Here is a 57,671-nt window from a genome sequence, read left to right as displayed (position 1 = left end):
ACTACCACTAACGCATGAGCAGCAAACCAATAAAATAGTTTATCTTTAATTTTAAAACACAACGATGATTCCGGAATTATTAAACAATCAAAAGACGTATTTTAAAACAGGTAAAACATTAAGTGTTTCTTATAGAAAAACACTTTTAAAATCACTATTAAATCAATTAGAATCTAGAGAGCAAGATATTATAGATGCCTTATATAACGATTTTAAAAAACCAGAATTTGAAAGTGTTTTAACTGAAACCGCTATTGTTATTCAGGATTTAAAACTTACTATAAAAAAATTAAATAAATGGGCAAAACCAAAGCGCGTATTTCCTGTATTATTAAACTTTCCGTCTTCTGATTATTTGTATGCAGAACCTTATGGAAGTGTTTTGATAATCGCACCTTGGAATTATCCCTACCAATTAGCTTTAGCACCTCTTGTTGGTGCAATTGCAGCAGGAAATACAGCCATTTTAAAACCTAGTGAGTTAACACCACACACCTCTGCATTAATTAGCGATATTATTAAAACTGTTTTTAAACCAGAGCATGTTACGGTCGTACAAGGTGGTGTAGAAACCTCAACTAAATTACTGGAACAACATTGGGATTATATTTTCTTTACAGGTAGTGTTGCAGTTGGTAAAATAGTTGCTAAAGCTGCTGCTCCAAACTTAACTCCTGTAACCTTGGAGTTAGGAGGGAAAAATCCGTGTATTATAGATGATACAGCAAATATAAAATTAGCTGCAAAACGCATAGTTTGGGGTAAATTTGTAAACGCAGGCCAAACGTGTATAGCACCAGATTATGTTTTAATACATGATAGTAACAAAGCAGCTTTTTATAAAGCTATGCAGCATGAAATACAATCAGCATACTCCACTACTCCAAAACAATCTAAAGATTATGCTCGTATTATAAACCTTAAAAACTTTGAGCGTTTATCAAAAATGTTAGTTAATCAAAACTGCATTATTGGTGGACAGACTGATGCTTCTAATTTGTACATTGCTCCTACTGTTATTGATGAGCCTCTACTTGACAGCGAAGTCATGAAAAATGAAATTTTTGGACCTATACTTCCTGTGATTTCGTACAAAAAAGATTCGGAATTAGAGACTATTATTTTATCGTATAATAAACCTTTAAGCTTATATGTATTTAGCACAAATTCCGCGAAAGCGAAACAATTAATACAAAAATTCTCGTTTGGTGGTGGTTGTATAAATGATACCATTGTACACTTTGCAAACCATAGATTACCTTTTGGAGGTATTGGTAATAGTGGACTTGGTGCTTATCATGGACAGTATACTTTTGACACCTTTAGCCATAAAAAAGGGGTTGTAAAAAAAGCAAATTGGTTGGACATACCTGTACGCTATGCACCTTATAATGGAAAATTAAACTTTGTTAAAAAGGCTCTTAAATGGCTATAATAATAGCTTTTTAAGATTGTTTTATAAAAGGGTATTCTAATTGTAACTTAACACCTTCTCCTGGTTTTGAAGTCAAATTATAGGTTGTATTAATAAGTTCGGCACGACTTTTCATGTTTAATAAACCAGAACCTTTTTCAACTGTATCTGTATCAAAACCTTTACCATCGTCTGTTGCGACTAAAAGTAGTTTATCTTCTAAATAATTTAATGTTACAGTAAGGTTTTTTGCGTTGGAATATTTAACTGTATTGGAAAAAAACTCTTGTAGAATCCTAAATATAATAATCTCGTGTTTTTTATCATTAAATGGAACAACATCACCTTTAACTTGTAATTCTGCCGAGGCAAACTTCATTTTTTTAAGTCGGTTTAACTCGTTGGTAATTGACTGTTCAAAACCAATATTTAGTATCACTTCATTATTTAATGATCGCGATAACATCCTAACTTCCTTTAAACTTTGTTTTACAAAATCTGAGGCTTCAGTAAAGTTTTCGTTTCCGTCAACATTTAATTTAGTTTTAAGAATATTAAGTTGCATGCTTGCAGCTGCTAATAATTGCCCAACATTATCATGAAGCTCCCAACCAATATTTTTTAGTGTTTGTTCTTGTATTTCGGTTTGGGCATTTGATAGCTCTAAATCAAATGCGCGTTGTTGTAAAATTTTATCTAATAGTAGTGAGTTTTTTCTTTTTTGAAATACAATAAAAAATAATACAACCAAAGTAGTGACTACAATTAGTACTCCAATCATGTATATAAGTAAATAGCGTTCAGACTCTGAAGAGGTTGGTTGTGTTTGTATAAGATTTAAAATATTAATCATTTATTTTTTTGTGGTTTAGAAGCTATTAATCCCAATACAAAACAAGTATACATAAATATATTAGCAAATAGAAATACGCGACGTTTTAAATTTGCAAAATCCCAGTCTGCAGTAGTATTGTAAGTTTCGTAAAAAATAATTGGAGTTGTTATTAGCCACCATAAAAATAACCCAAAAGTAGCATAAACAGCAAATGATTTTGATAGATTTAAAAGGTCGTCACTTTTAAGCAACTCTAAACAAAATAGCGTTACACATAAAAATATTATTAAAGCGTCTAAAATAAAATAAAACGTGTGATGAGAATTAAAAAAGGCGTTGTAATTAAATACTACGTGTACAATAAAAATTAAAACATATAACAAGCCTAGGTATTTAATCACAGTCTTAAATTGTTTAATTTTAAACAAATTGTAATAGTAATATAAGATAAATACTATACTTCCAAATAACCAAAAAACATTATACCACAGTCTTGTCGTTACCCCTAACTGTCTTACAAAGTGCACTAGTGTATTGGATTTAAGGTAAGTTAAAACAAAACCTACAAACTCTACAAACACTATGTAAGCTAAAAAAAATATAAAAATTTTTGTAGCTGTACTTTTGTGTTTTTTAAATAAAACAACTCCTGTTACAAGAGCAAAAAATTCAAAAAAGTAATTAATAAAATTGAAGTTCTTGGTTAGAAAATCTATCATATATTATTTTTCATGAGGCTTTGATATTAATAATCCAAATGCATAAGTCAAATACATTAATATATTTGAAAACAAAAATATTTGCCATTTTAAGATTACAAAGTTCCAATCTTCTTCAGAATTATACACGCCATAAAAGAGCACTGGAGTGGTTATTAACCACCAAAAAAACAAAGCTATGCTTATGTAAAAGTTTAATAATTTATAAAAATTTAGCAACTTATCACTTTGTAATAATTCGATAAAATAACAGGTTGTATAAGTAATAATAGATAAAGCTGCTAAGACACTTATTAAAGGTAAAAAACCTTTAAAAAACTGGTCTATATGACATACAATATAGATTATAGAAATTAGTAAACTTAATACGCCAACGACTAACACTATTTTTTTATGTATTTTATTTTTTAAAATTTTATGATAATAAAACATAAAAAATAAAATGCTTGCAAGAATATAAAAAATAGTAAACAGCCAATAATTATATCTAAAAACGGACTGCTCTACAATTTTTAACCATTCAAAGGTATTATAAAACGAAGGATACTCGCCTACCAAATCAATAATAAATACATAAACTAAAAAGTAAATAAAGTATTTTCCAGAAGTAAACTTGTATTTTTTGTAACAAAATACTGCAACAAGCACAGCCAACAACTCAATACTATGAGTTATTACACTATAATTTTGTCTTAAAAATGTTTCCACTATTACGGATTAATGAGGATAATTAGAGTTTGGAGGATTACCAGCTGTTCCCATATTTAAAGGATTAGCTCCTTCAATATCATTATTAGCAGAAGCTGTAAACCCTTTACTGCCTTCAACCATTTGCAGCTCTCCAGTTGGCACCATAAACATTGTAGTATATCCTACTTGGTTTTTAACCGTTGGATAAGCTCCTAAATAAATTCTTAATCCGCTCATGTTATATCCTAAACTATCAGATTGATTTTTAGCATAATCTATATAATTAGTAACATCATCTAAAGACCACCAACTAGAGCGATTATCTGGACGTTTTACAATACTATCGCTAATTAAAGTATGCCTAGAATTGTAGGTAGAATCTAACACAATTGCTTGAGTTGGTGTAATTACACCTCTTGGCTTAATAACTGGGTTACTAATGTGAGAACCATCTAAATTATTCATGTAAAAGTACATTAATAATGCACCAATAATTAATCCTAAGATTAAGCTTCCTAAGTTTTTCATATGTTTTTAAGTTGATTAATAGCGTTTTAAAAGTACTAAAAAAAAATTAGTTAACTATCTTTTAATAAAGAAACTATCTTGACTGAAATATTATTAATTATATTAAAAATAAAGCGTCTTTTAATCCAACTTAATTAAACTTTCTGGTTCAGAAACTATAAAACCAATAGCAAATGAGATATACATTATAAAGTTTAGAGATAAGTAAATTTGCCACTTTAATAAAATATAATTCCAATCACTATTTACCATGTAAACATCATAAAAGGTTAAAGGTGTCACAACAATCCACCAAATAAAAATAGCTATTGCAACATAAAAATATAGGAACTTATAAAACTTTATAATTTTATCATTAAGTAGTAATTCGATAAAATAAAACACACTACAACTTAATATTATTAAGGCTCCTAATATTTGAACTACTGGGAAAAATTGAGAGAAAAACAAATCACGATTAAATACTATATAAAGTATAGAAAAAATTGCAAATCCATACGTACTATACTTTAATATACTACTAAACAATCTGTTATGAATTATTTTTTGAAACAATAGCGAAAACAATACTATACCAATAATATCAAAGGTAATCGTATACCACCAATAATTTTGTCTAAATAATGAATTATAGATTGGCTCTAAAAAACTAAATTTGTGATAAACTGAAGAATAAGTACCAATTATCTCAATAATCAAAAAGTAAATTAATACTTTGACAAAAAAAGTAGCAGGTGTTCCTTTATGTTTCTTGTAAGTTACAAGACCAGAAACAACTGCTACTAAAATGAAGAATTTAGTTAAAATACTGTAATTGTCCTTTAAAAATTCTTCCATAATAATTAATTTGGATAGCCAGCTCCTGGAGGCATTCCTCCTTGTCCTCTATCTATTCCATCTGCACCTTTAATATCTATGTTTTTACCATTAACATCTTCTGTTGGCACCATAAATATTGTAGTTAAGCCTTTAGGATTAGCTTTATCGGTTTGTACACCTAAATAGCATCTAACACCATTTACATTAGTGTTTTTGTCTTTTATCATTTTAATAAAAGCTTCCATATCTTCAAGAGAATACCACGAAGACCTGTTATCTTCTTGTTCTGCAGCATTGTTATTAGCTTCTTGACGCAGTTTAGTCCATGCGTCACTTAATATTTCAGCTTCGCTAGCCGAAATTTTTCCAGTTGGTTCTGACATTTTAAAATTTGGTTTATAGTTATTAATAGCTTGACCACGAAAGTACAGAAAATCTATTAAACTTTAAACAATTATCCTAGCCAACCATCTCTATCTAAACTTCTGTATTGGATGGCCTCACTTATATGATTTCCTTTAACGTCCACACTACCTTCTAAATCCGCTATTGTTCTAGAAACTTTTAATATTCTGTCGTACGCTCTAGCGGAAAGATTTAAGCGTTCCATTGCTGTTTTAAGTAATTGTTTTGAAGCGTCTTCAAGCTTACAATACACCCTAATTTGTTTAGTAGACATTTGAGCATTATAATGGACATTTTCTAATTCAGCAAAACGTTTTGTCTGTATTTGTCTTGCAGTAGTAACACGTTTCCTAATATCAACCGAAGATTCACCTTTACGTTCTTCAGATAATTTTTCAAAAGGTACAGGTGTAACTTCTATATGTATGTCTATTCTGTCTAGTAATGGTCCAGAAATCTTACTTAAATAGCGTTGCATTTCGGCTGGACTACTTGTAACAGGAGCATCAGGATCGTTAAAATAACCACTTGGACTTGGATTCATACTAGCTACCAACATAAAAGAGGATGGATATGTAACAGTAAATCTAGCTCTAGAAATGGTTACTTCTCTGTCTTCCAAAGGTTGTCGCATCACCTCTAAAACGCCTCGTTTAAATTCTGGTAATTCGTCTAAAAATAAAACACCATTGTGTGATAAAGATATTTCACCTGGTTGTGGATACGCTCCTCCGCCAACTAAAGCAACATCACTGATAGTATGATGTGGACTTCTAAAGGGTCTTTGAGCCATTAACCCTGAATCTTTAACACGTCCAACAACACTGTGTATTTTAGTGGTTTCTAACGCTTCATGCAAAGTCATTGGTGGCAAAATACTTGGCAGACGCTTAGCTAACATAGTTTTTCCTGCTCCTGGAGGACCAATTAAAATAATATTATGCCCACCTGCTGCAGCAATTTCCATGCAACGTTTTATAGATTCTTGACCTTTTACATCACTAAAATCAAATTCTGGAAAGTCTAAGTTTTTTTCAAACTCTTTTCTTGTATCAATTATAGTTTGCTCTAAAGCTTCGCCTTTATCAAAATAATTAATGACTTGTTTGATATTTTCTACTCCATAGACTTCCAATCCATCAACAATAGCAGCTTCTTTTACATTTTGAATGGGTAATATAAAACCTTTATAGCCTTCTTCTCTAGCCTTTATAGCTATTGGTAAAGCACCTTTTATTGGCTGTAAGCTTCCATCTAAGGATAACTCACCCATGATTAGAAAGTCTTCTAAATTATCTGCTGCTATCTGTTTAGATGCAGCTAAAATACCCATTGCCAAAGTCAAGTCATAAGCAGAACCTTCTTTACGAAGGTCTGCTGGTGACATATTAATAATTATTTTTTTTCCAGGAATTTTATAACCATTATTTTGTAGTGCTGCTGCAATCCTAAAATTACTTTCTTTAATCGCGTTGTCCGGAAGACCTACAAGATGGTAGCCAATACCACTATCTATATTTACTTCAACGGTTATTGTTGTGGCTTCGACACCAAACACAGCGCTTCCAAAAACTTTTCTTAGCATAAAATGGTTAGTTTAGTTACTAAATGTAGGAAAAAGTTTCAATATTTTACTTTAAAACTGAAAACTCTATTGCAGAATCATTATAAACCTTATGTGTTTGTGCTTTAAAATCCGACGCTTTTGCTTCAAAAATATTATCTACATAGGTTTGTGGATTAATATCTATATAAGGAAAAAATGTACTTTGTACTTGTACTTGTATTTTATGGCCTTTTTTAAATGTGTGTAACACATCTTGCAGCTTAATGTTAACCGCTGTTTTTTGGTTTGGTTCAAAAGGTTCTGGATTAGTCATACTGTTTCTAAAACGTCCACGCATGGTTTCGCTTCTAACCATCATGTGATAATTACTTAGTTTTAAATGGTCTTGTACATCGTCAGTGTTTTCTGTGTCTGCAGGAAAAACATCTATAACTTTTACAATCCAGTCTGCAGATGTACCTGTTGTTGACACTTGTAATTTGGCTAAAATATCTCCAGCTAAAGTAATGTCATTTTCTAAAACTTCAGTTTCAAAAGTTAAAACATCGGGACGTCTTGATGCAAAACGCTGATCGTCGGTCATAAATTTACGTGGCGTAAATACCACTTTTATATCTTCCGTGTATGGTATAGGCTTTTTAGGATCACTAATAAAATCGCTAGTCGCTATCATACGATTTGCTTTTTGCGTTAAACGCTGATTTGGTTGCATAAAATAGCTTTCTTTAACGCTGTTTTCTGGAGGCCAAGCCGTAAAATCTGACCATTGTTTGGTTCCTGTATTAAAAAAGTGAGCTTCTGGTAAATCCACTGTACCATCTGCTTTTTCTTTTAGGAAATGGTTAAAGAATTTAGTTTCGATATTCTTCTGAAAGTAATCAGAGATACTATCTCCAAAATGAATGTTACCCACTACTTGACGGTCATTACTTCTTGCCCAATCCCCATGACTCCATGGTCCAAAAACAACACCATTATAGTTGTTGCTATTTTTTTCGATAGACTTATAAGTATTAAAAGGACCATATAAATCCTCTGCATCAAATAAACCTCCTACGACTAGCGTCGCTGGTTTAATATCTTTTAAATGCTGAATAATGCCTCTACTCTGCCAAAATTCATCATAATTAGGATGGCTCTTTATTTGATTCCAAAATACATTCTCTTCTCCAAAATATTTATTTAAATTACTAAGCGGTCCAGCATCTAAAAAAAATTGGTATTGATCTTCTGTTCCAATTTCCGGAAACTTATACCAAGCCTCAGTAGTAGGTTTATCCTTCATGTACCCAAATAAACTAGTCGCTCTCCAATAACTTAACAAAAAAGCTCCATTATGGAAAAAATCATCAAAAAAGAAATCACTAATACAAGCCTGAGGCGATGCTGCTTTTAAAGCAGGATGCCCTGACAATGTTGAATAAGTTGTGTAAAAACCAGGATAAGAAATTCCCCAAGTACCAACGTTTCCGTTATTGTTGTCAACGTTATTAACTAACCAATCTATAGTGTCATACGTGTCACTAGCTTCGTCAAATTGTTTGTCCGTTTTATTTGGGATAAACGCACGCATATTATCGTAAACTCCTTCGCTATTCCAACGTCCTCTAACATCTTGATAGACTATAATATTCCCTTCTTTCATTAAATATTGATTAGGTCCAATTGAGGTTTTAAACTCATTTTCGCCATAAGGTCTGCAACTATAAGGTGTACGTTGCATTAAAATTGGATACTGTTTAGAAGTATCTTTAGGTGAATAAATAGTGGTATGTAATTTTACACCATCACGCATAGCAATAGAGACTTCTTTTTTATTGTAATGTTCTGCAACAATAAAAGTGTCTTTTGCTTTTTTTGTGGTAGTGGTGTCTAATTTTAATTGGTCTTTACAAGACGAAAATACTAGCGTTATGGCTAATAAAAGAAGGATACGTTTCATTAATTTTTTGATTTAAAAAAACTAAAGATAGGTATTTTATTACTAAACTGAAACTAGAGTTGTAGGCTATAAATTAGTTATAAACTGAAGCATTCGTTTTTCCGAATAATAGGTGTTTTGTTCATCATAAAAACCAACATGTCCACCATATTTAGGCATTTCTAAATAAAAATTAGCATTTTGTTCTGCTATAAGCAACAAGAATCATGAAAAATTTAAAAATCATAAGAAATAATGTTTTTTTACAAGCTGATAAATTCTTTTCATCAGTAAATACTATTTGTTATATATTTATAAACTATTTAAAAAAGCTACTAAAATGAAATCAAAAAATCAAACTAAATATGATGAATGGAAGGAGTATCTAAATAGCACAAAAGAAAAATCAGATTACTCTTTAAAAAGAATGGATTTACTAGTGATTTCTATTAGTAGTGGTGGACTATATGTGATTTTTGGAACCATTAAAGAATTTAAAACAGGTAAAATACTAGTTGAAAACTCATACTTACTGAGTATTGCAGGGATATTATTACTAAGTTCAATAATTGTAAATTTCTTTTCTCAATTAAGTGGTTATTATGCAAATCATTACGAAGAAATATATATTTTCAATGAATTAGAAATACTGTCTAATGAATCTTTGAAAGAGATTGATAAAGAAAAAATTAATACAAGACAAAAAACTAATGATTCATTTGTAAAAACATGTAATCAATTCACTGATATTTTTAATTTTATTTCAATTATAACTATGATAATAGGAATATCATTTTTAACTGGGTTTTTACTATCTATTTTTTAGGCCTATTTCCTGTTTTTAAACCTTTAGTATTGCCCGCACCTTCTCTAGTCGTTTTACCAAGATTAACCTTGTTGCCTTGGTTTTTAGAATTCTTGTTTGACTGATTGGATTTATTACTTCCTGTTTTCTCTTTATTGTTATTTTGTTTTCCCATCGTTATAAAAATATAAAATACTCTTTAATTTAACATTTTTTTGTCTTGTAAATTTATAAGTTTTAATTAATACTTACCTAATTAAAAAACAAATAGTTACCAACTATAAATTATTTATAAACTGAAGCATTCGTTTTTCCGAATAATAAGTGTTTTGTTCATCATAAAAACCAACATGTCCACCGTATTTAGGCATTTCTAAATAAAAATTAGCATTTTGTTCTGCTTCCTGAATCGGGTAACATTCTTTTGATAAAAAAGAATCGTTTTGTGCATTTATCAGTAAAGTAGGAATTGAAATGTGTTTTAAATACTGCAGACTACTAGATTGCTCATAATAATCATAAGCATCTTTAAAACCATGCGCTTTAGAGGTATACACATCATCAAAATCTTTTAGAGTTTTGACAGCACTCAAATCTTGATTGTTTATTTTTTGAGGAAACAACTGTTGTTTCCCTACTAGTTTACTTCTCAAATTTCGTAGAAACTTCTTGGAGTACACATAGTTTTTAGACGACATTAGTTGCTCTAAAGACCCTTTTAAATACACAGGAACAGATACAGTTACTGCTGCTTTAATTTGTTTTGGCAAATCTGATGTTTCACCTAAATACTTTAAAATAACATTACCACCCAAGCTAAATCCATTTAGGTAGATGGTGTCATAATCAAACTGAGTCGTAATGTGTTTTATAACTGAAGCTAAGTCGTCCGTCTTTCCTGAATGGTAAGATTGAAACGTTTTGTTTACCTCTCCACTACACCCTCTAAAATTAACACAAACCGCATCCATATTATTTTGGTTAGCTATTTTAGCAGATCCTAACATATAATGGCGTTGTGCATTTCCTTCTAAACCGTGTAAAACCACTAATAGTTGTTTAGTATTATTACCAGCATAACTCCAATCTAAATCTATAAAATCAGTATCTGGTAAAGTAATACGTTCTCGGCTCTGAGTCACACCTTCTACTTTACGTAATACACCTGAATAGATCGTTGAAATATGCCCATTTCTGAACATGAATTTGGGTTTGTATGTGGATTTTAGGATTGGCATATTTTAAACTTCTAAACTTCTAAACTAGTAAACTCAAATTTTCCGCCATCAAACAAGCCTTTATCACTTAATTTTAGTGAAGGAATTACTAATAATGCCATAAACGACAAGGTCATGTAAGGTGCATTTAATGTTGTACCCAATTGTTTTGCAAACGCGTCTAATTCCGCGTAAGCGTGACCAATAGTTTCGGCATTTTTATCACTCATAATTCCGGCAACAGGAAGCGATACTATTTTTTGATCTGTATTTGAAACTGCACAAATACCACCTTTGTTTTCAATTATTAAATTTACTGCTTTACAAATAGCTTCATCACTTACACCAACTGCAATAATATTATGAGAATCATGTCCAACAGAACTTGCAATTGCACCTTCTTTTAAACCAAATTTTTTAATAAATGCTAACGCTGGCTCATCATTTTTATAACGGTTAACTACTGTCATTTTTAAAACATCCGTTTCTGTATTAGATACCAAGTTTCCGTTTAGGATGGTTGCCTCTTCAGTTAACTGGTTAGTAACCAATTGACCTTCTAAAGCTTCAATAACACGTATTTGTTTGGCTGTACTTTCGACTTTAAAATCTTCAATCGTTTTAATTTCAGTATCAAAATTATTAAGATTTTCAAAATCTACGTGTTTTACTAAAGACGTTCCGTTATCAAACACTAACTCACCATTTATATACGTTTGTAATGTTTTAAAATCTTTTAAATCTTCAACAATAATAAAATCTGCGACATCATCTTTTTGTAATAATCCAACATCTAAATTGTAATGTTTTACAGGATTGACACAAGCTGCTTGCAACACTTTAAACACATCAATATCTTTTGCTACTGCTCTAGCGCAAAGGGCGTTTATATGATTTAATAATAAATCATCTGGATGCTTGTCATCACTACAAAACATCATGTTTTGATAATGCTCAGGTAATAAATCTATTAAAGCTTCAAAGTTTTTGGCAGCACTACCTTCTCTAATCAAGATTTTCATTCCCTTTTGAAGCTTTTCTAATGCTTCATCATAAGTAAAACATTCGTGATCTGTACTAATTCCTGCTTTAATATATTTAGTAACATCATCACCTCTTAAACCAGGTGCGTGACCATCTACGGGTTTGTTATAGTGTTTTGCCCACGCTATTTTTTTAAGTACTTCTTCATCATCAAACAACACACCAGGATAATTCATCATTTCGGCTAGATACTTAATATCTGGGTTAGCCATAAGCGTTTTAATGTCATCAGAATCTATAACTGCTCCAGCCGATTCAAAAGTAGTTGCTGGCACACAACTTGGTGCTCCAAAATTGAATTTAAACGGTGTTTTCTTACCGTTTTCAATCATAAACTCCACTCCTTTTACGCCTAAAACATTTGCTATTTCATGCGGATCACTAACCGTAGCAATAGTCCCATGTTTAACTGCTATTTTAGCAAACTCTGATGGGACTAACATCGAGCTTTCAATATGGATGTGTGCGTCTACAAAACCTGGTAATATGTAATGTTTTACATCGTGTTCTTTTTCAGTAATAGATTGTATTTTACCTGAGTTAATAGTGATTTCGCCACTAAAAATGCGTTGGTTTTGTATGTCTACTATTTGTCCTTGGATTGTTTTCATGTTGTACTATATAACAGTAAAAAAAATCCTGCGATTGCAGGATATTTTTATTCAATTAAAAATTATTAATTCCTTCTTTTAACCAATTATAATAGGTATCGGAATCTGGTGTGTAAGCTACAGGAGTATTTAAATTCTGCTCGTTGTGATCCATCAATACATAATAGGGTTGTGTATTAGATTTGTATTTAATGGTTTGAAATTCGCTCCACTTTTGACCAATATATTTAAGTTTTTTACCTGGTCTTAATTTAGAATCTACAATTTCGTCTGCTTCTAATTCTCTTTTATCATCTACATATAACGAGATTAAAACCACATCATTTTTTAAAACATTTAAAATGTTACCTTTTGGCCAAACGTTTTGTTCCATTTTTCGACAATTAACACAAGCCCAACCTGTAAAATCTAACATCACTGGTTTATTCACTTTTTTAGCATAAGCTAAACCTAAATCATAATCGTTAAAGGCTAATATATCATGTGGTGCTAATAAATGTGCTCCTTCTGGTAAATCCTCATGAGAAGTACTTGCACTTCCTCCTTTTGAGTTACCTACTCCGTAAGGCGACTCGCTATAATCTAATGGTGGAGGAAAAGCACTAATTAGATTTAGAGGTGCTCCCCAAAGTCCAGGAATCATATAAATAGTAAACGATAATACAATCAATCCAAGACTTAATCTACCTACTGAAATGTGTGGTAAAGGCGAATCATGTGGTAATTGTATTTTACCGAAAAGATATAATGCCAACGTCCCAAAAATAGCTATCCAAATAGCTATAAAAACTTCACGTTCTAATAAATGCAATTGTAATACTAAGTCTGCTTGAGATAAAAATTTAAACGCTAAAGCTAACTCTAAAAACCCTAAAACAACTTTGACTGTATTTAACCAACCTCCTGATTTTGGTAACGAGTTTAACCATCCTGGAAACGCTGCAAATAATGCAAATGGTAACGCTATTGCGGAAGAAAAGCCAAGCATACCTATGATTGGTGCAATACCTCCTTTAGAAGCAGCTTCTACCAATAATGTACCTACAATTGGTCCTGTACATGAAAATGAAACGATTGCTAAAGCTAATGCCATAAAAAAGATACCAATAAAACCACCTCTATTAGCTTGCGAGTCAACTTTATTTGCCCAAGAATTTGGTAGCATAATCTCAAATGCACCTAAAAACGAAAAAGCAAATACAACTAACAATCCAAAAAAGATAAGATTAAACCAAACATTAGTCGCTAATGCATTTAATGCATCTGCACCAAAAATAGCTGTAACTGCTGTACCTAAAAGTAAATAGATAGCTATTATACATAATCCATAGATTATTGCATTTTTAATACCTGAAGCTTTACTTTTACTTTGCTTTGTAAAAAAACTAACTGTCATAGGTATCATAGGAAACACGCAAGGTGTTAACAACGCTGCAAATCCTGATAAGAATGCTATAAAAAAGATACTCCATAGTCCTTTAGAACCATTATCTACATTTGTAGTATCCAAAGTTGTATTTGTATCTTGTAATGCTGTACCGTCTAAACTAATATCTAAATCAACAAAAGCAGGAGCTAAACATTTTTCGTCATCACAAGCTTGATAATACGCTTCGGCTTGAATAGTGTTTAACTTAGGATTTAAGACTTCAATTATTTGAGTAAAAACTGCTTGTTTTTCAAAATATTTTACATTCATTTGAAAAGCATTTTCAAACTTTTCAACTGTTTCAGATTCTTTTAAATCACCTATTAATTTAAAATCTTTAGTTTCATTTTTAAACGTAATCTCAGTAGGTATTGGTCCCATTGGATCTTTGTTATCCTGAGAATAAATATGCCATTTTGGATCTAAAACAGCAGTGTATGTTAATTGATATTGTGTATCACTTAATTTTTTAAATCCAGTTTTCCAACTTACTGGATCTAATATTTTAGATGTTGGATTAAATATATTTTCAGTAGATATTAAAGCGTTAACTGTTTCTGTTAAAGGTTTTGCTTGGTTTAGATTAAAAACAATTTCTTCAAACTCATAAATGCATTTAGAGTCATCACAAGCTTGGTAAGCAACTTCACTTTTAATAGTTTTTTGCTCTGGATTTAATAATTTGATTTTTTGAGCAAAAGTTGCTTCGCCATCAAAAAAGGTTAAATCCATTTGGAACACCTTATCAAATTGCGTTATAGATTCGCTTTCAAACGCTTTTCCAATAAGCTCAAAGTTGTTAGTTTTATTTACTGAATCGTAAACAAACTCCGTTGGCAACGCTCCTCCTTCATCCAAATGTTGAGAATATAAATGCCAATGCTCTTTAATGTTTGCCTTATATACTAAAACATAGTCTTGATCGGATATTTTCTGAATCTCGTTACTCCATTTTACTGGTTTTAACACTTGTGCATTTACATTAAATACAGTGATAAAAAACAGTATAAAAGCGGTTATATGCTTCATTATGATAATTTAATTTTTAGTATTGATTTGGTTTGATTGGTTACTTTAAATCTATCATCTGCACGATGATTAATAACCCAAACAATTTTATCTTGACTACACAATAATAACACCTTTTTCTTGTCTAACAAAGACAACTTTTGATCTTTAAAATATTTGCTAAGTTTCTTTTTACCTTGCATGCCTAGAGGGTAAAAATAGTCTCCTTCTTTCCAATGTCTAACAGTTAATGGTAATTTTAACTTTTCTTTATCAATAAATACTGTTGTGCTGTCAGATTTTTCAAGAATTTCTACCGTTTTAAATGATAAAATCCCTAATGACACAGCTACCTCGTCTTCAAAATTATTGATTATAACTGAGGTTTCATTATCATACTGACTATCCTCCGTTTTTAATTCACTTAAAATTAAAGTATCTCTATTTTTAAGTAGTTGATGTGTTGCAGAAAATACTTGTTTTCCACTTTGTGCAGTCAACAAATTAACAATATCTGTCCATTGTGTAAATCCGTAGTCTTTAAAAATTTCATATAAATATGCTTTAGGATTATTAACTTTAATAAACTCTGATATTTTATAACTTATTTGAGTATTATCAATATCAATTATTGCGCGTTTTAAAACCGCTTGCACACTTTCTTCAACGATATCTGCTGTATCATTTAGATTATTTAAGGTGTTTTTAAAATTGGTTAAAACATTGCGATTTAAAGATTTTAAAACCGGAATAACATCATGTCTTAACTTATTACGCAAGTATTTTGTAGACGCATTACTACTATCTTCTCTCCAAAGTATTTGATTGGACACCGCAAATTCTTCAATTATTTCTCTAGAGAATGGCAACAATGGTCTTACAATATTATCATTTACTTCCGGAATCCCTTTTAAACCCTCTAAACCTGTTCCTCGAGTCAGGTTAATCAAAAAAGTTTCTAAATTATCATCTGCATGATGTGCAGTTAAAATATAGTCAAAACCCAACTGTGTTGCTAATTCCTGAAACCAATCATAACGCAACGTTCTTGCAGCCATTTGGATGGATTCTTTATTACTTTCGGCGTAAGCCATAGTATTAAAACTTTCGGTAAAAATCTCTAAATCTAAACTGTCTGCTAAATCTAGAACAAATTTTTGGTCTCCATCGCTTTCTATTCCTCTTAAATTAAAATTACAATGTGCCAAAGTAATATTTAAACTTGATTGTTTACATAAATACGTTAAAATAACACTGTCCAAACCTCCTGAAATAGCAAGCAATAGTTTACTGTTTTTAAGAAAAGGAAGTGTATTGTTTATGTGATTTTGGAAGTGTTCTATTAAGTTATAAGGCATAAGTAAAAAGGCATAAATTATACTGCCAACTTTTTGATTAAGGCGTTAAGCATTTTTTCTATTTGTAAAGACAGGTCATTAACATCATTTAAATCGTTGCTTTTTAAAAAATTTAGATTAATTGCAATTTACAACTGTGTCTGCATTTCGTATAATGATCCTCTAGAAATATTTAAAAACCGAACATATTCCTTAGTATAATTACGACCATAACCTTCTGCTATATTAGATGAAACAGAAACAGCGCTTCTTTTTATTTGCGAAGTCAAGCCATATTTTTCATCTTCAGGAAATAGCTTTAATAAACGATAAACATGAGTTACCATGTCTACTGATTTTTGCCAAACTATCAAATCTCTGTAATTCTTCATTTACCAAATTTACGCTTTTTTAATGTTTCCGTAATACTTAAAACATTTGCCTTTTTTTGCCTAATGCCTTTTCCCTAATATCAGATTCACCCTTCTAAAACAGTTCTCATTGCTTTAGCTTTAATCAAACATTCTTCATATTCGTTTAAAGGGTCTGACTTTGCTGTAATGGCTCCTCCAACAGAGTAAGACACATATTTATTAGATGCGTTGTACAAAATACTACGTATTACAACATTAAAGTCAAAGTCACCTGTTGGCGAAATATAGCCAACTGCACCAGAATATAAACCGCGTTTAGTTTCTTCTAAAGTTTCAATAATTTTCATTGCCGAAATTTTTGGAGCTCCAGTCATACTTCCCATAGGAAACGTACTTTTAATAATATCTATTGGATGTGTGTTTTTATCTACTTGAGAGGTTACTGTAGATATCATTTGATGCACTTGATTAAAGGTGTAAATCTTACATAACTCTTCAACCTTAACACTACCTTTTGTGGCGGTTTGTGACAAATCATTACGCACCAAATCCACAATCATCACATTTTCGCTACGTTCTTTTTCATCTGATACTAAATTATTTTTTAAAATAGAATCCAATATAAAATCGTCCTCGCGTTTAGCGGTCCCTTTTATAGGCTGAGATATAATTTTAGTGCCTTCTTTTTTAATGTAACGCTCTGGTGACGCAGACAATAAGTATTTATCATTTAACTTTAAAAATGCTGCAAATGGTGGTTTTGAAATGGCATTAAGTTTATTGTAAATCTCTAATGGGTTTATAACTGTGTCCTCTGCATAAAACTCTTGACAAAAATTAGCTTCGTAAATATCACCTTTGTGTATGTGACTAAGCATGGTTTTTATCTTATCAAAATACGCGTCTTTTTGGATTCTAAGTTTAATTTTAATTGAGTCACTTTCATTTTGCAAAATGTCACGTCCTTCGTCCTTGTACTGACTTATTGCAATTAAATCTGTTTCCACTTCATCATCAACCATTTTTAAATACTGCATTTCCAGGGTGTCACCTTTAATTAAAAAGATTTTTTTAGGTTGAAAAAAATATAAGTCAGGAAACGCTAAATCGTCATAATTTGAAGACTTTAAATGCTCTACATCATTTTTTAAATCGTATGATAAATAACCAAAAACCCAATCGTTAGTAAGCGACTGATACTCTTTAAATTGTTCAAAAGCGTTATGATAATCGGTCTGTATTCCTGTAAAAGCGTCTACAGCTAATACTGCATCATAACTTGAATATTGCTGTTGGTAGTTATTAGAATCCAGCCAAACCACATCATCAAATTGTTGGCTCCAAGACAATAAATTTTGTTTGAAGTCCTCAGGCTTAGTTAGTTTATGTATAGTAGTTGTTCTCACGTAGTAAAATGTTGCGTAAAGTTAAACAGAAATGTTAAAAAAACGAGTATTTTGGTCATGAGATTAAATATAAAACAGATGTTTCAGTTAACAAATAACGTATTAAAAATTTCGGTTAAACCGAAAGGCGCAGAGTTGTGCGAAATTGCTTCGGTACAAAACGACAATCAATTTATGTGGCATGCAGATCCTGACATTTGGGGAAGCTATGCACCCAATTTGTTTCCTATCATAGGTAGCATGAAAAATGACCAATATATCTTTAAAGGTCAAACTTACCACATGCCAAAGCATGGTTTTGTAAGGCATAATCACGATATAAAATTAGTAAATCAAACCAAAAACAGCTTAACTTTTAGTTTGATATACAATGATGATTTGCTAAAATTATTTCCTTTTAAATTTGAACTTTTAATTACTTACACTCTAAATAACAACACTTTAGATATTAAACATACAGTCAAAAACTTAGATGATAAAGCAATCTATTTTAGTATTGGTGGTCATCCTGCTTTTAAATGTCCTGTTTATAAAAATGAAAATTATACGGATTATAGTTTGGTTTTTGAACACGAAGAAACAGCACAAACCTATCTATTAAATATGGATAATGGTTTAGTAACCAATCAAACAAAACCTGCATTTGACACTAAAAACAGCATCCAATTAAAACCAGATTTATTTAATGAAGATGCGCTTATTTTTAAGGATTTAAAATCTAGAAAAGTTGCTTTAGTTAGTAAAACTCATGGCGAAATACTAAATGTGACCTATAATGACTTTAATTATTTGGGGATTTGGGCAAAACCAAACGCACCTTACGTTTGCATAGAACCTTGGTTAGGTATTGCTGATGCTGAAAACACATCACAAAAATTAACCGAAAAAGAAGGGATTATCAAATTACCTATAAATGAAACCTTTAATGCAACCTATAGTATACAAATACATGAGCAGCATTTAGGGTAAACAAAATATAAGTAGTAGTTTTGTAGGCTAAAATAATACGTTTTGAACTTTAGAGATTTAAATTTAAACACACCTTTATATAACGCTATTGACGATTTAGGTTTTACACAACCTACGCCAATTCAAGCAGAAGCTTTTAATGTAGTTGCTAGCGGAAAAGACATGGTTGGTATAGCACAAACTGGTACAGGTAAAACCTTTGCTTACATGTTACCAATACTTAAAAACCTTAAATTTTCTAAACAAGATAATCCACGTATATTAATTTTAGTACCTACTAGAGAATTAGTGGTACAGGTTGTAGACGAAATTGAAAAGCTAGCTAAATACATTAATACGCGTGTGCTTGGTGTGTATGGAGGAACCAACATTAATACACAAAAACAAGCAGTTGCACAAGGTCAAGATATTATTGTTGCAACGCCTGGACGTTTATATGATTTAGCGGTTAGTCGCGTACTACAACTTAAATCTTTAGAGCGTTTAGTTATTGACGAAGTAGATGTCATGCTAGATTTAGGGTTTAGACACCAATTAATTAATATTTTTGATATCCTTCCGGAACGCAGACAAAACATTATGTTTTCTGCAACAATGACTGAGGATGTTGACGATTTAATTACTGACTTTTTTACTGCACCACAAAAAGTATCTATTGCTATATCAGGTACGCCTTTAGAAAACATAGCACAAACAAAATATAGTGTTCCTAATTATTACACTAAACTTAATTTATTAGTACACTTATTACAAGACGCTGAAACGTATAATAAAGTTTTAGTATTTGTGTCAAATAAGCGTATGGCAGATAGACTTTTTGAAGCTTTAGACGAGTTTTTTAAAGAAGAGTTATGTGTCATCCACTCTAATAAAACGCAAAACTACAGACTACGTAGTATTGAGCAATTTAGAGAAGGTATAAATCGTGTTTTAGTGGCTACAGATGTCATGGCACGTGGTTTAGATATTGATAATGTATCACACGTTTTTAACTTTGACACGCCTGATTACCCAGAAAACTATATGCACAGAATTGGTAGAACAGGTCGTGCAGAACGTGAAGGACAAGCAGTAGTTTTTAGTACCGAAAAAGAGCAAGACAGTCTTGAAAAAATTGAAAGTCTAATGCAAATGGAAATTCCGGAATTACAAATTCCAGAGGAAGTTGAAATTTCTACAGAATTGATTGAAGAAGAACGTACTGTAATTAAAGAACGTAACAATCCAACCAAACGCAAGGATATTGATGCTCCTGGTCCTGCTTTTCATGAAAAATCTGCTAAAAACAGTAAAGAAAATTTAGGTGGTAGTTATAAATTTAAAATTGCTGCCAAATACAAGAAACCTAAAACTAGAGGAGATAAAAATTACAATAAACGTAATAAGAAATAATAAAAAGCGAGCTATATAGCTCGCTTTTTTTATTTATATAAGTTTCCTAATATTAATGTAAACTCACCACACGACTCATTTGCCATATATTTGCTTCTTTTTTCCATATTACAATAAACTTACTAGGTTTGGATATGGCATTAGGCTCTTGATTATTATAAAATGTATGCATACCTATTTGCACTGCTCCAAAATTATTAATTGGAAACACCTCAACACTACCAGCTACTAATTGCCTAGTTACTTTACCGCAAATATTATTTTTTAAACCTTCCATATAATCTGATTTAGAAGTCATTAATCCTCCTTTATCATGATAAAATTCTAAATCTTCAGGAATCATTTTATTTTGTAAGATTAAATCACAAGTATTATAAGCTTCAAAATAAATACGATCTTGCTCTAAAATTGTATTATACAACGTTTTATTTACAATCTCTTGAGGCTTTACGTTGTCTACTTTTATAACGGTTTTAATTTTACAGGAACTTATTAGTACTAATATTAGTAGATAGAAAAGACTTTTGGTTGTGCTAATTTTCATGATTAGTTGTTATTGGTTAAGCATCACTTGATTGATTACTTTATAAAGAGATTGCAAATAATTATATGTTACAGTTTTATCAAAAAAAAAAAAGCGAACCAAATTGGCTCGCTTTTTTTTTATTTCCGCGAAAACGGAATATTTATTTAACTTTTAAACATGTAATGCTCTATCATCCGTTGCAGCTAAAGCAGCTTCTTTTACCGCTTCTGCAAATGTTGGATGTGCATGAGACATACGCGAAATATCTTCGGCAGATGCTCTAAATTCCATAGCAACTACTGCTTCTGCAATCAGATCTGCACAACGTGCACCAATCATGTGTACACCTAATACTTCGTCTGTCTTTTTATCTGCAAGGATTTTTACAAATCCATCTAAGTCTCCTCCTGCTCTAGCACGACCTAATGCTCTAAACGGAAATTGACCTACTTTATAATCTACTCCAGATTCTTTTAACTCTTCTTCCGTTTTTCCAACAGCAGCAACTTCTGGCCATGTGTAAACCACACCAGGAATTAAGTTATAATCTATATGTGGTTTTTGACCTGCTAAAGTTTCAGCAACAAAAACACCTTCTTCTTCAGCTTTATGTGCTAACATTGCACCTTTTACAACATCTCCAATAGCGTAAATGTTAGATACGTTAGTTTGTAAGTGCTCATTAACTTCAACTTGACCTCTGTCTGTTAATTTAACTCCTGCAGCTTCAGCATTTAAACCGTCTGTATAAGGTTTACGTCCAACAGATACTAAACAATAGTCTCCTTTAAACTCAACAACTTCTCCTTTTTTATTTTCTGCTTTAACAATTACTTCATCTCCAACACGCTCTACTGACTGTACTTTATGAGATAACATCATGTTAAATTTAGCTTTTTTAAAGACTTTATTCAACTCTTTAGACAAAGCACCATCCATTCCAGGAATAATTCTGTCCATATACTCTATAACAGTAACCTCTGCACCTAAACGTCTGTAAACTTGACCTAACTCTAAACCAATAACTCCACCACCAATCACAATCATGTGCTTAGGAATTTCTTTTAGTTTTAAGGCTTCAGTAGAAGTAATAATACGCTCTTTATCCAAAGTTATAAATGGTAAACTTGATGGCTTACTACCTGTTGCAATAATGGTATTTTTTGCTTCGATTGTAGTTGTTTCTTCTCCTTCAATAACAATATGAGTAGCATCTTTAAAACTACCAACACCTGTAAAAACGTCGATGTTGTTTTTCTTCATTAAAAAATCAATTCCACCAGTAGTTTGATCCACAACTGCTTGCTTACGACCAATCATTTTTTCTAAATTCACTTTAATATCTCCTGGAATTTCAATTCCGTGTTCTTCAAAGTGCTTAGTTGCTTCTTCATAGTGATGTGAAGAGGCTAGTAATGCTTTACTTGGTATACATCCAACATTTAAACATGTACCACCTAAAGTAGAATATTTTTCAATAATTGCAGTTTTCATTCCTAATTGTGCGCAACGTATTGCTGCTACATATCCACCAGGACCTGAACCGATAATTGCTACGTCGTATTGACTCATATATTTTGTTTTTTCGCTTTCGCGGAAATTAATAATTGTTATAATATTAAACAAAAGTACGATTTGTGTCTGTAATAATGAAGTAGAAACACCTAATTTTAATATACGCTTAACAGTAAGCCATAAAAACATAAAAGTCCATAAAAATCAAATTATTATTTGACTAGTTATAGACTTGTTATGAAGGTTCCCCTTAAGATTAATAGCAATGTAAAATTGCACAATACTGATAATTAACACAATACTTAAATTGAGTAATTTTAATTTTAAATTAGATTTTTATTAAATTTTAGCATACCCACTAACTCGCCAGTCGAAGAAATTTTTAATTTTTTTAGAATATTACGTCTGTGTGTATCTACGGTATGCGAACTAATGTTTAACTTTTCTGAAATCTCCTTACTAGTTAAATTTAACACTAATAATCTAATGACGTCACGCTCTCTATTACTAATAGACTCTTTTAATAATTTCTGGGAAAAGTTATTAAAATATATTGTTTCATACTCATTATTAGCATTTAGTAATTTAGCTGAAGCTGTAATTTGCATTTTTATTTTTGGGTCTAAAACCGTGTAATGCGCCAATCCAATTATTGGCTTCATGTCTAAATCAAAAGATAATGGTGTTGTATTTTGTACAATATTAACGTAAGTATCACTACCGTTTTTAAATCTGTAGTTCCAAGTATAGTTAGCCTTACTCCTGTCTGTTGGTTTAATCTCAGATAATGTAAACTCCATTAACTGATTCATTGCACTTAACCAAACCTCGATATCCTCTGGATGTATTCGACTCCAAAAGTATCGCATCCCATGTGTTTTTAAATCGTTAGGATTTATACCTAAGCAAGAACTTAGGTTTTTACTTATGTATTCAAATTTTAAATCTTGAGTGTTAGTCACACAAAAAAAGGTAGAACTGTAGGGCAAATAATTATCCAATTCAACCATTTTTTTAATGTGTGTTTCTAAGGAGGGTTTTTCATAAGATTTAAAAATATTTTTATATAATTCTTTGATTTGAGAATACTTCATTTTAAAAAAAGATTTATAGCGAGAATTTTAACAATTTATAAAAAAAAATTAAATTGGTATGGCAGTAGTACTTTTTACTTCACTGATTACAAACATACTATGTGTACTTCCTATATGGTTTATGTTAGTCAGTTTTTCTACCATAAACTCCCTAAAAGCTTCCATATCCTTAACCATAACTTTTAATAAGTAATCATAATCTCCACTAATATGATGGCATTCCAAAACCTCTGTCAGGTTGGTTACTTCTTTTTCAAACTGTACCACATATTCTTGGATGTGTTGCGATAGTTTGATGTGACAAAAGGCTACAAAACTTTTTTCGACCTTTTCCTTTTTAACTAAAGCAACATATTTATTAATCACGCCATTATTTTCTAGCTTTTTAATACGCTCAAAAACAGCAGTTACCGATAAGTTTAATTTATTTGACAACTCTTTATTGGTCTGTTTACTATCGTTTTGCAGTAACTGTAGTAGCTTTTTGTCTATTGCATCAAAGGTCATATTGGAAAAATTTTCAGTGTAAATTAATTTTTATCAAATATATATAATTTATTTTCTGAATAATTAACATTATTTAGTTTTAAAATCTAAATTTAACCATATATATTGATTATTAATCTAATATCATTGATATTTGATGTAATCATTACTAAAACTAAACTTATGTCATTTAAACCAGCAGACAACATACAAGACTTACAATATTTTGGAGAATTTGGAGGAGTAAACCCTTCAATATCAGACTCATCTACCTACACTTTTTTGAAAGCAAAAACCATGTTTGATACTTTTGAGGGTAATACAGATGGATGCTATTTATATTCTAGACACTCTACACCTTCAAACCTTTATTTAGGTGAAGCATTAGCTGCTATGGAAGGAACAGAAAGTGCCAATGTTGCAGGATCAGGAATGGGAGCAATTACACCTACCCTTTTACAATTGTGTGGTGCTGGTGATCATATTGTATCTAGCCGAACGATTTATGGTGGTACTTATGCCTTTTTAAAGAATTTTACTCCAAGAATGAACATCCAAACGTCGTTTGTAGATATTACAAAATTAGATGTTGTTGAAGCTGCAATTACTAAAAACACAAAAGTTTTGTATTGCGAGTCTGTAAGCAATCCATTACTAGAAGTTGCAGATATTAAAAGTTTAGCAGCTTTAGCAAAAAAACACAACTTAACTTTAGTCGTAGATAATACATTTTCTCCTCTATCTATTTCACCTGCTCAATTAGGTGCAGATATAGTAATACATAGTTTAACCAAATTTATAAATGGATCATCTGATACAATGGGAGGCGTTGTTTGTGCTAGCACTGAGTTTATAAATTCTCTTAAAAGTGTCATTGATGGTGCAAGCATGTTACTTGGTGCTTCTATGGATAGTTTACGATCGGCTTCAATATTAAAAAACATGAGAACGTTGCACATAAGAATGAAGCAACACAGTAAAAATGCGTCTTATTTAGCCGAAAAATTTGAAGGTCTAGGCATTAAAACTGTATATCCAGGATTAGCTTCTCACCCATCTCATGACGTTTTTAAATCTATGATGAATGAAGCTTATGGTTTTGGAGGCATGTTAACTATAGATGCTGGATCCCTAGACAAAGCCAATGCTTTAATGGAATTAATGCAAGAAAAAAATGTAGGTTACTTAGCAGTAAGTTTAGGATTTTATAAAACTTTATTTAGTGCTCCAGGAACCTCTACATCTTCAGAAATACCACAAGAAGAACAAGCTGAAATGGGATTAAGCGAAGGTCTTATTAGATTTTCTATTGGATTGGATGACGATATAGAGCGCACCTTTAATATGATTAAAGCTTGCATGATTGAAGTTGGCGTTTTACAATTAGAAACTACATAATATAAAAATATCTTCATATTAAAAGCCTGAACAAATTTAATGTTCAGGCTTTTTTTTTCATTTAAAAAGGTACAAAAACAACCTTTAATAAAGTTTGTAATTATACTTCAAACTACCCTTATTTAACTGCTAAATCACCTTTTCAAAATTTACATAAATATTAATCTAAAGTTAGTACTTTAATAGTTTTTGCAAGCTAATACTTTTAACTTACTAATTTTCAGCACATAAATCCATTTGCATAACTTATTGTAAAATCGTAACATTACAACACTAAAAAAACTAACTAACATGCAAGACGACAATATTTCAGAATTTAAAGCAAACGATCAAAATATAGTTGAAAATAAAGAACTTAATTTTATTGAAGCTCTAATTCCTGTCGTGATACTTATGGCAATGTTGGCATACAACATTTTTTTTGTAGAAAGTCAAGAGTGGTTTGGAACTTACACTAACCAAATCATCTTACTTTTAGGTGGTGCAGCAGCTGCAATTGTAGGATTATTTAATAAAGTTTCTGTTAAACCTATGATTAAAGAAATTTGGGAAAACCTACAAAGTGTTTTTGTACCAATCATGATTTTGTTTTTAGTTGGTGCTTTAGCTGGTACTTGGTTAGTCAGTGGTGTAATACCTGCAATGGTCTATTATGGATTGCAAGTACTAAGTCCTGCTATATTTTTACCAGCCTCTGTTATTATTTGTGCCATTATATCCATAGCAACGGGAAGCTCTTGGACAACTTCTGCAACCGTTGGAATTGCCTTAATAGGTATTGGAAGCGCATTAGGTATTAGTCCTGGTATGATTGCTGGTGCTGTAATATCTGGTGCCTATTTTGGAGATAAAATGTCGCCTTTAAGTGACACCACCAACCTTGCTCCTGCTATGGCTGGAACAGATTTATTTACTCACATTAGATATATGACCTTTACAACTGTACCAACTGTAATAATTACATTAATTGCTTTTGGTATTATGAGTGCTACTATAGAAACCACTGGAAGCGCTGACATTAGTGGTTTATTAACTAGTATAGAAGGTACATTTAATATCACTCCAATGTTATTTATTGTACCATTAGTTGTAATTGTATTAATATTATTTAAAACTAAACCATTAATCGCTTTAGTTACTGGAGTTATACTTGCAGCTATTTTCGCTTTTATATTTCAGTCCAATGTATTAAATGGATTAGCAGACTCAAATTTTACTGCCATCATAAAATCTATTTTAACAGATACACAAATCACAACAGATAACGACAAACTTAACGACTTATTTAGCGCTGGAGGTATGCAAGGTATGCTTTGGACTATTTTATTAATTTGTTGTGCAATGGTTTTTGGAGGTATTATGGATGCTATTGGTGCATTATCAAGACTAACAAAAGCCCTTTTAAAATTAGCAACTTCAGTTTTTGGATTATTTGCTAGTACTGTTATTAGCTGTTTAGGTTTAAATGCAATTGCAAGTGACCAATATCTAGCGTTAGTAATACCTGGTAAAATGTTTAAAAAAGCCTATGAAGATAAAGGTCTTGCTCCAGAAAATTTAAGTCGTACTTTGGAAGATTCTGGAACTGTAACCTCTGTACTTATACCATGGAATACTTGTGGTGCCTACCAATCTGGTGTATTAGGTGTTGGTGTTGGAGAGTATTTTGTGTATGCCATTTTTAATTGGCTTAGTCCTTTTACAACCTTATTTTTTGCTGCACTTAACATTAAAATAAGAATGTTAAAAGATAAATCATTATAAATTATACCTTTTTACATTAACTATAATTAAAATTTATAGCCTAATAAGATTTAAAAATTTTATTAGGCTTGTTTTTTTAATATCATGCTGTACTTTTGCAAACTGAAAAAACAAAGTAATTAATTATAAAAATTTAAACAAATGGCAATAGTAGGAAAACAGTTTCCAGATTTAAACGTAGACGCAATGAACGAAATGGGAGACACTTTCAAATTAAACGTTCTTGAAGAAGCAAAAAACAACAAGAAAAAAGTAGTTTTATTCTGGTACCCAAAAGATTTTACTTTTGTTTGTCCAACAGAATTACACGCATTTCAAGCTGCTAAAGCAGAATTTGAAAAAAGAAATACAATTGTAATTGGTGCATCATGTGATACTCCAGAAGTACACTTTGCTTGGTTAAATACAGCTAAAGATAATGGTGGTATTGAAGGTGTAACTTACCCAATCCTTGCAGATAGTAACCGTAACTTATCTAGCATTTTAGGTATTTTAGATATTAAAAATGAAGTTTTTGATGAAGAAACTGGTACTGTACAAGTTGAAGGTGATAACGTAACTTACAGAGCAACTTACATTATTGATGAAGACGGTATCGTACAACACGAAAGCATCAACAACATGCCATTAGGTAGAAACGTTGGAGAATACATTCGTTTAGTAGATGCTTTAACACACGTACAAGAAAAAGGAGAGGTTTGTCCTGCAAACTGGGAAGAAGGTAAAGATGCAATGCAAGCTAACGCTAAAGGTACTGCAGCTTATTTAGCAAACCACGTAAACTAAACTATTATGTTACAAGAACTAAGTCAAGATAACTTAAGCGAAATCATAGCAAACAACGATACTGTAGTAGTACAATATTCGGCTACATGGTGTGGTAACTGTCGTATTATGAAACCAAAGGTTAAAAAATTAGCTAGCGAATTAGATAATATAACGTTTGTTATCGCTGACGCGGAAAAATTTCCGGAATCAAGAAAATTAGCTACTGTCGATAATTTACCAACTTTCGCAACCTTTAAAGGTGGACAATTTGTAAATCAAACACAGACTAACAAATTTGACGTTTTAAAAGAGTTAGTTGACGAAGTAGCATAACAACAAATATGTCAGGTTGAGCATAGTCGAAGCGTAAAATACTTCGGCTATTTTCAATCCGACTTAAAAAAACCAATATCAATGAAATTACCAGTAATAAAGCATTTAACACAATTTATAGAAGACAATGATGAAGACTACTTAGTTGAAACCATTGAAACTCTTGAAGCACTAACCGAAGTACCATCTTTAAAAGATGAAGAGTTAGACGTTATTGGAGAGCTAATCTCTAATATGTATGGTGCTATTGAAGTTAACAAAATGATTAAAGAAGGAACGCCTAAAAAAGAGGCAGTTAATAACTTTATGAAACGTGTTTTAGGATCCATTGATAAATAAGCATTAGAAAAAGAAAAATTAATAGTTAAAACCACTTTACCTTTGTAAAGTGGTTTTTTTATTTTAAACAATAACTACCCAAAAGCAATCTGTAATCCCATTAACACAAACACAAATCCACTTATTTTATTAAGCAAAATCCCTGAATTTGGATACCCTTTAATTTTAGTTGAAAACGTACTTGCAAACAACGTTAAAACCACATACCAAATTACACCAATTATTGCAAACGTAATACCCAATAAAACAAAAGGAACTGGATCTTCTAATTTTGAAGGTGTAATAAATTGCGGAAAAAAAGCCAAAAAGAATAATGCAACTTTTGGATTTAATGAATTTGTAAAAAAACCAGACCAAAAGTCAGTTTTTGAGCTATTATTAACTTCACTTACGCTGTTTTCGGCAAATAAAACAGAGGTATCCCTATACTTTTTTACGCCAATATAGATTAGATAAGCTGCAGCAATATACTTAATAACCATAAAGGCAATTGCAGATTTTGCAATTAAAACCGTTAACCCAATTGCAGACAAAAACGTATGTGTTAAAACACCAGTATTAATACCCATTGCTGATACTATTCCAGATTTACGACCTTGACCAATAGATTTATTTAATACAAAAACCGTATCAATTCCTGGTGTCATTATAAATAATAAAGCGGTAACCATAAAGGTCATAAAATTCTCGATGCCTAACATACTGTTTCAGTTTACAGGTTATAAAAAAAATGTTACACAAAGAAACTAGGATTGAATCTGCTAAAAAATACATATTTTTGATTCAGTAATGCAAAAAATGCATTTGTTATGACAATTCAGCAAATAAAATACTTTTTAGGTTTAGCAGAAGAACTTCATTTTTGGAACACTGCCGAAAAAATGTATATCTCACAATCCTCATTAACAAGACAAATTCAAGCTTTAGAAGAAGAATTGGGTTTTTCACTTTTCGAAAGAAATAAAAGAAATGTCAAATTAACCGATGCTGGCAAATTTCTGCAAAAGCATTGGACAAAAACCATAGGTGAATTAGACCAAATACAGCGTCAAGCAAAAAAAATAGATCAAGGCGATGCAGGACATGTTTCTATCTCGTATCCAGGTTCTATTACTTTTAGTTTTCTACCTAATTTTTTAGAAATAATTAAAACTAATCTACCTGACCTAAAGCTAGAATTAGCAGAACTTAGCGATGAAAACCACCAAAAACTATTACTAAACTACGATACAGATATTGCCTTTAGTCGCGATAATATACAGCATACTAATATCCAAACTGTAAAACTTTCTACCGAGCCTATTTGCATTGCTGTACCTAGCAACCATTGGCTAGATAAAAATTCCATTAACAATATTGATAAATTGCAACAGGAAAACTTTATAATTACTGGTTTGCATCAAACCACATTTTTTTCGTCTTTATTACGCAACTTATTTAATCAATTAGGATTTGAACCTAAAATTAGCATCGAATCAGATTTTGGTGGTATGATTTTAAATCTTGTGTCTAAAGGACTTGGCATTTCTATTCTACCCAATTCGTTTAAACATTCAAATTTTAATAATGTACGTTTTATAGATTTAGACCAAACTATAGATTTATACATGCATTGGCGAAAAAATGAAGCTAATAAAACTATTACTAAGGTTATAGACTGTGCAAAATGGATAAATAAAAAACCAAGTTTAAAATAAGTTAATCACCTATCCAAACTTGGTTATATTTAAAATAAGTTAATTACATTATCCTAAAAGTGTAATTAACTCTGTAAACTTTTTATCTTGAGCGTAATCTAAAGCGGTTTTACCGTCATTGTCTTTAACAGTAATATCTGCGCCATGGTCAAGTAATAATTTTACAATCTCAACTTTATTATATTGCGTAGCAAAAGTTAACGCTGTAGTGCCATTATTATTAACTTCATCTAGATTAGCTCCATTTTCAATTAAAAACTTTGCAAATTCTACATTCCCTTTAAAACTTACACCTATTAACGCAGTGTTACCAGAAGCATCTTTGTCGTTTATTGGTGCATTATGTTTTATTAAAGTTTTAGTTGCAGCTTCGTTATCAAAATACGTTGCCAAAATTAATGGTGTAAATCCGCGTTGGTCTTTAGCTTCTGCTAATTTTGGGTTTTCGGTTAAAAGTGTATTTAATGTTGCATTATCATTATTTTTAATACTATTAAATACTTTATCTATGTTATCCATTTTTCTTGTGTTTTTTTAGAACTTTAAAAAGTTCTATTTAAATGATTTTTTACAATAAAAAAGGAATGAATTTTAGGTAAAACACATTCCTTTAATTTATATGTAGACTTGGATTATTTCACGTCAAAACGATCTAAATTCATCACTTTAGTCCAAGCAGCAACAAAATCTTTAACAAATCTGTCTTGACCATCACTTGCGCCATAAACTTCTGCTATAGCTCTAAGCTCTGTATTTGATCCAAAAATTAAATCGGCTCTTGTGCCTTTAAATTTAACTTCTCCTGTATTACGGTTTCTACCTTCAAAATATCTATCGTCTTCAGATGTTGCTTTCCAAGTGTAAGTAAAATCTAATATATTTTTAAAGAAATCGTTTGTTAAGCTTCCAACATTGTCTGTAAATACACCATAATTAGAACCATCGTAATTAGCACCTAACACACGTAAACCACCAACTAAAACAGTTAACTCTGGAACAGATAGTGTTAATAAATTAGCTTTGTCTACCAATAAATCTTCAGCAGCAATTTTCAGATTACCTTTAATATAGTTTCTAAAACCATCTGCTAATGGCTCTAAATATCCAAACTGCTCTATATCTGTTTGCTCTTGCGTAGCATCACCTCTACCTTGAGTAAATTCTACTGTATGATTGTATCCTGCATTTTTTAATCCTTTTTCTACACCTACATTTCCTGCTAGGACTATTAAATCTGCTAAAGAAACTTCACCATTAAATTCATTTTTAATACCTTCTAAAACCGAAAGCACTTTATTTAATTCTTCTGGATTATTTACTTCCCAACTACGTTGTGGCTCTAAAGCAATGCGTGCGCCATTTGCACCACCACGATTATCAGATCCTCTAAATGTTGAAGCAGATGCCCAAGCTGTAGTTACTAATTGCGATACTGTTAAACCAGAATTTGCAATTAATCCTTTTAAGGTTTCAATATCGGCATCACTTAATGTATAATTTACAGTTGGAATTGGATCTTGCCATAATAACTCTTCTTGTGGTACTTCTGGTCCTAAATAACGCGATGTAGGTCCTAAATCACGATGTGTTAATTTGTACCAAGCACGTGCAAAAGCATCTTCAAATGCTTTATGATCTGCATGAAAACGTTTAGAAATTTCTAAATATTTAGGATCTGTTTTTAAGGCTATATCTGCAGTCGTCATCATTAAATCTTGTCTTTTACTAGCATCACCAGCCATAGGTGCTTGTCTAGCTTTAGAAGCTTCGGTTGGTTTCCATTGGTGTGCACCTGCTGGACTTTTTGTTAACTCCCAATCGTAATTTAATAATACATCAAAATAATCTGCATCCCAACGTGTTGGATTTGGTGTCCACGCACCTTCAATACCACTAGTAATAGTATCATCTAAAACACCTGTACCGTAAGAATTTTTCCAACCAGTACTCATTTCTTCAATAGATGCACCATGTGGTTCTTTACCAACATATTTATTTGGATCTGCTGCACCATGCGCTTTACCAAATGTATGACCTCCAGCAACTAAAGCTACTGTTTCTTCATCGTCCATTGCCATTCTACCAAAGGTTTCGCGTACATCATGAGCAGAACCCATAGGATCCGGATTTCCGTTTGGTCCTTCTGGGTTTACATAAATCCAACCCATCATTACAGCTGCTAAAGGATCTTCTAAATCACCTTCTTTATATCTTTCTTCGTTTGCTCCCCATTCTGTTTCACTTCCCCAATAAATATCTTGCTCAGGTTCCCAAACATCTGCTCTACCACCTGCAAAACCAAATGTTGGAAATCCCATAGACTCTAAGGCACAGTTTCCTGCTAAAATCATTAAATCTGCCCAAGAAATTTTGTTACCATATTTTTGTTTTATAGGCCATAATAATAAACGTGCCTTATCTAAGTTACCATTATCTGGCCAACTGTTAATTGGAGCAAAACGTTGGTTACCTGCTCCTGCTCCACCACGACCATCTCCAACCCTGTATGTTCCTGCACTATGCCAAGCCATACGTATCATTAATCCTCCATAATGTCCATAATCTGCAGGCCACCAATCTTGAGAGTCTGTCATAAATGCAGTTAAATCTTTTTTTAACGCATTATAATCTAAACTTTTAAAGGCTTCTGCATAATCAAAATCGTCTCCCATTGGGTTTGATTTTGATGCATTTTGACGTAAAATATTTAATTTTAATTCGTTTGGCCACCAGTCGCGATTTTTTACACCACCACCAGAAGTTTGCTTAACGGTTCCGCTTAAAAAAGGACATTTAGCAGAACTTTCGTTGATATCAAAGTTTTTACCGTTAGGTTGATGACTTGAATGAGGATTATTTTCCATAGTATTTGTTTTAAATTTAATTTGAAATAAAATTAGCCAATTATCTCTAAATTTAAAGATTACAAAATTGATTGTCACTATTTAACAATAGCTTTTACTTATTGATAATATATTTATGATAGCTTTAAATTATTTGATAAAATTTTGTAAAGACCTATTGTACCACACCATTATTGACTATTTTTACTTACTATAACTTAAAAACTATAAAAATGGCAAAAATAACATTAGGAGGTACTCCTGTTGAAACTATAGGTCAATTACCAAAAGTTGGAGAAAAAGCTCCAGATTTCACCTTAACATTAAGTGATTTATCTACTCAAAAACTATCAGATTTTGAAGGGCATAAAGTGGTATTAAACATTTTTCCGAGTGTAGATACTGGCACTTGTGCAACATCTGTTAGATCATTTAATAAAGAAGCTGCTGAAATGGAAAACACAAAGGTCCTGTGTATCTCTAGAGATTTACCATTTGCTCAAGCCCGTTTTTGTGGTGCGGAAGGCATTGATAATGTAATGATGTTATCCGATTTTAAAACTGGACAATTTGGTAAAGATTATGGTTTAGAATTTGCTTCTGGTCCTTTTGAAGGATTACACTCTAGATGTGTAGTCGTTTTAGACGAAAATGGTATTGTACAATATACAGAGCAAGTTAAAGAAGTAGCTGACGAACCTAACTACAAAGCGTCGCTTTACGCATTATTAGATGAGTAAAAAAGAACCTTTTATAATCAATCGTTTAAAAAGTGTAGGGTATGCCTTTAAAGGCATGCTCTTACTTTTAAAAACTGAAGCCAGTATACAAATCCAATTTTGTATTGCTCTTATTGTTACTGTTGCTGGTTTTTATTTTAAAATCTCGTCTACCGAGTGGATTATGCAATGCTTTGCCATAGGTTTAGTCATGAGTGTAGAAGGTGTAAATACTGCTATTGAAGCAATTGCAGATTTTGTACACCCAGAACATCATGAAAAAATTGGATTTATTAAAGATATTGCTGCAGGTGCAGTTTTTATAGCATCTATAGCTGCTAGTATTATTGGTTTGATTATTTATATACCAAAGCTATTTTAAACAATTATCCATTAGGATAAACGTTAACTATTTGTATTTTTACGCAAATTAAACCCAATAATGGCGAAAGCAAAAAAACAAACTAAAACAAAAAAGAAGATTGGTTTTAAAAAACCAGACTTAACCCTTACAAGCCAACAAAAACTGGTATTAGGTAGCTTTTTAATAATTTTAGGAGTCTTGTTTTTTATATCCTTTTTATCTTACTTATTTACTGGTAAGGTAGATCAAAGTGCGTTATCTGAATTTTCTTCTAGAGACGTCGAAACCCAAAATTGGTTAAGCAAAATTGGTGCTTGGATTAGCGACCTATTTATCCAACGTGGTTTTGGTATAGCAGCATTTATATTTTCTGGTCTTACCTTTTTATCTGGAGTTTATGTACTTACAGATTTAAGTAAAGCTAAATTACGCAAACACTGGTTTTGGGGAATTTTAGTGGTAATATGGCTATCTATATTATTTGGCTTTTTCGCACATAAAAATGATACACTAAGCGGAACTATAGGATTTGAAATAAATAGTTTTTTTCAAGATTATATTGGTAAAATTGGTACTATACTTTTATTGGCTTTTGCTTTTATAAGTTATTTAGCTATTCGCTTTAAGTTTACACCACAACGTATTGCTTCTATATTTAAAAATGCCAAAAAGAATATTAAAGACGATTTTAAAGATGATTTTGTACCTGTAGATAATTCGTATTCAGATGAAGCTGAAGCTATGAAATCTGCATTTGAGGTAGACAAAAAGGTAGAACCTACAATTTCAAATCATTCAAAAATAGAAACCACAAATAATATAGAACTTACACAAGAGGTTACTACTCCTGAAGTTTCTAAAAAAGAAATTAAAACAGAAATTACAACTCCTAAAATTGAAATAGAAGAACCTCAAATGGAAATTGAGGTAGAAACTGTTAAAGAAGAAATATCCGAAACAGATAATCTTGCTAATAAGTTAGTGGAAGACTTTGGACAGTTTGACCCTACTTTAGAGTTAGGCAAATATCAATTCCCTCCTTTAGATTTATTAAAAAAATATGATAATGAAGGGGTTACCATTAACCAAGAAGAATTAGAAGAAAATAAAAACAAAATTGTAGAAACTTTAAATAATTACAAAATTGGAATTGCTAGTATTAAAGCAACCATTGGACCAACCGTGACTTTATATGAGATTGTTCCAGAAGCAGGTATTAGAATTTCTAAAATTAAAAACCTAGAAGACGATATTGCTTTATCGCTTTCTGCTTTAGGTATTCGTATTATTGCTCCAATACCAGGAAAAGGAACCATTGGTATCGAGGTACCAAATAAAAATGCAACTATAGTATCCATGAGGTCTGTTATTGCATCTCAAAAATTTCAGAAAACAGAAATGCATTTACCAATTGCTATTGGTAAAACAATTAGTAACGAAACCTTAGTCATTGACTTAGCTAAAATGCCTCACTTATTAATGGCTGGTGCAACTGGACAAGGTAAATCTGTAGGTTTAAATGCTGTATTAACCTCATTACTATACAAAAAACATCCTGCTGAAGTCAAGTTTGTTTTAGTAGATCCTAAAAAAGTAGAGTTAACTTTATTTAATAAAATTGAAAGACATTATTTAGCTAAACTTCCTGATGAAGCAGAAGCTATTATAACAGATAATACCAAGGTTATACACACGCTAAACTCATTATGTATTGAGATGGATAACCGTTACGAAATGCTTAAAAATGCATTATGTCGTAACATTGTAGAATATAACACAAAATTTAAAGCGCGTAAATTAAATCCAAACGAAGGTCATGCCTACTTACCATATATTGTTTTGGTAGTTGATGAGTTTGCAGATTTAATTATGACAGCAGGTAAAGAGGTGGAAACACCTGTAGCAAGACTTGCACAATTAGCACGTGCAATTGGTATCCACTTAATTATTGCAACACAACGTCCATCTGTAAACGTTATTACAGGTATAATTAAAGCTAACTTCCCAGCACGTATAGCTTTTAGGGTATCTAGTAAAATAGACTCTAGAACCATTTTAGATGCAGGAGGAGCAGATCAATTAATTGGACGTGGAGATATGTTATATACACAAGGTAATGACATGATACGTATACAATGTGCTTTTGTTGACACTCCAGAAGTAGAAAAAATAGTTGATTTTATTGGTAACCAAAAAGCATATCCTGACGCTTATTTATTACCAGAGTACGTTGGTGAAGAAAGTGGCACAAGTCTTGATATAGATATATCTGAAAGAGATGCTTTATTTAGAGATGCTGCTGAAATAATTGTCACAGCTCAACAAGGATCAGCTTCTTTACTACAACGTAAATTAAAATTAGGTTACAATCGTGCAGGTCGCTTAATTGACCAATTAGAAGCAGCAGGAATTGTAGGTGGTTTTGAAGGTAGTAAAGCAAGACAAGTCTTAGTTGTAGATTTAGTAGCTCTTGATCAACTATTAGAAAACGAAAGACAATAAATTACATTTAAAATGAAAAAATTATTAGTATTATTTTTATTAGCGACAAGCACCATTTTTGCTCAGGATAATGAAGCAAACAAACTTTTAAATGAAGTATCGACTAAAGCTAAAAGTTATAACAATATCTCTATAGCTTTTAAATATGTTTTAGAAAATACTGAAGAAAACATAAAACAAGAAACTAAAGGTGATGTTGTCATGGAAGGTGACAAATACCGTTTAAATATTTTAGGTATCACACGTATATATGATGGACAAAACATATATAGCATTAGTCCAGAGGATGAAGAAGTAACAGTATCTAAAGGAAGTGATCAAGATGAAAGCACTATTACACCAAGTAAAATGCTAACGTTTTACAAAGAAGGATTTACTTTTAAAATGGATATTGTGCAAGATGTTAGTGGTAGAAAAATACAATATGTAAAACTATCACCTATGGATTCTAATTCCGAAATTAAATATGTGTTATTAGGTATTGATACAAAGACTAAACACATCTACCGATTAATAGAAGTTGGAAAAAACGGAACAAAAACAACTTTGACTGTTAATTCTTTTAAAACTAATGAGACTTTATCAAAATCCTTATTTACCTTTGACAAAAATAAATTTAAGGACTATTACATCAATAAACTGGATTAATTCTAAGTGAAAATATTAGATAGGTACATATTAACTACATATCTTAAAACCTTTATCAGCGTGTTTGTTATACTCATGCTGATTTTTGTTTTACAAGCTATATGGCTATACATTAAAGAGTTAGCAGGAAAAGACTTAGACATTGTTACTGTCTTAAAGTTTTTAATGTATATCACTCCTACCCTTATACCATTAATTTTACCATTAACAATCTTGTTAGCGTCCATAATGGTATTTGGAGATTTTGCTGAAAACTATGAGTTTGCAGCAATGAAATCTACAGGTATATCATTACAACGTGCAATGTCTGGATTAGGAATTTTTATTGTAGGCTTGGGCGTTTTAACTTTCTTTTTTAGCAATAACGTTATTCCTTGGGCAGAATATAACAGTTTTAATTTAAGAAGAAACATTGCCAATGTAAAACCTGCAATGATTATTGCTGAAGGTCAGTTTAATGATATTGGTGATGCATTTAATATTAAAGTTGAAGAAAAATCGGGTAAAAATGGTAAGTTTCTTAAAGGTATAACCATACATAAAAAAGGTTCCAGTCGCATGTCTGGTAACTTTACTACAATTGTTGCAGACCATGGAGAATTAGCTAGTAAAGAGGACTCAAACGTGCTTAATTTAGTTTTGTATGATGGTTATTATTATGATGATACACCTCCTAGAAAAGCTGAAGAACGAAACAAGAAACCTTTTAGTAAAGCCGAGTTTAAAAAACACGTTTTAGCAATTGACTTGTCTGAATTAAATAATATTGATTTAGATGAAAAAAATGTAGAAAACAAATATACGATGCTTAACGTATCAGAGTTAAATTACACCATAGACTCTCTTAAAACAGAACGCAAGGATGTAGTTAATGAGTTTTCTAACACAATTTATAACAGGACTAACCTTCCTACTTTAAATCTGACAATAAAATCTATTAAGGATAGTATTTATGATGGAAACGTTTTAGATATTTTTAATACTAAACGTAAGATACAAGTTTTAGATTATGCTGTAAATAGTGTATCAAGCACACAACAAATATTAAAATCTAAGACAACAGCATTACAAATTAAAAGCTCTAATATTTATAAGCATGGTATACAACTACACAAAAAATTTGCTTTAGGTATAGCCTGTATTATTCTGTTTTTTGTTGGTGCGCCATTAGGTGCATTAATACGTAAAGGAGGTTTAGGATTACCAATGGTTATTGCTATTGTCCTATTTTTAAGTTATCATTTTATCGGATTATTTGCAGAAAACAGTGCTAAAAATGGTAAACTAAATCCTGTATTAGCCGCTTGGTTTTCTACTTTAATCATGTTACCTTTAAGTATATTTTTGACTAAACGCGCTACTCAGGATAGAGGTATTTTTGAATTTGATCACATTACAGTTCCTATCAAAAATTGGTACAATTCTAAATTTGGAAAAGCAAAAAACGAAACTAATACCATAGGTGTTGATACAATCCAACTTCCAGAAACAGAAAAAGCTAGCTATAAAATTTTATCTACACTTAGTATTACTTTTTATACCATAAGTCTTGCTTTATTTATTTTATATTTTGTGTTTAAAAACAACAAATTACCAGTCGTAGCTTTAGCAGGTATCCAAATTAGTTTAATTTCATTTATAGTTTTTGTTTTTAATTATGTAAAATCTTCTTTAAGCTTTATTAAGTTACATAAACTCATTTCAGATAAAAAAGAACCAATTATACAAACTATATTAGGTGTTATCTTATATCCATTAATTTATATCCTAAGAGTACAAAAACTAACAACAGGAACAGATTATAACTTATCACCAATAGACGATAATACTATAAATCCTATAACTACAACTTCTATAACACTAGAAGATAGCGATATTAAAGACTATAAAATAATGTCTAAATTAAGTTACGTGTTTTTTATAATCGCGTTGGTTTTATTCATTTTATTTTTTGTGTTTAAAAACAATAAACTTCCTGTATTCTCTCAAGCTAGCATACAAATTAGCGTAATATCTTATATTGTTTTTCTGTTTAATTACATAAAAGCTACTGTGGAATACAAAAAATTATTAAAAATAATACAAGTAAAAGACAACCCTTTAATAACCATTTTAGGAGCTGTTTTTTACCCAATCGCACATTACTTTAGAACTCAAAAACTAGACACTTAGTTATACTAACTAAGAAATATGCAATATCTTTGCAGCACAACACAAATGTTATGATTACTACAAAAACAGAACGCAAATCTTCATTTAAATTAAATACAATTGAAGAAGCCATTCAAGATATAAAAGCAGGAAAAGTCATTATCGTAGTAGATGATGAAGACAGAGAAAATGAAGGTGATTTTTTGGCTGCTGCCGAATTAGTAACGCCTGAAATGATCAATTTTATGGCAACTCATGGTAGAGGTTTAATTTGTACACCTTTAACAGAGCACAGATGTCAAGAATTAGATTTACACATGATGGTTACTAACAATACCGATCATATGGAAACTGCTTTTACAGTATCTGTAGACTTAAAAGGTAATGGTGTAACTACAGGAATATCTGCAGGTGACAGAGCTAAAACCGTATTATCCTTAACTAATCCTGACACTAAACCTTTTGATTTAGCACGACCTGGACATATTTTTCCATTAGTCGCTAAAGAAGGTGGCGTTTTAAGACGTACAGGTCATACAGAAGCTGCTATTGATTTTGCAAGGTTAGCAGGCTTACAACCAGCTGGTGTGATTGTTGAAATTATGAACGAAGATGGAAGTATGGCACGCTTACCTCAATTAATTGAAGTGGCTAAAAAGTTTGATTTAAAATTAGTATCCATTGAGGACTTAATTGCCTACAGAATGGATCACGATTCTTTAATTGTTAAAAAGGACGATTTTCAAATTGAAACTAGATTTGGTAGTTTTAGATTAAGAGCTTACCAACAAACCACTAATAACCAAGTGCATATAGCATTAACTAAAGGAGATTGGACTAGTGAAGACACTGTTTTAACTCGTGTAAATTCTACTTTAGTAAATAACGATATTTTAGGTACGTTAACTAATAATGCTGACGAGAAATTAGATGATATGTTCCGAGTAATTAATGACGAAGGACGTGGAGCTATACTGTTTATTAACCAGCAAGCAGAATCTATGAATTTACTGCAACGCTTGTCTGTTTTAAAAAGTGCGCAAAAGCCAAACACTGTTGCTAAAGCTCCTGCTATAGCAATGGATAGTAAAGATTTTGGGATTGGAGCACAAATTTTACATGATTTAAATATTCATAAATTAAAATTAATATCTAACTCGCAACAAACAAAACGTGTTGGTATGATTGGATATGGTTTAGAAATTATTGAATACGTCGGTTATTAATTAATAACTTTATAAAATAAAAAAAGCTCCAATTAATTATTAATTGGAGCTTTTTTATTAGGTTGTTTTATTACTTATAACCTATAAAAGTATCTTGTGCATCTAAGACATTTTTAACATAAGTCTTAAACTCTGGATACTCTGAAGCTTCAATACGCTTCATTGAAGGTGTAGATTTTATTTCAACTTTTAATTGATTGGCTTTTAGCTTACTATAATTGATACTGTAAAAATGATCCTTAAACTTTAGACTAACGTTTTCCGGAATTTCAGTAAAAGTCTGATCAGCTTCAATATTTACAATGTAATCAACTTGGTAAATGTCCATGTTTTCATATTGAGTATAATCTATAACGTGTTCGCGTTTTTCTAAACTAACAATACTACTAGTGTATGGATTAGATACCATTGGTAATTGTAATATATTGGTAGAACCTATCTTATTTATTTTTTTATTTAAAGTCATGTCTGATGTAAACTTAATCAACATGTCATCATTTTTACGCTCAATATTACTAACACTATTTAAAGTAAAGTCGTCGGATAATCTATTGTTGTAATCATCATAAATCGATGTTTTAATTACTTCTGCATTAGGCTCTGAAAACACACTTGAATAATAAGAGTTAATATGTCCAGTATATTCTGAGTCTATCAACATTCCTATTTTATCTTTATTAATGTTTAACGTGACCACGTTTTTAGAGATTGCTTGCTCTCTAGCCAAATCTTCTAATTTAAATAAATCGTAAATTTTAGTATCTTTTCTATCTAAAGGAATTTCTAAAGCAGTAGCACCTCTTAATGATGTTGGTAACGATTTATAAGGTAAATACTTGTCTGTTAATTCTAAAAACTGATCTTTTCCATCAATTTTTACTTTTGCTATACAGTGATTAAAGTCAGTACTTGGTAACACCAAACTATTATAACCATAGTCTGAGGTTAAAACAAGTACTAAATTAGCTTCTAAGTCTGCTTTCTTTGCTAATGTTACAAATAATGTAGAAAAGTCTTTACAGTCTCCTAAACTAGTTTTAATTGTTTTGGATGGTTTTTGTGGTACAAATCCACTTTGTCTGAAACTAACATAACTGTAAGTAAAGTTATTACGTATGTAATTGTAAATAATTTTAGCACGTTGATCCTCTGATAAATGTTTGTATCCATCAGGAAATAATGTATCAAAGGTATCTTGTACAGTTGCATTAACCTCCATTACACTTCTAACTAAATCAGAATACCATATTGAAATTTCATTCCAGCTATCAATTGTACTTAAGTGGATATACTCTGCTACGTCTACGTCACTAGGCATATAGTCTTCTCCTTGAGGCAAACCTGGATTATTTACAATGGTCCATTCGTATAATTTAGAATCGCCTTTAGTTGTTATTTTAGGTTGTGTATTACCATTAACACTTTTATAATTTAATTTATAATCTTTAGGTGCAATTATTTTTACAGCTGAAGAGGTTGTGGGATGAAAAGAACCTAACATAAAACGATCAGAGTACGTTTTGTAAAAACGACCAGATTTTGAGAACGAATATTCGTAATCTAAATAAATAACATCTCCTACGGACAATCCATTAAAAACTAGGCTAGATCCACTTTTATCTGCTGGCACAATACTTTTATCTTGTTTAACAATTTCGGATTTAGTGATGTTATAAGTTCCGCTTAGTCCTAAATCATATTCTTTAAAACGCTCTACTCCATTGTCAGAAGTAATTTCATAAATAAAAACAGATCTATAATTTCCTCCTCCTTCACTATATAACTCTACAGTACTATTATCATGTAAAATATTAAATCCATAATTATTGGTGACAATTTTACCTCTTGTATCACTAATTAAGCTGTAAGCATCTTCAACAACTAAGTCTTTTAAAACGTTGTTTTCGTTGTTTAAATCCTTTAATTTTTTTCTTAGTGATTTATCATTACTATTGTGAGCTAATGATGCTTGATAAGCAATTATGGCTTTCTTTTTATCAATTTGAAGCAATGCATCACCTTTTAATTCTTGAAAAACAAACGAATCTGGAAAATTAGACAACCCTTGATCAATATATTTTAATGATTCTTTATGTTTTTGATATTGGTGTAATTTATTAATAATTGATCTTAAATAATAATTGTCTGTACCTAGATATTCAATCTCATTGGTTAGCATATCCATGACTTTATCTTTTTGATTGCGTCTATCGTAATACGACACAAGTTGTCTAACTAAAGCTAAGTCAAAGGTGCTTTTTTCTAAATTTTCTAATAGGCTAATTGTCTTATTTTCTTCTTCAAATAACGAAGCGTATAATGGAGCGTAACGTAATATTAACTTAGTATTGCCATCTGCCATTTTCATTAATTTATCAAGATTTTTTCTGACTTTAGCTTTGTCTTCTTGTCTGGCGTTATAGATAAAATCTGCAGTTTCGTGCATGATTTCTAAATCTATTGTTTTTTTAAGTTTTTCAAGATACTCTTCCAACTCTGTTAGACTCATTCTAGTCAACTCATCAAACAACATAACTTTTAATAAAACAGGTAGATAATAGGATTCGTCATCCAATTCCATGTTTTTATTAATTTCCTGAATACTAGTATAATCTTCTTCTAATGAATATACCGAAATCATTAATTTTCTTAATAAAGAGCTTTTTGGATATTGGTCTAAAAATGGTTGTAATACTTTTTTAGCTTCCTCATACTTAGAGTTTCTTAAATACGTTTTTACTAAGCAATACGCATTAAAAAAATCATTTGGATTTTGACTTAGCTTATCTGCAAAAAAGGTTTCAAAACTATTTGTAATTGGGACAGCAACTAATTGACTTGCTGTACTTTTGTTATATGCTGCATAGTTTGCCGAATCTTTTAAATTAGTATTGTGAGAGCCATCTAGATTTAATGGACTAACTATAAAATAACTACCGTAATCGCTCTCGGCTGTTTTAATTAACAGTCTATTATTACCTTTAGGAAAGGTCACCTTTACTTGATAGGCATCTAGGTCTGTAACAACATCCTGTTTGTTTTCAAAAATAACAACATCATTTAACCATATTTTAAAAGCCGATCCACTTCCAATACGCAATATTACTGTTTCGTCTTTGTCTGCTGTAACAAAGGTCTGCGCATAATTAACACCAGAACCATACTCTTCATGATTAGTAAAAAATTGATACGCCTCTTCTTGGTTTTTTGCTGTATACCAATTAACAAAACCATTACTTTCTGCATCAAAAGGTGCATCACTATTAGCGTTTGTTTCTGGACCATACACACGATCAAGACCACTTTTATTTAAATTTTCAAAAACACCGCAATACTGCCAATGTCTAAATGAAGGAATATCATTCATTTTTGACCTATAGGTTTTCCAATCTTTACTATCTCTAGCTAAAACAGATTCTAGGTAAATTATAGCATCTTTAATAGTGCTGTGAGTAGGATTTTTTTTAGCAACGCTTCGAATTGCTCCTATATTTTTGCTATTAAATCCTGTTTCTAAGTAGGTATTAAATAAATAGTTTTCGTTCCATAAAGCATATAAATAATACTGGTAATTTTTATCATTTAAAAAAGCTGGTAAAAAATCTTTGTTAGTTCTAAACTTCCCATTTTCAACCCTCATCATTTCATTAACAATAAGGTTTTTGACAGAATTATCATTAACGTTTTTTAGTGTTGCAGTTGCCGAAGTACGATTATTACTTAATAACTCTTGCCAAAATTGATTATAATTATCTTGGGCTATAGCCGAATAAAAGCTTAGCAAAAAACATAATATTGTGATTTTTTTCATTTAATTGGTTGGTTTAAGGGATTGTAATTTTAAATTAAAGATTATAGAGATTGTTTTATAGCGTCTACCATAAGTTGAGCACGCTCACGGACTTGTTGTTCTGTCCAAGATAACTTTATCAAACAAGATATGTTTCTACCAATAAAATGGTCTGAAGCTTCAAATGTTTTAGTTTGCAAATAAGCTAATCCATTTTTAACATCGTTAGATACAGGATACAAAGTTTTGATATCTTTTAAATGCTCCCATTTTCTAATATAATGCCAATTATTATCATAATAATGAAAACAAGCATCCACACTAGTTTCTTTAAAAGTAGAAGATACTTTTCTGGCAATATCTAAATTAGGTAAGAAAAAGTTTAAAAACGCGTAACTTTCTTCTCCTCCTTCTGGAACCGTTCTAAAAGTCACTTCTGGAAACACAGATAAAGCCTCTCTTAATATTGTGTAGTTTTTTTTCTGAATAGCGATAAAATCCTTTAAACGTCTTATTTGCGCTAATCCAACAGCAGCATTTAACTCCGATATTCTAAAATTATATCCTAAGTAAGGGTGTAATTCTGCTCCTCTATCATTACCAATATGGTCATGACCATGATCGGTAAATAAATCAGCATTTTTAGCGTATTGTGCATTATTGGTAACTACTGCTCCACCTTCTCCACAAGTAATGGTTTTTACAAAATCAAAACTAAAACAACCTAAGTCACCATAAGTACCAAGGTATTTACCTTTATAAGTTCCACCAATAGCTTGACATGCATCTTCGATAAGCTTTAGATTATGATCTTTAGCTATCGTCATTAATGCATCTAAATTTGCCATACTTCCACACATGTGTACTGGCATAATGGCTTTAGTCTTGTTAGTAATAGCCTTAGTTACTGCTTCAGGGTTTAAAGTTAAAGTATCATCAATATCTACTAAAACCGGGATTGCACCTAACATCATAATAGCCTCAAAACTAGCTACGAATGTAAAACATGGCATAATGACCTCATCTCCTGCTCCAATACCTGCTAAGGCTAGAGCTACAGATACTGCTGCTGTACCATTTGTGACTAATTGTGCATGACTAACTTCTAGTGTTTTTTGTATTTCTTCTTCTAAAGATTGTGCTTTGTAATGCCCATTTCTCATGGCGTCAAAACCATAGCGCATCAAAACACCATTATCTAAAACATCTTCTACTTCTTTTCTTTCTAAAGCTCCAAAGCTTTCAAATCCTGGCATCTGTATAATATTGGTTAATATTCAAATCTAACAGAATTTAAGCAATAAAAAAAACGTCTAAAAATTAATTTAGACGCTTTATATACTATAAGTGTAGTTAATATTTTTAATAATTTTCTAAAATAGATTCTATAAATGCAAAATGTCTGTCTGTTTCACGTAAAAAGGTATAACCAGATAATTCTCCAATAACATTTAATTGATCGTTTAAAGCCACCAAATTAGGATAACCACCACTGGTATTATATTTACTTACAACCGTATTATTTTTTTGTTGTTGTTCTTTACTGATAATATCTGTACGTCTTGGCATGTCAACCATAACTAATACAAAGGAGTCTGCCTTTTCTTCAAAAGCTTCTGTATTAAAAAAATCTTTTTTTAGCATTTTACAAGGTGCACACCAGTCGCTACCTGTAAAGTAAATCAAAATTGGTTTTTTAGATGAAATAGCCTCCTTTTTGGCTTCATTTAAGTCCGTTAACCAATTTAGGTTAGACATGTCTTCGTCTTCTTCTTGAGCAGAAACAGTTAATGACAGACATAAAACAAACAAATACAATAAATTTTTCATATTAAGAGTGTTAAGCTTTACAAAAATATTCTTTTTAATGACATAACAATAATCTTGCCACTAAATTCTATTTCCAAATAATTACGCTTTCATTTATTGGCTTTCTTACTTTTTTAAGTTTTGACATAAAATCATCTTTAGCTCTGTAGCCTATAGGCATTATAAGTACGGATTTTAATTTTAATTTTTCTAAATTTAGAATAGCATCATAGTCTTTTGGAGAAAAACCTTCCATTGGACATGCATCTATATTTAGCAATGCACAAACCGTCATTAAATTACCCATCGCTAAATAAGCTTGTTTTGCTGCCCAGTTTTCTTTATCAATCTGTGTTTTTGAACCAAAATCTTCAACTAAAAACGTTTTAAAAGGATCTAAAATCTCATTAGGCGTATTTCTAATATCCTTAACCCTATTAAAATAATCTAAAATAAAAGGCGTATCCATTTTTGAATCAATACAAAATACAAATAAATGAGATGCTTCCATAACTTGTTTTTGGTTAAAAGATAATGGAACTAATTGCTCTTGTAAAGCTTTGTCTTTTATAACTATTAATTTAATTGGTTGTAGACCGTAAGACGTTGCTGTTAAATTAAACGCTTCCAGTAAAGTATTTATATCATCTTCTCCAATTATTTTTTCTGAATCAAAACTTTTTGTGGCGTATCTCCAATTAAGTTGTTCAATTATATTCATATTTTCCTTTTTTAGGCAAAAATAAAGCTAATGAAGCATCAAAAAAACATAATTCACCATTGATTTGTAAATAATCACGGATAATATCACTTTGTATCATATTGAAAAACAAGTTTTTAAAAAATAATGCATTTTTTATTTGAAATAAACTAAAATCATATCTATATTTGCACTCGCAATTGGAGAATATCCAATGAGACACTCAAGGAGAATTGGCAGAGTGGTCGAATGCGGCAGTCTTGAAAACTGTTGAGGGTCACACCTCCGGGGGTTCGAATCCCTCATTCTCCGCAAAAGCCTTACATTTTATGTAAGGCTTTTTTATTTAATAATTCTGACATTAATTTTACCTATTCTAAATTAAAGGCATGTTCTAATTAATGCTATTAAAACTAAAAGTTATTTTTAGGTAATTATAATCGGCCTTATAATATTATATAACACCGCTTTTGCAGTCTAATTAGTTTGCATAAAAAAAAGCCATAACAATTGTTATGGCTTTTTTTTTTAATACTAGCTTGGGCTTTATTCCCAAAATCCTTCAATTTCCTCTAATGTTTTACCCTTTGTTTCTGGTATAAACTTATAGGTTACAAATACTATAATTAATATAAATGCTATAAAAATAAAATAAGGTAAAGAACCATTCCATGGTGCACTATTATTTGTTTCGCTTCCCATAACCATTGGAAACGATTGAGACACCACATAGTTTGCAGCCCATTGCGCAGCAACAGCTACTGACATAGCTACACTACGTATTTTATTTGGAAACATTTCTGACAACAAAACCCATACTACTGGTCCCATTGATAATGCAAAAGATGCAATAAAAATTAAAACTCCTATTAAAGATAACATTCCAACATTTTCTTGTTGTAATGTAACACCTAATAATAAAAATCCAATAATCATACCTACAGATCCTATATAAAGCAAAGGTTTTCTACCAAATTTATCTACTGTAAACATCGCAACAAATGTAAATACTAGATTTACAAATGCTAATAATATTTGTTGTGCTAATACATCTTCTTTTCCAAAACCTAGTGCTTTTTCAAAGATATCCGCACCATAATATAACACAGCATTAATACCTGTAAATTGTTGTAACATTGACAACACTGTCCCTATTGCAATGATTATTAATATAGCTTTAGAAAAATAACTAACCTTAATTCCGTCGTTATTTTGGTTTAAAGAGTTTTTAATTTGTAGCATCTCCTTAGACGCTAATTGCGTATCATTTATTTGTTCTAAAACTGTTAATGCCTCTTTATCTTTACCTTTTAAAGCTAACCATCTTGGACTTTTAGGCACAAAGAATAACAATATTAAAAATAATCCACTTGGTATTAACTCTGACCAAAACATACGACGCCATCCAAATTCTATGTTTTCTGCTACTGTTAAATTATTTCCAATATAATAGGTAGCTAAAAACACAACAAAAAAACCAATTACTATGGCTAATTGGTAATATGTAACCATACGTCCTCTGATGTTTGAAGGTGCTATCTCTGCTATATACATTGGTGCATTCATTGATGCCACTCCAATACCTAAACCTCCTAAAATTCTAAAAAACACTAACATACTTACCGATTGTGGAAACATCTCTGGTAGACCAGAACCATAAGCAGATAATGTAAATAATATTGCCGAAATAATTAATGACCATTTTCTACCTATTTTTATACTTAAAGGTCCTGCTACAATTGCTCCAACAAAACAACCTAAAAGTGCGCTACCTACAACCCATCCTTTTAAAGCATCACTTAATTTAAAATGTTCTGTAAGATAAAATTGTGCACCATTAATAACACCTGTATCATAACCAAATAGTAAACCTCCTAATGCAGATACAGCTGCTATTAGAAGTAAAAAAACACCTTTTTTCATTTAAATAATTTTTGTTAGCCAATAAATATACTATTAAAATGATAATAAATACAAGATGTTTGGTTTTTGTATAGGTAGTTATTTTAAAATGTAAGTATTGGATTATAGAAGTCTTCTTATTGGATTTTGTAAGGTGATTAATATCATACTTTACAATATATTTTTTAAGTAATTTTATTTCAAACACATAACTATGAATACAGATATTAAATACTATCAAAACAAAAAAGAATTTCGCTTATTTGTACAACAATCTCACGCTAGTCTTCTTCAGTTTAAAAAGAATAGAGATAAAGAGACTTTTAATAATCTTGTTTTAAAAATTTTACCAATTTTAAGGAATTATATTAATAGGCAACTAAATGTTTACATTAGCCAAGGACATTTTTCTAAAGGAAAATATAAAGGTGACGATATTATTGATCAGCTTTTTATTGAAATTTATGATCATATTGAAGAGGTGAAACAGGAAAAAGACTTCTACGCTTGGTTATACTTAAAAGTTGATGAAATAATGAAAGATATTCAAGTTGAAGAAGAATTTAATGAGTTATTTTTTAAAAATATTGACACTTATTCTAAACCTGAATGGGATGCTATGGAAGAAAAATATACTAAAGATGCAGATGGAGATTTACTATTAATTGAAGAATTAAATGACAGTTCATACAATCATAACGATTATGAACTAAAACCTATTTTTATTGAAGAAAACGAAGCTGATTTTATTGAAAAAATAGATAACCACTTAAAGCAAGATGTTTTAAAAAATCATACAGCTTTAGTTATAAGAAATTTGCCTCATGCCATGCGTCAAGTTTTTGAATTGTTTACTAATGAACATTTATCCTTAGAAGAAATCGCTTTAATTAGAAAATCTAAAATAAACGAAGTTAAAACGTTACTAAACAATGCCAAACAGGCTTTACAGGTCAGTTTATTTAATAGATATTTATATAGTTAAACTATTTAGAAAAGAACTAAAAAGAGCTAGTTAATAGCTCTTTTTTTTATGTTTAATTTGTAAACTTATAAGTATTAGGCTTTAAAATCTAAACGCTTTTTACCTGTTATAGCTTCTATATTAATTAAAAATACAGCCGGAATATCATCCTTATAAATCTTACTTGAAAAGTCACTTATAAAGTTAGCTTTACTGTGTTCTTTCTCTAAAATAATATCTTTAATACCTAAAGAAAACTTGTGCAAGTACGCTTTAGCATCACTACCAAAATGCTGTTCAAAATTACCATGTACTAATACAGATTTCCAATTAGTAACAGTATTAACATCTGATATTTGCAATGAAACTTTTGGGTTTTTACGCATCGCATTCATTTTATGACCATCTCCAGAATAACATATTATTGCGTTACTTTCTTTATCAAAAAAATAAGTAATAGGCACAACATAAGGTGTATTGTTAAAAATGTAACCCAATTGTCCAATATAATTGTTCTCTAAAATATATTCGATTTCTTTTTCTTCTAAATTTTTAAACATATCTATTTTATTTATTTGCTGTGAATTTTATTAAATTAAGTTAAAAATATTATAGAAAATTACCTTCTGCGTCTAATTTAACTTTTATACGTTGATCACCATTTGTTAAAGTGATTTTGTATTTTTTCTTAGCTTCTTCTCCTTCTGTATATTTAACTAAATACACATCTTTTGTTATGTCCCAATTTGGAAATCTTTTTAATACAGATTTTAATATTGGCATTGGCAAATCTACATCTTTATATTTCTCAGCTGTTCGTAATATTTTTCCATTACTATCATAAGTAGCAAGTATTTTTCCATCTGGTATTATAAAATATACATCATAAAATTCATATTCGTCTGCATAAACATCTAATGTTTTAATATCAAAATTAGCTACTCTTATTTGCAATTGATCTGCTTCAATAGGCATATCTGTTGCGTCTGTACTACTAAGATATTTGTAGTTATGCACCAATATTACTTCGTCTAATTTAATAGGATCTGGATCTTGTGCATACATTTGGAAGGTTAAACCAAAAATAAATAAACCAATTATTACTTTTTTCATCTTACTAACATTTAAAATTAATATTATAATAAATGTAGTAATACTTTCCTAAAAATTAAATGATAAATATCAGTCTAACTGTTTTAAAACGAATGCCTTTAGGATTCATTTACATTAACTTTTAAATCAGGAATTTTAATTAATTCAATAGTCTGAGACGCCAAAACAACTTTTCCGTTTGTAGCTTCAATTTCTTTTCTAATTAAATCGTTTAATACGTGCTTGGTTACTCTTCGTTTTTTGTAATCTACAATGTATCTTAAATTAAATTTAACCCAATTATCTGTTAGTGTAGTTGCCAATGTAGGCACTACCATTGCATCTTCAATGTAGTATTTTGTAACGACATCTTTCCATTGATCTTTTGATGCTTTAGTGTATTCTGTAAGTGTTGTTGTAGCTGCTTTTATAATTATGGCTTTTGCTAACTCAATATCAGAGCCATAACGTATTGGCAAATTAAACTCGTCCCAAATAAATGGGAAATCTTTAGAGTAGTTGTAAACAGGACCCTTAAACACAAATGCGTTGCTTAGTTTTACAATTCGGCCTGTATAATTATCACTTTCTACCCATTGCCCAATTTCCATCATTGTGGTGTAAATACTATCTACATCAATGACATCTCCTTTAATTCCGTTAATTTCTATTCTGTCTCCTGGCTCATACACTTTTACAACAAAAATGTACACTGATCCTGCAATGCTTAAAATTAACTCTTGTAGTGTAAACGCTAATCCAGCAGACAACAAACCAAGTGTTACCGTAAAGTCTTTAATGCTTCCTGTAAAGTATAAAACAGTAACAAAAGCTAACAGAAAATAACCTAATAACTCGATGCCTTTTTGCGACTTGTATCTAACTGATGTATTGGCTATATTCTTTTTTAAAAAGCGTCTAATAAATTGCACACATAATAGTACAAACACAACAATTACAAGGTATTTTAATATACTTTGAAGTAGTGGATAATCTTTAAACCATTGCTGAATTGCGTCCATTAGTTAATTATAAATCTTCGTAAAGTCTTAATTTATTATTTAACGATGTTATTTGGTTTTGCATGTCTTCTACACGTTGTAATAAATTATAAACTGCATCCAAACCCTCTAAATTTATATTTAAATCAAAATGTAAACGCATGAGCTTTTCAACCTCGCTAATTTGTGTTGTTTTAATATAATTATCGTTGTCCGAAACCACAATTTCAATCAGTTCATAATCTTTTAAATCATTTATAAATGTTGTAGGCACGTTATAATGCGTGCAAAAAGTTGTTATAGAAATTAAATCTGTTACTTCCATAATTATCTAAGTTTTTGAAGTTCTGTAAATAATTCTTTCTCTTTATCTGTAAGCTTTGTTGGCGTTTTTATTTGGTAGGTTATGTATAAATCACCAAACTGATCTGTTTTTTTATACTTAGGAAATCCTTTGCCTTTTAACTTCACTTTTGTTCCGTTTTGGGTTTCTGGTTTAACGGTTAATTTTACTTTACCATTAAACGTATCTACCATTAAATCGCCTCCCAATAGTGCAGTGTATAAATCTAAATCTACAGTAGTGAAAAGGTTGTCTTTATCTCTTTTGAATTTGGAATGATTTTGAATAGAAAACTGAATATACAAATCGCCATTTGGTCCTCCATTTACACCTTTTCCACCATGACCTTTAATTTTTATGGTTTGTCCATTTTCTACTCCTGCAGGAATGGTAATTCTAATGTTTTTATTGTTAACAGTAAGTGTACGTTTGTGCTCTGTGTAAACATCTTTAAGGTCTAACTGAAGCTCTGCGTTAAAATCTTGACCTCTAAATTTTGTGCTTCTTTGTCTTCCAGATGCTTGACCACCAAACATACTTCCAAAAATATCTTCAAAATCCTGCTCGCTGTAACCTCCAGAATTTCCTGCCTGACCTTGATATGCACGTTGTTGCTGTTGTTGCTGTTGTTTTGCTTGTTCGTAGGCTTCAGAGTTTTTCCAATGCTCTCCATATTGGTCGTATTTTTTACGATTTTCTGGATTGCTCAACACCTCATTAGCTTCATTTATCTCTTTAAACTTTTTTTCAGCTTCCTTATCGTTTGGGTTTAAATCTGGATGATATTTTCGGGCTAATTTTCTGTAGGCTTTCTTTATGTCCTTATCTGACGCAGTTTTGGAAATACCCAACGTTTTATAATAATCTATAACTGCCATTTATTTTGTTTTATGATGTTCAATATGCTGTTTTAAAGTGTTCAAATAATCTTGTAAAACTTTAGGGTTTATTTTTGGATGTTCCATGGAGGGAATTGTACTTGGGTCTTCTAATAGTAATTCATACAATTCTGGATAATCTGTCTCAATTTTATAAGTTAACTCAGTAATTTGTTGTAATAACTCTTGTTCTGTTTTCATAATCCTACACCTGTTTAATTATTATAAATTTACTTTTAAAGTTACAAGAATAATATGATTAAAATCAGTTTTAAGGAGTTAATAATTAGCTAATTATCCTACCATCCTCCATGGTGATAATCCTGTCTGTACGTTTTGCAAAACTCTAATCTTTTTTTAGCCTTTAACTTGGTATAAACCATCTGGTTGGATAATTACAGACGTGTATACAGATTGAGTTAAATTTTGCTCTGTTGGTTGGATTTTATCTGTTTTAGTTTGACAAGTCTATAGTGATAAAACAGCTATAATTAAAAGATGGTTTTTCATATTTTTTTTAATTCCATATCAAGTCTCGCTAATATTATTAATTCAGATTTATTACGATTAGAAAAACTACTAGCAATTGCATTTGCTGTTTTTAGTATTAGTGTTTTTCTGTTTTCAGTAAATAATGATTTATTCATATTCAAAAAATTCAAAAAACTATTAAAACACGTATTAGAATCATAGTCTTGATCCATGTGCAACCAATTAAAGCTGTCCAAAATGGTTAATGCATCTTCATTAATACTCCACTCCTCTTCCACCATTGTTTTTAAGGTGTTTATTTCATCAACTTCAATAATACCATCTACACAGGCTATTGCATAAAATAACTTACCTAGATTTTGGTAAAACATTGTATTTGCATGGTCTTCCTTTTTCATATCAAAAAATATAATACCTAAAATTAAGCCGAATGTTTAACGTATTTCATGATATAAATCAGCAAAAGGCAGCGTGCTCTCGCTTTTTTTTGTAATTTTATTCTTAATATAATATCGTTTTAAACACTATATGCTAAAAACTAATCAGGATGTTTTTGAAATACTATCTGAAGCCATATCTGAAGGTATTTTGATAGTCGATGAAAACCAAACAATTATAGCCGTAAACTCTTCTACAGAAGAGATGTTTGGTTATGATAAAGACGAATTAAACAATAAACCATTGGAGATTTTAATCCCCAAAACCTACCATAAAGGTCATGGACACCAATTTGACACGTATTACAAAAACAGCGAAAAACGTACAATGGGCAAAGGACGTGAGCTATATGGTGCACGAAAAGATGGTAATACTTTTCCTATTGAAGTCGGTTTAAACCCATTTAATGTTTCGAATAAAAAGTATGTAATGGCTTTGGCTATAGATATTACAGAACGAAAAAATTATACAGATAAACTTGAAAAAACAGTTATAGAGCGCACTAAACAGCTTACCGAAGCATTAGCAATTGAAAAGGAACTAAACGATTTAAAAACAAAATTTTTGTCGTTAGTCTCGCATGAATTTAAAACACCTTTAACTGGTATTTTAACCTCTTCAATCCTTCTAAGCAAATATAAATTAGCAGAGCAACAGGATAAACGTGATAAGCATATTAATACCATAAACAGTAAAGTACAGTATTTAAATAATATTTTAAACGACTTTTTATCTGTTGAAAAATTAGAATCTGGTAAAGTAAATTATAAGTTTACAGAGTTTAGATTAAGTAAGGTCATAAATGAAGTTATTTATAACGCAAATATGCTTTTAAAAGAAGGACAAAAAATAAATTATCCAGAAAACATAGACGATATATCCTTAATTCAAGACGAAAAAACAATTGAATTAGCATTGTCAAACCTTGTACATAATGCAATAAAATACTCGCCTGAAAACACAACCATCCAATTAAAAGTCCAACAAGATCAAATCAATACCACTTTTACAATTATTGATAACGGAATTGGTATTCCAGAAAACGATCAAAAAAATATTTTTAATCGTTATTTTAGAGCCGAAAACGCACTGTTAAACCAAGGGACAGGAATTGGATTAAACATTGTTAAAACACATATTGAAAATTTAGGTGGAACAATAAGTTTTAAAAGTATTGAAAACGTAGGTTCTACTTTTACTATTACTATACCAAACAAACCAAACTAATGAAAACCATACTTTTAATTGAAGATGACGCAGTTTTAAGAGAAAACACTAAAGAGCTTTTAGAACTTTCCGACTATCACGTAACAACCGCATCAAACGGAAAGTTAGGATTAAATGCTGCTTTATCTACCAATCCTGATATTATTATCTGTGATATAATGATGCCAGAATTAGATGGTTATGGTGTACTAGAAGGCTTAGCAAAACAAGAAAGCACAATGCATATTCCGTTTATATTTTTGTCTGCAAAAACCGAAAGACAAGATGTTAGAAAAGGTATGGATTTAGGTGCTGACGATTATATTACAAAACCGTTTAGCGAAGACGAAATTATTAGTGCTATTGAAAGTAGATTAGCAAAAGCTGCAATTTTAAAGGACAGACGTGATAAAAAAAACCTTGAAGAAGATAATACAGATACGCTAAGAAATTTAAATGACTTAAAAAACTTTTTTGATGATAATGGTGAAGTCTTTAACTACGGTAAAGACGAAAACATTTATAAAGAAGGTCAAAACTCTAATTATATTTATCTAATACTTAAAGGTATAGTAAAATGTCACAAATTAGACGAAAAAGGTAAAGAGTTAACAACCGCTTTACATAAAGAAGATGATTTGTTTGGTTATACCTCCTTTACCCAAAACATTCCTTATCAAGAAACAGCAACAACAATTAGTGACACCGATTTAGTTGGGCTATCTAAAAATGAATTAACCAATATTTTAAACACCAATCACAAATTAACATTAGAGCTAATACAACTATTAACAGATGATCTATCTGGAGTTAAAAATCAATTATTAGAAATGGCTTACAGTTCGGTATATAAAAAAACAGCCACTACCATTTTAAAATTTGCAGAGAAACTAAATTGCAAACCTAAAGAGCCCATTAAAATCTCTAGAAATGATTTAGCTAGTGTTGCTGGTATTGCAACTGAAACTTTAATTAGGACTATTTCTAGTTTCAAAAAACAAGGTTTAATAGAAATTGAAGGTCGTAATATTAAAATAATTGATGTAGAGAAACTTAAGGAAGTTAATTAATTACACTTTAATTAAAGACTATATGATTTTTATCATTTTTTAAAACACATGTTACGTATAGATTTGTTTTTATAAGATAAAAATTAAATGAAATCTATATTATTACCTACAGATTTTTCTAAAAACTCTTGGAACGCTATTGAATATGCTATTAAATTTTGTGCAAACACACCATGTACATTCTATTTAATGCATGTTAACAGATTATCAGAAATTTCTGTAAATACATTAGATTATAACATCAATTCAGCAGTTATTGAAGACACTTATACTGTTGCTGCTAAAAAACAATTAACATCACTTTTAAAAAAAATAGCATTACAATTCCCAAACAATTCAAATCACGCCTTTTACACAATTAACGAAGCCGATTTTTTTATAGATGCAATTAGAAAGCAGGTCTTAGAAAAAAAGATAGATCTTATAGTCATGGGTACTAAAGGTGCTACTGGATTAGAAAAACTAATTTTAGGTAGCAATACAGCAGATATAATAACTAAAGTAAAATGCAATACTTTGGTAGTTCCTGAAAATGCTAAATTTAAAAACATACGTCAAGTGGCCTTTCCTACAGATTTTTTGCAGTTTTATGGCATAACAACTTTACATCCAATAGTTGACATTTTAGAACAATTTGAGGCCACATTAAGGGTTTTGCATATTGCAAAGAAAAACTCAGATTTAAATAGTGATCAAGAAAAAAATAAAGAGTTTGTTGCAGATTACTTTAGTGCTAATAAGCATAATTTTCATTACCTTACTAATACAAAAATTGAAGCAGCTATACAATCTTTTGTACAAGATAATAACATAGATATAATTGCAATGGTTGCTAAAAATCTTAATTATTTTCAGCAAATACTTTTTCATAGCAAAGTGGAAAACATAAGTTATCAAACAGACGTACCTTTTTTAGTGCTTCACGAATAATTAAAACATGAATATAGGCTTAGTCCTTTCTGGTGGTGGTATGCGTGGCGCAGCACATATTGGCGCCATAAAAGCGTTAGAAGAACACAACATTTTCCCAACACATATAGCAGGTGCTAGTGCTGGTGCAATTATTGGCGCATTGTATGCTTATGGTTTTTCTTGCGAAAAAATGTTGGACTTTTTAAAAACA

56 protein-coding genes and 1 tRNA gene (1 of these 57 only partly in view) are annotated in these 57,671 nt (G+C 30.8%); 22 read left to right on the top strand and 35 right to left on the bottom strand.

Annotation, left to right across the window (positions count from 1 at the left end; all coding sequences use genetic code 11):
* The first annotated feature begins 64 nt into the window (after nt 1-64).
* Nucleotides 65-1,435, top strand: coding sequence for an aldehyde dehydrogenase (locus tag M890_RS0102285; protein WP_028281968.1), 1,371 nt, complete (start codon nt 65-67; stop codon nt 1,433-1,435).
* Nucleotides 1,436-1,445: 10 nt separating this feature from the next.
* On the opposite strand, the gene M890_RS0102280 is transcribed toward M890_RS0102285, so the two are convergent.
* The 9 genes from M890_RS0102280 to M890_RS16975 form a co-directional block, all read right to left on the bottom strand.
* A complete protein-coding gene (locus M890_RS0102280) occupies nt 1,446-2,267 on the bottom strand; it encodes a sensor histidine kinase (protein WP_028281967.1) in 822 nt (273 codons plus the stop codon).
* The gene (locus M890_RS16690; protein WP_157243247.1) at nt 2,264-2,650 is read right to left on the bottom strand and encodes a hypothetical protein; all 387 of its coding nucleotides are present in this window, start codon (nt 2,648-2,650) and stop codon (nt 2,264-2,266) included. The genes M890_RS0102280 and M890_RS16690 overlap by 4 nt, the downstream gene beginning before the upstream one ends.
* Nucleotides 2,651-2,971: 321 nt before the next feature.
* A complete protein-coding gene (locus M890_RS0102270; protein ID WP_028281965.1) occupies nt 2,972-3,676 on the bottom strand; it encodes a hypothetical protein in 705 nt (234 codons plus the stop codon).
* Between the two features lie 9 nt (nt 3,677-3,685).
* Nucleotides 3,686-4,186, bottom strand: coding sequence for a hypothetical protein (locus M890_RS0102265; RefSeq protein ID WP_028281964.1), 501 nt, complete (start codon nt 4,184-4,186; stop codon nt 3,686-3,688).
* Nucleotides 4,187-4,306: 120 nt separating this feature from the next.
* Complete coding sequence (locus M890_RS0102260) at nt 4,307-5,023, bottom strand: hypothetical protein (RefSeq protein ID WP_028281963.1); 717 nt, start codon at nt 5,021-5,023, stop codon at nt 4,307-4,309.
* A 5-nt stretch (nt 5,024-5,028) separates the two neighbouring features.
* The gene (locus M890_RS0102255) at nt 5,029-5,388 is read right to left on the bottom strand and encodes a hypothetical protein (RefSeq protein ID WP_028281962.1); all 360 of its coding nucleotides are present in this window, start codon (nt 5,386-5,388) and stop codon (nt 5,029-5,031) included.
* A 71-nt stretch (nt 5,389-5,459) separates the two neighbouring features.
* Nucleotides 5,460-6,995, bottom strand: a complete 1,536-nt coding sequence (locus M890_RS0102250) for a YifB family Mg chelatase-like AAA ATPase (protein ID WP_028281961.1) — start codon at nt 6,993-6,995, stop codon at nt 5,460-5,462.
* 46 nt (nt 6,996-7,041) lie between these two features.
* A complete protein-coding gene (locus M890_RS0102245; RefSeq protein ID WP_028281960.1) occupies nt 7,042-8,919 on the bottom strand; it encodes a CocE/NonD family hydrolase in 1,878 nt (625 codons plus the stop codon).
* 66 nt (nt 8,920-8,985) lie between these two features.
* The gene (locus M890_RS16975; protein ID WP_262496318.1) at nt 8,986-9,120 is read right to left on the bottom strand and encodes a hypothetical protein; all 135 of its coding nucleotides are present in this window, start codon (nt 9,118-9,120) and stop codon (nt 8,986-8,988) included.
* 118 nt (nt 9,121-9,238) lie between these two features.
* On the opposite strand from M890_RS16975, the gene M890_RS0102235 reads away from it, so the two are divergent.
* A complete protein-coding gene (locus tag M890_RS0102235) occupies nt 9,239-9,724 on the top strand; it encodes a hypothetical protein (RefSeq protein WP_028281959.1) in 486 nt (161 codons plus the stop codon).
* Here M890_RS0102235 and M890_RS16680 read toward each other — a convergent pair.
* From M890_RS16680 to pabB, 7 genes are all read right to left on the bottom strand, one after another.
* Nucleotides 9,714-9,878 carry a hypothetical protein gene (locus M890_RS16680; RefSeq protein ID WP_157243246.1) on the bottom strand — a complete coding sequence of 55 codons (165 nt, stop codon included), beginning with the start codon at nt 9,876-9,878 and terminating at the stop codon, nt 9,714-9,716. The genes M890_RS0102235 and M890_RS16680 overlap by 11 nt on opposite strands.
* A gap of 103 nt (nt 9,879-9,981) precedes the next feature.
* Entirely contained in the window at nt 9,982-10,941 is a 960-nt protein-coding gene (locus M890_RS0102225; RefSeq protein ID WP_028281958.1) for a YheT family hydrolase, read from the bottom strand.
* A gap of 11 nt (nt 10,942-10,952) precedes the next feature.
* Complete coding sequence (gene ade / locus M890_RS0102220) at nt 10,953-12,575, bottom strand: adenine deaminase (RefSeq protein WP_028281957.1); 1,623 nt, start codon at nt 12,573-12,575, stop codon at nt 10,953-10,955.
* Between the two features lie 55 nt (nt 12,576-12,630).
* The gene (locus M890_RS0102215; protein ID WP_084553536.1) at nt 12,631-15,033 is read right to left on the bottom strand and encodes a protein-disulfide reductase DsbD family protein; all 2,403 of its coding nucleotides are present in this window, start codon (nt 15,031-15,033) and stop codon (nt 12,631-12,633) included.
* Entirely contained in the window at nt 15,033-16,370 is a 1,338-nt protein-coding gene (gene tilS / locus M890_RS0102210) for a tRNA lysidine(34) synthetase TilS (RefSeq protein WP_028281955.1), read from the bottom strand. The genes M890_RS0102215 and tilS overlap by 1 nt, the downstream gene beginning before the upstream one ends.
* A gap of 128 nt (nt 16,371-16,498) precedes the next feature.
* Nucleotides 16,499-16,741: a four helix bundle protein gene (locus M890_RS15665; RefSeq protein ID WP_232219117.1), complete on the bottom strand. Its 243-nt coding sequence runs from the start codon at nt 16,739-16,741 to the stop codon at nt 16,499-16,501.
* A gap of 86 nt (nt 16,742-16,827) precedes the next feature.
* A complete protein-coding gene (gene pabB / locus M890_RS0102200) occupies nt 16,828-18,129 on the bottom strand; it encodes an aminodeoxychorismate synthase component I (protein ID WP_028281954.1) in 1,302 nt (433 codons plus the stop codon).
* A 57-nt stretch (nt 18,130-18,186) separates the two neighbouring features.
* Here pabB and M890_RS0102195 point away from each other — a divergent pair, with 57 nt between their 5' ends.
* Together M890_RS0102195 and M890_RS0102190 are read left to right on the top strand one after the other, a co-directional pair.
* Entirely contained in the window at nt 18,187-19,098 is a 912-nt protein-coding gene (locus tag M890_RS0102195; RefSeq protein ID WP_232219116.1) for an aldose 1-epimerase family protein, read from the top strand.
* A gap of 42 nt (nt 19,099-19,140) precedes the next feature.
* Complete coding sequence (locus tag M890_RS0102190; protein ID WP_028281952.1) at nt 19,141-20,490, top strand: DEAD/DEAH box helicase; 1,350 nt, start codon at nt 19,141-19,143, stop codon at nt 20,488-20,490.
* Between the two features lie 52 nt (nt 20,491-20,542).
* On the opposite strand, the gene M890_RS0102185 is transcribed toward M890_RS0102190, so the two are convergent.
* From M890_RS0102185 to M890_RS0102170, 4 genes are all read right to left on the bottom strand, one after another.
* Nucleotides 20,543-21,034, bottom strand: a complete 492-nt coding sequence (locus M890_RS0102185) for a nuclear transport factor 2 family protein (protein ID WP_028281951.1) — start codon at nt 21,032-21,034, stop codon at nt 20,543-20,545.
* 153 nt (nt 21,035-21,187) lie between these two features.
* Complete coding sequence (lpdA, locus tag M890_RS0102180) at nt 21,188-22,588, bottom strand: dihydrolipoyl dehydrogenase (protein ID WP_028281950.1); 1,401 nt, start codon at nt 22,586-22,588, stop codon at nt 21,188-21,190.
* Nucleotides 22,589-22,854: 266 nt separating this feature from the next.
* Nucleotides 22,855-23,625, bottom strand: a complete 771-nt coding sequence (locus M890_RS0102175; RefSeq protein ID WP_028281949.1) for a response regulator transcription factor — start codon at nt 23,623-23,625, stop codon at nt 22,855-22,857.
* A 48-nt stretch (nt 23,626-23,673) separates the two neighbouring features.
* On the bottom strand, nt 23,674-24,132 hold the full coding sequence (locus M890_RS0102170; RefSeq protein WP_028281948.1) for an Lrp/AsnC family transcriptional regulator: 459 nt from the start codon (nt 24,130-24,132) through the stop codon (nt 23,674-23,676).
* Between the two features lie 162 nt (nt 24,133-24,294).
* Here M890_RS0102170 and M890_RS0102165 point away from each other — a divergent pair, with 162 nt between their 5' ends.
* The 5 genes from M890_RS0102165 (at nt 24,295) to M890_RS0102145 (ending at nt 28,713) form a co-directional block, all read left to right on the top strand.
* Nucleotides 24,295-25,509: an aminotransferase class I/II-fold pyridoxal phosphate-dependent enzyme gene (locus M890_RS0102165; RefSeq protein ID WP_028281947.1), complete on the top strand. Its 1,215-nt coding sequence runs from the start codon at nt 24,295-24,297 to the stop codon at nt 25,507-25,509.
* Nucleotides 25,510-25,800: 291 nt separating this feature from the next.
* Complete coding sequence (nhaC, locus tag M890_RS0102160) at nt 25,801-27,273, top strand: Na+/H+ antiporter NhaC (protein WP_028281946.1); 1,473 nt, start codon at nt 25,801-25,803, stop codon at nt 27,271-27,273.
* 141 nt (nt 27,274-27,414) lie between these two features.
* Nucleotides 27,415-28,059, top strand: a complete 645-nt coding sequence (locus M890_RS0102155) for a peroxiredoxin (protein WP_028281945.1) — start codon at nt 27,415-27,417, stop codon at nt 28,057-28,059.
* 6 nt (nt 28,060-28,065) lie between these two features.
* A complete protein-coding gene (locus M890_RS0102150) occupies nt 28,066-28,374 on the top strand; it encodes a thioredoxin family protein (RefSeq protein ID WP_028281944.1) in 309 nt (102 codons plus the stop codon).
* An 81-nt stretch (nt 28,375-28,455) separates the two neighbouring features.
* Nucleotides 28,456-28,713 (top strand): DUF6952 family protein, encoded by a 258-nt coding sequence (locus M890_RS0102145; RefSeq protein ID WP_028281943.1) that lies wholly within the window; start codon nt 28,456-28,458, stop codon nt 28,711-28,713.
* A gap of 74 nt (nt 28,714-28,787) precedes the next feature.
* On the opposite strand, the gene M890_RS0102140 is transcribed toward M890_RS0102145, so the two are convergent.
* Entirely contained in the window at nt 28,788-29,414 is a 627-nt protein-coding gene (locus M890_RS0102140; RefSeq protein ID WP_028281942.1) for a LysE family translocator, read from the bottom strand.
* A 108-nt stretch (nt 29,415-29,522) separates the two neighbouring features.
* Here M890_RS0102140 and M890_RS0102135 point away from each other — a divergent pair, with 108 nt between their 5' ends.
* On the top strand, nt 29,523-30,410 hold the full coding sequence (locus M890_RS0102135) for a LysR substrate-binding domain-containing protein (protein WP_028281941.1): 888 nt from the start codon (nt 29,523-29,525) through the stop codon (nt 30,408-30,410).
* A gap of 48 nt (nt 30,411-30,458) precedes the next feature.
* Here M890_RS0102135 and M890_RS0102130 read toward each other — a convergent pair whose 3' ends face one another.
* The gene (locus M890_RS0102130; protein WP_028281940.1) at nt 30,459-30,929 is read right to left on the bottom strand and encodes an ankyrin repeat domain-containing protein; all 471 of its coding nucleotides are present in this window, start codon (nt 30,927-30,929) and stop codon (nt 30,459-30,461) included.
* Between the two features lie 113 nt (nt 30,930-31,042).
* Nucleotides 31,043-33,274, bottom strand: a complete 2,232-nt coding sequence (katG, locus tag M890_RS0102125) for a catalase/peroxidase HPI (RefSeq protein ID WP_028281939.1) — start codon at nt 33,272-33,274, stop codon at nt 31,043-31,045.
* A 212-nt stretch (nt 33,275-33,486) separates the two neighbouring features.
* Here katG and tpx point away from each other — a divergent pair, with 212 nt between their 5' ends.
* From tpx to ribB, 6 genes are read left to right on the top strand one after another with little or no spacing between them, the layout of a single operon-like run.
* Entirely contained in the window at nt 33,487-33,993 is a 507-nt protein-coding gene (gene tpx / locus M890_RS0102120) for a thiol peroxidase (protein WP_028281938.1), read from the top strand.
* Nucleotides 33,986-34,354 carry a diacylglycerol kinase gene (locus tag M890_RS0102115; RefSeq protein ID WP_028281937.1) on the top strand — a complete coding sequence of 123 codons (369 nt, stop codon included), beginning with the start codon at nt 33,986-33,988 and terminating at the stop codon, nt 34,352-34,354. The genes tpx and M890_RS0102115 overlap by 8 nt, the downstream gene beginning before the upstream one ends.
* Nucleotides 34,355-34,414: 60 nt before the next feature.
* Nucleotides 34,415-36,838: a DNA translocase FtsK gene (locus M890_RS0102110; RefSeq protein ID WP_028281936.1), complete on the top strand. Its 2,424-nt coding sequence runs from the start codon at nt 34,415-34,417 to the stop codon at nt 36,836-36,838.
* Between the two features lie 12 nt (nt 36,839-36,850).
* Nucleotides 36,851-37,486, top strand: a complete 636-nt coding sequence (locus tag M890_RS0102105) for an outer membrane lipoprotein periplasmic chaperone LolA1 (protein ID WP_028281935.1) — start codon at nt 36,851-36,853, stop codon at nt 37,484-37,486.
* Nucleotides 37,487-37,492: 6 nt separating this feature from the next.
* Complete coding sequence (locus M890_RS0102100; protein ID WP_084553534.1) at nt 37,493-39,658, top strand: LptF/LptG family permease; 2,166 nt, start codon at nt 37,493-37,495, stop codon at nt 39,656-39,658.
* A gap of 50 nt (nt 39,659-39,708) precedes the next feature.
* Nucleotides 39,709-40,863, top strand: a complete 1,155-nt coding sequence (gene ribB, locus M890_RS0102095; protein WP_051437425.1) for a 3,4-dihydroxy-2-butanone-4-phosphate synthase — start codon at nt 39,709-39,711, stop codon at nt 40,861-40,863.
* A 70-nt stretch (nt 40,864-40,933) separates the two neighbouring features.
* On the opposite strand, the gene M890_RS0102090 is transcribed toward ribB, so the two are convergent.
* The 4 genes from M890_RS0102090 to M890_RS0102075 all read right to left on the bottom strand — a co-directional run bounded on the left by M890_RS0102090 (nt 40,934) and on the right by M890_RS0102075 (nt 47,183).
* Nucleotides 40,934-44,674: a DUF3857 domain-containing protein gene (locus tag M890_RS0102090; protein WP_028281932.1), complete on the bottom strand. Its 3,741-nt coding sequence runs from the start codon at nt 44,672-44,674 to the stop codon at nt 40,934-40,936.
* Between the two features lie 41 nt (nt 44,675-44,715).
* Nucleotides 44,716-45,909 carry a DegT/DnrJ/EryC1/StrS family aminotransferase gene (locus M890_RS0102085; protein WP_028281931.1) on the bottom strand — a complete coding sequence of 398 codons (1,194 nt, stop codon included), beginning with the start codon at nt 45,907-45,909 and terminating at the stop codon, nt 44,716-44,718.
* A gap of 106 nt (nt 45,910-46,015) precedes the next feature.
* Nucleotides 46,016-46,483, bottom strand: coding sequence for a thioredoxin family protein (locus M890_RS0102080; RefSeq protein ID WP_028281930.1), 468 nt, complete (start codon nt 46,481-46,483; stop codon nt 46,016-46,018).
* A 67-nt stretch (nt 46,484-46,550) separates the two neighbouring features.
* The gene (locus tag M890_RS0102075) at nt 46,551-47,183 is read right to left on the bottom strand and encodes an NAD(P)H-dependent oxidoreductase (RefSeq protein WP_028281929.1); all 633 of its coding nucleotides are present in this window, start codon (nt 47,181-47,183) and stop codon (nt 46,551-46,553) included.
* A gap of 206 nt (nt 47,184-47,389) precedes the next feature.
* On the opposite strand from M890_RS0102075, the gene M890_RS0102065 reads away from it, so the two are divergent.
* Nucleotides 47,390-47,474: transfer RNA gene (locus M890_RS0102065), tRNA-Ser, on the top strand.
* Between the two features lie 234 nt (nt 47,475-47,708).
* Here M890_RS0102065 and M890_RS0102060 read toward each other — a convergent pair.
* The gene (locus M890_RS0102060) at nt 47,709-49,085 is read right to left on the bottom strand and encodes a sugar porter family MFS transporter (protein WP_028281928.1); all 1,377 of its coding nucleotides are present in this window, start codon (nt 49,083-49,085) and stop codon (nt 47,709-47,711) included.
* A 193-nt stretch (nt 49,086-49,278) separates the two neighbouring features.
* On the opposite strand from M890_RS0102060, the gene M890_RS0102055 reads away from it, so the two are divergent.
* A complete protein-coding gene (locus M890_RS0102055; protein WP_051437424.1) occupies nt 49,279-50,049 on the top strand; it encodes an RNA polymerase sigma factor in 771 nt (256 codons plus the stop codon).
* Nucleotides 50,050-50,123: 74 nt separating this feature from the next.
* Here M890_RS0102055 and M890_RS0102050 read toward each other — a convergent pair whose 3' ends face one another.
* The 7 genes from M890_RS0102050 to M890_RS0102020 all read right to left on the bottom strand — a co-directional run bounded on the left by M890_RS0102050 (nt 50,124) and on the right by M890_RS0102020 (nt 54,232).
* Nucleotides 50,124-50,588 (bottom strand): pyridoxamine 5'-phosphate oxidase family protein, encoded by a 465-nt coding sequence (locus M890_RS0102050; RefSeq protein WP_028281926.1) that lies wholly within the window; start codon nt 50,586-50,588, stop codon nt 50,124-50,126.
* A 49-nt stretch (nt 50,589-50,637) separates the two neighbouring features.
* Nucleotides 50,638-51,141 carry a hypothetical protein gene (locus tag M890_RS0102045; RefSeq protein WP_028281925.1) on the bottom strand — a complete coding sequence of 168 codons (504 nt, stop codon included), beginning with the start codon at nt 51,139-51,141 and terminating at the stop codon, nt 50,638-50,640.
* A gap of 98 nt (nt 51,142-51,239) precedes the next feature.
* Nucleotides 51,240-52,142, bottom strand: coding sequence for a mechanosensitive ion channel family protein (locus tag M890_RS0102040; RefSeq protein WP_028281924.1), 903 nt, complete (start codon nt 52,140-52,142; stop codon nt 51,240-51,242).
* A gap of 7 nt (nt 52,143-52,149) precedes the next feature.
* Nucleotides 52,150-52,446, bottom strand: a complete 297-nt coding sequence (locus M890_RS0102035; RefSeq protein WP_028281923.1) for a chaperone modulator CbpM — start codon at nt 52,444-52,446, stop codon at nt 52,150-52,152.
* 2 nt (nt 52,447-52,448) lie between these two features.
* Nucleotides 52,449-53,342, bottom strand: coding sequence for a DnaJ C-terminal domain-containing protein (locus tag M890_RS0102030; RefSeq protein WP_028281922.1), 894 nt, complete (start codon nt 53,340-53,342; stop codon nt 52,449-52,451).
* Nucleotides 53,343-53,543: a hypothetical protein gene (locus tag M890_RS0102025; RefSeq protein WP_028281921.1), complete on the bottom strand. Its 201-nt coding sequence runs from the start codon at nt 53,541-53,543 to the stop codon at nt 53,343-53,345.
* A 305-nt stretch (nt 53,544-53,848) separates the two neighbouring features.
* Nucleotides 53,849-54,232: a hypothetical protein gene (locus M890_RS0102020; protein WP_028281920.1), complete on the bottom strand. Its 384-nt coding sequence runs from the start codon at nt 54,230-54,232 to the stop codon at nt 53,849-53,851.
* 130 nt (nt 54,233-54,362) lie between these two features.
* On the opposite strand from M890_RS0102020, the gene M890_RS0102015 reads away from it, so the two are divergent.
* From M890_RS0102015 to M890_RS0102000, 4 genes are all read left to right on the top strand, one after another.
* Nucleotides 54,363-55,499 (top strand): PAS domain-containing sensor histidine kinase, encoded by a 1,137-nt coding sequence (locus tag M890_RS0102015; protein ID WP_028281919.1) that lies wholly within the window; start codon nt 54,363-54,365, stop codon nt 55,497-55,499.
* Nucleotides 55,499-56,548 carry a response regulator gene (locus M890_RS0102010; protein WP_028281918.1) on the top strand — a complete coding sequence of 350 codons (1,050 nt, stop codon included), beginning with the start codon at nt 55,499-55,501 and terminating at the stop codon, nt 56,546-56,548. The genes M890_RS0102015 and M890_RS0102010 overlap by 1 nt, the downstream gene beginning before the upstream one ends.
* An 87-nt stretch (nt 56,549-56,635) precedes the next feature.
* Nucleotides 56,636-57,478 carry a universal stress protein gene (locus tag M890_RS0102005; protein ID WP_028281917.1) on the top strand — a complete coding sequence of 281 codons (843 nt, stop codon included), beginning with the start codon at nt 56,636-56,638 and terminating at the stop codon, nt 57,476-57,478.
* Nucleotides 57,479-57,485: 7 nt separating this feature from the next.
* Nucleotides 57,486-57,671, top strand: partial view of a patatin-like phospholipase family protein gene (locus M890_RS0102000; protein ID WP_028281916.1) — the 5' end (the start) only. It continues 576 nt past the right edge of the window; 186 of the gene's 762 nt are visible here — the first part of the coding sequence; it begins with the start codon at nt 57,486-57,488; its stop codon lies off the right edge, out of view.

This window comes from Olleya marilimosa CAM030, assembly GCF_000518485.1.
Taxonomy (GTDB): domain Bacteria; phylum Bacteroidota; class Bacteroidia; order Flavobacteriales; family Flavobacteriaceae; genus Olleya; species Olleya marilimosa.
The sequence above is the reverse complement of the archived record's forward strand: the minus strand, read 5'-3'. Positions and strand labels throughout refer to the sequence as shown.

What these genes read in the sequence shown, in the direction of transcription:
- M890_RS0102285 (WP_028281968.1), top strand. Translation starts at nt 65, where the DNA reads ATGATTCCGGAATTATTAAACAATCAAAAGACGTATTTTAAAACAGGT.
- M890_RS0102280 (WP_028281967.1), bottom strand. Translation starts at nt 2,267, where the DNA reads ATGATTAATATTTTAAATCTTATACAAACACAACCAACCTCTTCAGAG.
- M890_RS0102265 (WP_028281964.1), bottom strand. Translation starts at nt 4,186, where the DNA reads ATGAAAAACTTAGGAAGCTTAATCTTAGGATTAATTATTGGTGCATTA.
- M890_RS0102260 (WP_028281963.1), bottom strand. Translation starts at nt 5,023, where the DNA reads ATGGAAGAATTTTTAAAGGACAATTACAGTATTTTAACTAAATTCTTC.
- M890_RS0102255 (WP_028281962.1), bottom strand. Translation starts at nt 5,388, where the DNA reads ATGTCAGAACCAACTGGAAAAATTTCGGCTAGCGAAGCTGAAATATTA.
- M890_RS0102250 (WP_028281961.1), bottom strand. Translation starts at nt 6,995, where the DNA reads ATGCTAAGAAAAGTTTTTGGAAGCGCTGTGTTTGGTGTCGAAGCCACA.
- M890_RS0102245 (WP_028281960.1), bottom strand. Translation starts at nt 8,919, where the DNA reads ATGAAACGTATCCTTCTTTTATTAGCCATAACGCTAGTATTTTCGTCT.
- M890_RS0102235 (WP_028281959.1), top strand. Translation starts at nt 9,239, where the DNA reads ATGAAATCAAAAAATCAAACTAAATATGATGAATGGAAGGAGTATCTA.
- M890_RS16680 (WP_157243246.1), bottom strand. Translation starts at nt 9,878, where the DNA reads ATGGGAAAACAAAATAACAATAAAGAGAAAACAGGAAGTAATAAATCC.
- M890_RS0102225 (WP_028281958.1), bottom strand. Translation starts at nt 10,941, where the DNA reads ATGCCAATCCTAAAATCCACATACAAACCCAAATTCATGTTCAGAAAT.
- ade (WP_028281957.1), bottom strand. Translation starts at nt 12,575, where the DNA reads ATGAAAACAATCCAAGGACAAATAGTAGACATACAAAACCAACGCATT.
- M890_RS0102215 (WP_084553536.1), bottom strand. Translation starts at nt 15,033, where the DNA reads ATGAAGCATATAACCGCTTTTATACTGTTTTTTATCACTGTATTTAAT.
- tilS (WP_028281955.1), bottom strand. Translation starts at nt 16,370, where the DNA reads ATGCCTTATAACTTAATAGAACACTTCCAAAATCACATAAACAATACA.
- M890_RS15665 (WP_232219117.1), bottom strand. Translation starts at nt 16,741, where the DNA reads ATGAAGAATTACAGAGATTTGATAGTTTGGCAAAAATCAGTAGACATG.
- M890_RS0102195 (WP_232219116.1), top strand. Translation starts at nt 18,187, where the DNA reads ATGAGATTAAATATAAAACAGATGTTTCAGTTAACAAATAACGTATTA.
- M890_RS0102185 (WP_028281951.1), bottom strand. Translation starts at nt 21,034, where the DNA reads ATGAAAATTAGCACAACCAAAAGTCTTTTCTATCTACTAATATTAGTA.
- lpdA (WP_028281950.1), bottom strand. Translation starts at nt 22,588, where the DNA reads ATGAGTCAATACGACGTAGCAATTATCGGTTCAGGTCCTGGTGGATAT.
- M890_RS0102175 (WP_028281949.1), bottom strand. Translation starts at nt 23,625, where the DNA reads ATGAAGTATTCTCAAATCAAAGAATTATATAAAAATATTTTTAAATCT.
- M890_RS0102170 (WP_028281948.1), bottom strand. Translation starts at nt 24,132, where the DNA reads ATGACCTTTGATGCAATAGACAAAAAGCTACTACAGTTACTGCAAAAC.
- M890_RS0102165 (WP_028281947.1), top strand. Translation starts at nt 24,295, where the DNA reads ATGTCATTTAAACCAGCAGACAACATACAAGACTTACAATATTTTGGA.
- nhaC (WP_028281946.1), top strand. Translation starts at nt 25,801, where the DNA reads ATGCAAGACGACAATATTTCAGAATTTAAAGCAAACGATCAAAATATA.
- M890_RS0102155 (WP_028281945.1), top strand. Translation starts at nt 27,415, where the DNA reads ATGGCAATAGTAGGAAAACAGTTTCCAGATTTAAACGTAGACGCAATG.
- M890_RS0102150 (WP_028281944.1), top strand. Translation starts at nt 28,066, where the DNA reads ATGTTACAAGAACTAAGTCAAGATAACTTAAGCGAAATCATAGCAAAC.
- M890_RS0102145 (WP_028281943.1), top strand. Translation starts at nt 28,456, where the DNA reads ATGAAATTACCAGTAATAAAGCATTTAACACAATTTATAGAAGACAAT.
- M890_RS0102140 (WP_028281942.1), bottom strand. Translation starts at nt 29,414, where the DNA reads ATGTTAGGCATCGAGAATTTTATGACCTTTATGGTTACCGCTTTATTA.
- M890_RS0102135 (WP_028281941.1), top strand. Translation starts at nt 29,523, where the DNA reads ATGACAATTCAGCAAATAAAATACTTTTTAGGTTTAGCAGAAGAACTT.
- M890_RS0102130 (WP_028281940.1), bottom strand. Translation starts at nt 30,929, where the DNA reads ATGGATAACATAGATAAAGTATTTAATAGTATTAAAAATAATGATAAT.
- katG (WP_028281939.1), bottom strand. Translation starts at nt 33,274, where the DNA reads ATGGAAAATAATCCTCATTCAAGTCATCAACCTAACGGTAAAAACTTT.
- tpx (WP_028281938.1), top strand. Translation starts at nt 33,487, where the DNA reads ATGGCAAAAATAACATTAGGAGGTACTCCTGTTGAAACTATAGGTCAA.
- M890_RS0102115 (WP_028281937.1), top strand. Translation starts at nt 33,986, where the DNA reads ATGAGTAAAAAAGAACCTTTTATAATCAATCGTTTAAAAAGTGTAGGG.
- M890_RS0102110 (WP_028281936.1), top strand. Translation starts at nt 34,415, where the DNA reads ATGGCGAAAGCAAAAAAACAAACTAAAACAAAAAAGAAGATTGGTTTT.
- M890_RS0102105 (WP_028281935.1), top strand. Translation starts at nt 36,851, where the DNA reads ATGAAAAAATTATTAGTATTATTTTTATTAGCGACAAGCACCATTTTT.
- ribB (WP_051437425.1), top strand. Translation starts at nt 39,709, where the DNA reads ATGATTACTACAAAAACAGAACGCAAATCTTCATTTAAATTAAATACA.
- M890_RS0102090 (WP_028281932.1), bottom strand. Translation starts at nt 44,674, where the DNA reads ATGAAAAAAATCACAATATTATGTTTTTTGCTAAGCTTTTATTCGGCT.
- M890_RS0102085 (WP_028281931.1), bottom strand. Translation starts at nt 45,909, where the DNA reads ATGCCAGGATTTGAAAGCTTTGGAGCTTTAGAAAGAAAAGAAGTAGAA.
- M890_RS0102080 (WP_028281930.1), bottom strand. Translation starts at nt 46,483, where the DNA reads ATGAAAAATTTATTGTATTTGTTTGTTTTATGTCTGTCATTAACTGTT.
- M890_RS0102075 (WP_028281929.1), bottom strand. Translation starts at nt 47,183, where the DNA reads ATGAATATAATTGAACAACTTAATTGGAGATACGCCACAAAAAGTTTT.
- M890_RS0102060 (WP_028281928.1), bottom strand. Translation starts at nt 49,085, where the DNA reads ATGAAAAAAGGTGTTTTTTTACTTCTAATAGCAGCTGTATCTGCATTA.
- M890_RS0102055 (WP_051437424.1), top strand. Translation starts at nt 49,279, where the DNA reads ATGAATACAGATATTAAATACTATCAAAACAAAAAAGAATTTCGCTTA.
- M890_RS0102050 (WP_028281926.1), bottom strand. Translation starts at nt 50,588, where the DNA reads ATGTTTAAAAATTTAGAAGAAAAAGAAATCGAATATATTTTAGAGAAC.
- M890_RS0102045 (WP_028281925.1), bottom strand. Translation starts at nt 51,141, where the DNA reads ATGAAAAAAGTAATAATTGGTTTATTTATTTTTGGTTTAACCTTCCAA.
- M890_RS0102040 (WP_028281924.1), bottom strand. Translation starts at nt 52,142, where the DNA reads ATGGACGCAATTCAGCAATGGTTTAAAGATTATCCACTACTTCAAAGT.
- M890_RS0102035 (WP_028281923.1), bottom strand. Translation starts at nt 52,446, where the DNA reads ATGGAAGTAACAGATTTAATTTCTATAACAACTTTTTGCACGCATTAT.
- M890_RS0102030 (WP_028281922.1), bottom strand. Translation starts at nt 53,342, where the DNA reads ATGGCAGTTATAGATTATTATAAAACGTTGGGTATTTCCAAAACTGCG.
- M890_RS0102025 (WP_028281921.1), bottom strand. Translation starts at nt 53,543, where the DNA reads ATGAAAACAGAACAAGAGTTATTACAACAAATTACTGAGTTAACTTAT.
- M890_RS0102020 (WP_028281920.1), bottom strand. Translation starts at nt 54,232, where the DNA reads ATGAAAAAGGAAGACCATGCAAATACAATGTTTTACCAAAATCTAGGT.
- M890_RS0102015 (WP_028281919.1), top strand. Translation starts at nt 54,363, where the DNA reads ATGCTAAAAACTAATCAGGATGTTTTTGAAATACTATCTGAAGCCATA.
- M890_RS0102010 (WP_028281918.1), top strand. Translation starts at nt 55,499, where the DNA reads ATGAAAACCATACTTTTAATTGAAGATGACGCAGTTTTAAGAGAAAAC.
- M890_RS0102005 (WP_028281917.1), top strand. Translation starts at nt 56,636, where the DNA reads ATGAAATCTATATTATTACCTACAGATTTTTCTAAAAACTCTTGGAAC.